The sequence below is a fragment of the Myxosarcina sp. GI1(2024) genome (genome assembly GCF_053543375.1).
The window spans coordinates 27,139-84,809 of the sequence record NZ_JBKGTY010000007.1 but is presented as its reverse complement, the minus strand read 5'-3'; the positions used below and the strand labels follow the sequence as shown (position 1 = coordinate 84,809).

Below are 57,671 nucleotides of genomic sequence, written 5' to 3'. Positions count from 1 at the left end.
TTTCTCTGCTAGAGTGGCAATTACTCGTTCAAAGGGTGCGGTGTCATCTAAGATTCTGACTAATACTAAAGCCCCCTGAATCTGAATAATTGTATCTTGCGATCGCAATCGTGCTAGTTCTGGCTCAATTCCCGCTTCAATTAGTACCTCAGCTAAAGTATTTATCCATGTTTGAAGTTGCTGCTTTAGTTGGTGGTGAAACAAGCTATCGGCTTCTCCAACAGACATTACCTCCAAAAAACAATTGATTTTTCCTTGGCGGTAAAATTCTCTCAAACCCTGACACATCTTCTGAATTTTCTCGGCAGGTTCACCTCTACCTGTTAATGGTTTTAATACCGTTTTGCTAAAGCCGCTGCCAATATATTCCAGGACAGCAGTACCTATACCTTCTTTACCGTTAGGAAAGTAATGATAGAGACTGGCTTTTCCCAAACCCGTAGCCTGAGAAAGCATTTTCAAGGTAGTTCCTTCATAGCCGTGTTGTCTGAAAATAGGAATGATTTTGGCGATCGCTCTTTCTCTGGACATAAATTAATATTCGAACATAACTATTGACATTATACCGAACGATCGGTACAGTAAAAATATACGATCGGATAGTAAAAGAAGATCGACAATGAAACTATATGATTTAGAGCTTTCAGGAAATTGCTACAAAGTACGTTTATTTTTATCGCTGCTAGAGATTGACTACGAACTGTTGCCAGTGGATTTTAAGGCTGGACAACACAAATCGTCTCAATTTTTACAGTTAAATCCTTTAGGACAAATTCCAGTACTAGAAGATGAAGGTCTAATCTTAAGAGACTCGCAAGCAATCTTAGTTTACCTAGCCAAGAAACATGGCGGAGAAACTTGGCTACCTAATGATGCAGCAGGAATGGCACGAGTAACTCAATGGTTATCAACAGCAGCTAACGAAATTGCTCGCGGTCCTAATGATGCTAGGTTAAATAAGAAATTCGGTTTTGCTATTGACCTCAAAACAGCGCAACAAAAAGTCGAGTCAATTTTGAATATAATCGAACGACATTTGGCGCGACACCAGTGGTTAGCATTAGAACGTCCTACCATAGCCGATCTCGCCTGCTTCCCCTACATAGCTCTAGCACCAGAAGGCGGTGTGATGTTAGATAAATAAATATCCTGCGATTAACCAATGGTGCGATCGCATCAAACAATTACCAGGTTTCATAACTATGCCTGGAATTGAAAATAAAAATAAATAATTAATTAATTAAGTAGAGAAAAGATCGTGAGACGAAAATTTACTGAAATTGCTTTTATTCCTGGGGTTAAAACCGCTCAAACTCGCTATGGCTCTCGCGAAGTCTATGAAAAATTTGTCAAACAAGAAATTAGCGAAGATATTTTGACCGAGAAAGAAATAGATTTTATTCAAGCAAGAGATAGTTTTTATCTGGGAACCGTGGGAAGTAACGGCTACCCTTACATTCAATTTCGTGGTGGTGCGACGGGTTTTTTAAAAATTATCGATGAAAAGACTCTGGGGTTTACCGATTTTAAAGGCAATCTGCAATACATTAGTGTGGGAAATTTGCTGGAAAACGATCGCGTCTTCTTATTTTTGATGGATTATGCTCATCGTCGTCGCTTGAAAATTTGGGGACGTGGCAAAGTAGTAGATAATTCTCCAGAATTATTAGCATGTTTAGCAGTTCCAGATTATCCAGCAGAAGTCGAACGAGGCATTTTAATTGAAATTGAAGCTATGAGTTGGAACTGTCCGCAACACATCCCTGTAAAATATTCAAAAGGAGAAGTTGCAGCAAAAATTGCACCTTTAAAAGCCAGGATTAAAGAATTAGAAAATAACTTAGCCGCACTCACTCAAAACTCCTAACGCTTTATCTATTTATAAGAGTTTACTAATCTGACTATAGCTGGAATTACTGATATTACGATCGCAGGTTTCTCTTCTAACTTTAACTTTAATTTTAATTTGTGAGATGAAAATAATAATCTACAAATCACAATGTCTTTATTACACTCAAACCTAAACCTTAACCCTACCAAAATCGTTAATCAAAGTGATTGACAAGCCATAGTGCAATAACTTTAAACGTAGTAGTTTATCATATGAAATCTTAAGTAGGATATAAGTTAAGCGTTTAAGCTATGCGCTATGAGCAGAGCAGCATTCGCCTAACGCTTAACTTTTTCTAATACTGTCAAATACTGTCAAAACCTAAAGGATATTTTAAAATAACAAGATTAGTTTTTTTTCAGACCAAAGAAACCGCCAAAAAAACCATTATTACTAGATTTATCGGATTTTTTTCGATTGTTAGAGTCAGAATTATTTTTGTCTTGGGTTAGCCGTTCTAATTCTTTTTTGCTTTCGACCGCTACGGGATCTTGGGGGTTAGCTTGATAAGCTTTATTAATGTGCACTTTTGCCATCGTTAGCTGCTGTTGTTGAATATATGCCTTACCTAACAAGGCATGAACTGTGGAGTGCTTGGGATCGAATTTGAGCGCATCTCGTAATTCTGTAATAGCTTCTAAAATACTACCTTTTTCGAGGTATTGCTGAGCACGCCGCAAGTAGGACTCGATCCTCGATGCAGGTGTTGGTTTGTCTTTTTGAGCTGGAGTTGGAGGTGACTGAGATTTTGCTGGTTTGGGTGAGGTGGAGACTGGTTTTTGATGCTGAACTAAATTTTCTTCTCGATTAAGTTGGCGATCGTATTTAAACACTAAATAGGCTAGATTGAGTTCGCTCAAGCTCGCAATATTCTTCGTCACTCGTTCCAATGATTCATACTGTTTTGAAGTAAGATTTTTAAGATGGCGGTCATATATTGCTTCTAATTTGTCTCCTGCTTGAGATAATTCCCGCTCGAATTCAGGATTTAGAGTTATTTTCTCTTTCTTTTCTGCTAAACGTTTGCCAATTTGAGTTAAAACTATTTGATGTTCGGCACAGGTATTTTGGCGAGATAATTGTTCGTAAGCCGGATTGACTAGCTTGGATAAAATTTCATTGGCTAGCTGTTTATCGCTTTTACAGGTATCGGGGTGTAATTTTTGAACGATTTTGATATATTTCAAACGTATCTGTTTGGCATCTGCGTTGAGAGATACTCCCAAAATCGCATGGTAGTCTGTGATTTTAAATTTGAATAACCCGTTGTCGATCGCAAAGGACATAAAATCAAAAAAAAGAGATTAATTCTACTTAGTCGTAAACTAGTAGTTACATGGTTATTGTTCCCTCAAATTACAGTTAATTAAACAGTTTAGGAAATTTAATTTGGCGATCGCCGAAAATTCGGTCATTGTCCAAAAAGCGATCGCCAGAGCGGAGATAAACGCCAAGTTTTAAGATCTAGTTTTTGGCAAAATAAACTAGGGTTGTGAATTAGTGGGTGTATTAGGTGCGTACTGAGGAACACTATTCGTGGTAGGAGCAAATAGACTATTGTAGGTTTGATAGACGGCTTCAGTCAGAGGAGTAAGAATACTTGAGATTAATCCTGGTAAAGTATCGGGTAAAGTTGCCGAAGGAGTTTGGGGGGGAATGGGTTGAGCTGCCACTGTAGGCTGTGGCAGAGGTTGAGCGGAGTTTTGAGGAGTAGTTGTAGTTACATTGGGATCGTTGGTAGTAGGCAGAGTAACGATATTTTCTACTACCTCAGGGTTGGGATTATTACTAACATAAATGTGTTGAATCGCTTTGCCTCGATACATTCGTTTGGTGAATTGCCAATCAGCCTCGAGAACGATTTTCATCGGACTTTCCCGAACACCATGGGTTCTACCTAGGATCAAGTCTGGCTGATTGGGATCGCGATGATCGGCGACTAACTGTAGTTCGCCGTTATTGTAGAGCAAATTAATTATATAGGCTACTTTATCATCTTGTCCGTTAACTCTTAAAGAATAACCGTTAGTATCGACTCCCTTACGACAAGCATGGGTATGGTCGAAATTAAGTAATAATAAGTCTACTGTGGTCGGGTTAGAACCAGACTCTTGCCAACACGGCCGTTGACCGGGAACTTGTTCGATGATTGCTAGTTTATATCTTTTGTAATTGTAGGGTACGGCAACTGCAATAAACTTACTTTGATCGACGGCAAATTCATCAAAATTAGTGGCATCGACAGGTTTGACAGAGGCAAATGCGCTTAGTGCTAATGTGGCAAGGGTGGCTATTTGTACTGGTAAAGATAATTTCATCGTGAATTTTTGCTTTAGTTAGTTCTATGGTCTTTATTACTATATGTATGACTTTATAGATTAAAGCAATTTTAGAAGATAAATTTAATTACCCAACGCACTTTAAAAAAACTACAAGGATCTATATAAAGGATCTATACAATTAATTAAATAGTAAGGATCGAACTCAAATTTCAACTCGGAGATCTGACAGCTTAACATTCATTACTTGTTGTAAAATTACTTTTGCTAGCTGTCGAACATCGTGACGAATTTGATTTGTCTGTTTATTTTCTTCGAGCGCCTCAGCTAAGATAACCTCACGACTCAAACTAGCGACTCGCTCGCGATCGAAAACTACTGGATAGGAATTTCCTTGGGCATATTTAAACAAAGACTCAGAAGAAGGCACTCCGCGATTGACTAATACGGTATCGAACAGTTGATGACCGCTAACTCGGTCAAGCGCTTGAATATGATCGGCAACACTATAGCTTTCAGTTTCTCCAGGCTGCGTCATAATATTGCATAGATAAATTCGGGGAACTGTCGCTTTGACGATCGCCTTTCGGATTTCTGGAACTAGCAGGTTGGGAATGATACTGGTGTAGAGACTGCCAGGACCGATAACAATACAGTCAGCCTCCTCAATAGCTTTGATGGCAGCAGGAAGAGCGGGGGGATTGGCAGGAAGACAGCCGATACGCTCGATTCGTCCTCTAGCTTCAGTAATTTTTGATTCACCGACAATTAGTTCTCCCGTATCTAATTCTGCCCAGAGTTTAACATCACTAAGGGTTGCCGGTAACACTCTTCCCCGTACGGCTAAAACTTCAGAACTAACAGCGATCGCTTTTTCTAAACTTCCAGTTATCTCGGTCATTGCCGTTAACAATAAATTACCAAAGCTATGTCCCTTCAAACCCTCACCAGCTTGAAAGCGATATTGAAATAGCTCTGTTAGTAAGTTTTCTTCTTCTGCTAAAGCGGCGATACAGTTGCGAAGATCTCCCGGAGGCAAGATTCCAAATTCTCGGCGCAGTCTTCCCGATGAACCGCCATCATCTGCAACGGTAACGATAGCAGTAATATTGCTACTATATTGCTTTAAGCCTTTGAGTAAGTTGGAAAGACCAGTTCCGCCGCCAATAGCGACAATTTTGGGCGAGTGATTCATACCGCGATATACCAACAGTTCCCTAGATTGTCGGTCATTTTCATGGTTGAGTATTGAGGTGTTAGAACTAGTAGCATGAGTGTGACCGCAGTAGATTGAATAAAGACCAAGTGCGATCGCACTCGAGCCAGTTACATAGCTCGGGATCTCTGCGGTAATTGCTGTCAAGCGACGAGCAATCGCCATTACTAGGTAAGAAATTGGTGTTTGCTGCCATAGCAACGACAAACCCCAACCAGCCAGCCAGACTCCTAGAGTACCTAGCAATAAGCATTGTTCGAGGAATAAACTGGCAGTTAACCATCGTAGGTACCAGTTAAATTTTTCACCAAGCCTATTTTTTTGGAGAAGCAATTCTCGTAATTGAATATTTGAGGTTTTTGGATTCGATTGTAAAGTATTAAGTAACATAATTTATAACCTAATGAATTAGCGACAGTTAGACTTTTTCTGTTTAATTACCGAGATACTGTCGAACTGTACGAACTAAATTTTTTGTCCAGTAACTAGCAAGTGCCTTATCTTCGGCTTCTACCATCACCCGCATTACTGATTCTGTACCAGAGGCGCGAACCAGAACTCTACCTTTATCTCCCATCGATGCTTCTGCCTGGGCGCTCACCCGTTGTAGTACATCGCAGTCTTGCCAGTTCAAATGTCGTTGGCGATCTGCAACTGGCACATTTTTTAGTATTTGAGGATAGGACTGAAAGCTATTGTCGACTAATTCACTTAAAGAGGTAGCATTTTGTTTGACTAATGCGGCTAAGTGTAATGCCGTTAGCAATCCATCGCCAGAAACTCCGCAATGCCGACAGAGTATATGTCCAGATTGCTCCCCTCCCAGCATAGCTCCCAAACGGATCATTTCTGCCTGAACGTAACGATCGCCTACAGCTGTTCTGATTAATTTACCTCCCAAGCGTTGCCAAGCTCGCTCGAAACCCAGATTTGCCATCACCGTAGCTATGATCACGACTTCTGGTAATTGTTGGCGTTGGCGGAGAGCTCGTCCCCAGAAATATAAAATGTAATCGCCATCGATCGCTCTACCTTTGCCATCTACAGCCATAACCCGATCGGCATCCCCATCGAAAGCAAATCCCAAATCAGCTTGGTGTTGGAGAACGGCAGTCTGTAAAGGAACTAGATGAGTAGAACCACAGTCAACATTAATGCGATCGCCATCGGCTCGGTTATGCAGACAAATTACCTCAGCTCCCATTGCCTGAAAAGCTATCGGTGCCAAATTTACAGCAGCACCCCAGGCTAAGTCTAGGACAATTCGCATTCCTCTTAAGTCCCTCGGCAGTAATGGTTGTTTGAGCGAGCTAAGATAGTCATTTAATAGTTCTGGTCGATAATATTGCCGTCCCCAACAAGCAAGGCGATTGCTTGAGATTGGTTCCCAATTTCCTCTCAGTCCAGCCTCAATTAGATCTTGAAGTTGGGAAGCTAGTTTAAAACCATTGCCATCGAAAAATTTAATGCCGTTATCTTCAGGAGGATATATGACTGGCAGAAATCATTACCCCTCCCATTGCGTCTAGAGTATTGGTGAGATGGGCAACAGCAGGAGTAGGACACAAACCTAAATTCCAGACCTCAACTCCTGCGGCAGTCAGACCTTCTGACAGTGCCATTGCTAGAATTTCTAGAATCTTGACCGAGAATAACTGGACTAGACTGAGTGTGGTTAATTGGTAAAACTCGTCCCGCCCAAAATCCGACCTGATAGGCTAAAGACGCAGTTAAAAGTTCTCCTACTTTGCCGCGAATGCCGTCAGTACCAAATAAGGAGGTCGTAGGCAAGGAAGTGTAACCCGAACCGGAATCTGGGTACTGAAGTTGTCTGGAAAAGGTACTTAAAAAATTAGATTTATTCATAGATGCGATGCTTTAATATGGTTACGGTTGCGTTGATAGTGTGAGTTCGATAAATACTTTTCATCTCGATGCTCTCAAGTTAAGAAATGCCGAGCGATCGAGTTTTTGGGCAACCAAATTTTTTTTATCGAACTCCCTTCGTAATAAAGATAAAGTGCCCGTTCCTAACTAAATTGAAAGCTAGGACTGGTAAGTTTGAGATTGTCCTCTCCTTGGACGATCGCGATCAGTTCGTTTCCATCGCTCGTATTCATAAAGAGAGCCCTACCTTCAGGCAATCCAGTTGGCGTAGCACCCAAACTGTAGTTAAATATATTTCCGCCAAGCTCAATCACATCACCCTCAGCTGATGAGAAATCAGAAATCAGTGCGTAGTCATCTATTCCTCGAATGGGTCTATTAGGTGAGTAACTTAGTTGGAATCTATTTCTATTTTTGATTAAGAATAAACTAGAAATTAGTGGTAGATTAATCAGACCATTGATGCCCATAGTGGCAAGATCTCCATCATTGTAGAAAGTGGTGCGATCGCTCCCTAAAACAAATCGGTCTGCACCTTTGCCACCAGACATTACATCTATCTCGCCCATTCCTACCAAGGTATCGTTAGGGTTAACCCCAACAATGACATCGTTACCCAAACCCCCTTGAAGAATATCATTCCCACCATTGCCAACTAAAGTATCGTTACCCTCATTACCAGAGAGAATGTCTTGTCCGGCTTGACCCACTAGGCGATCGCTTGCGGTAGTAGCGAGCGAGACACGACCACTATGTCGAGCGATACTGTCGAAAGACATCTGAGCGACGTTGCCAGTTAAACTGACGCGATCGGCACCGATAATACTTACAGAGTCGGGAGAAGCTACTTGTAGGCTTACCGAACCTTCTCCAGCGATAGTATAGTCTAATTCTTTGCCATTGCCAGTTAGAGAAACTAATTCGGCACGCATTGGCAGTTCGCTAATGCGAGTAACATCGTCTTGAGTAGTGCCCAAATTAATCGTAAATTTGCCGCCGTTTGCCGGTAAAAATACGGTATTTTCGTCGTAGGCATACCAATTATCGACGCTTTGAATGACGCGATTGCCAACATTGCTGACATCTAAACCAAAATTACCCACACCAGAGGCTACAACTTCAGCCCTAATGGTATTACCTGAAGTCTCGACAACTAGTTTTGATTGTTCGAAGGCTTTAATTCTCTGACTGGCATCCTCAAGAGTAGCAAATTCAGCCCCATTCTCATACGCCTCACGAATCAATGCCGTAAACATTTCCTGGGTGTAACCAGAATTAGACCAGTTTGTCGGACCATAATCGTGCCAATGCATGAGAACGATTGGTTTATTGGCATGACTGGTGACTTCGCGATACTGGTGGATCCACTCAGTTTGAGCTTCGGTTGCCTTTAACGGTTGGGGAACATAGGTAACTGTTCCATTAGTCTCAACCCGAATGGGAATGCCGTATTCGATCAAAGTAAAGTCAAAGTATAGATTAGGGGCGAAATAAACTGACTCTTGTCTTGGTTGCAAAAAACCAAATGCACCAGGATATCCCGCACCCACACTAGAGTAACCTCCCGTAATGTAATCGAAGTACTGAACGATCTCTAAAGCAGTAGGTAGTTGTTCGGGTGCGCCAGGTAAAGCCGCTCCGCTTAAATTAATTCCTAGTTGCTGTTCGATAATTTGCTTAGATTGAAAGAATTCAAACTCTAGCTGTGCAGGTGTAGCAACATTGGTATTGTTAGGAGGATTGTAACGGTTCTGTTGCAAAAAATCCGAACAGAGAGAATATACCTGTGATTAACTAATTTTTTAGACAGCGATCCCAAACAGAGAATAGACAAAATTTCTTTGTCCCAAGATGTCACCTTTAGCGATATTTTTTATTTGCCCTTTGCGAATCACATTCATGATTTCATACCCTTTTAATGTCCGCCATGCTGAGTGGAAATGTTGAAAGTATAATTTATACTTAGCCTGCTTTTTCGGAAATCTATGGTCTTGCTCGATGATATTATTAAGATATTTGTTCTGTCTCAATTCACACTCACTAGAGATAATTTCTTCCGTTTGAAGTTCTTCAACTGCTGCGGGATAAGCAGGATTTTGGTCTACGTTAATAACTCTTGGCTGCTTATTATGTCTCGATTTCAGGGCTTTCTTCAAGAATCTTTTAGCAGCTTGTTTATCTCTCCTGGCACTAAACATAAACTCTATGGTAATACCATTGCTGTCAACTGCTCTATATAGATATTTCCATTTTCCTTTGACCTTGAGATAAGTTTGATCTACTCGCCAAGAGTCATTAGTTGAGATGAGATGCTTTCTGGCTCTTCTTTCTATTTGTGGTGCATAAATCATCACCCATCGGTAAATCGTGGTGTGGTCTACAGATAGTCCTCGCTCTTGCATGATTTCTGCTAAATCACGATAACTCAAACCATAGCGGAGATACCACCTCACACAAAGTAAAATTATTTCTCCTTGAAAATGTTTCCACTTAAATGGTTGCTTTGAGTTCATCTGGTCTAGTAGTTATTTACGTTTGTTAAATACTACAAGTTTGTCTTAAGTTTTTGCAACAGTACCTTTTTTCAATCCTAGCAAGTTAAACTCAATTCAATTTTGAACGAGTAATGTCAAGAAGTTTGCAAGAATAGGTTTTGGCAAAAGCTGCAATAGATTGTAGTCTAAGCAATTAGAGAGTTGTATTGAGATAATGCTGAGACAAAGAACCAGAATCGGACTGTGGACAGCAGCCTTATTCACAGGGGCTGTAGGTGTAGCTAACTTACTTTCTGCTGTTACTCCCAGTCTACCCGAACGAGTAGACTGGCTAGAGCAGCTTTTTCCCTTTGAAGTTAGAACTGGAGCGCATCTATTTGCCGTTCTTAGCGGTTTTTTTCTCTTGGTACTAGCTAATAATTTACTGCGTCGCAAACGCCTGGCTTGGATGCTAGCGATCGCTTTACTGGCGGTATCGATCGTCAGTAACTTGCTCAAAGGTTGGGATTACGAAGAAAGCTTGCTGTCAGCATTTTTATTGGGGCAGCTTTTGTTGATGCGAGGGGTGTTTACTGCCCGTTCGGATCGTCCTTCCGTGATTCAAGGTATTCGCGTATTGATTTTCGCCCTGTTGTTTACTCTTGCTTACGGTACTCTGGGTTTCTTTTGGTTAGATCGTCATTACTCAACTACTTTTAGTCTGGGAGAAGCATTAAGACAAACTCTAGCAATCTTTTTTACTGCCGATAATCTGGGATTACAATCTACCTCTCGCTTCGGACATTTTTTTATCGATTCAATTTATATCATTGGTGAGGTAACGTTACTCTATGCGCCCTGGATGTTGCTACGTCCCGTCATAGTCCATGATGAGGCAACTGCTGATGAGAGAAGGAAAGCTAAAGAAATCGTCGAACGCTATGGCTGCTCGTCATTAGCGCGGTTTGCTTTGCTAGATGACAAATCTTACTATTTTAGTCCTTCGGGTCAAAGCGTGGTGGCATACGTACCGAAAGGAAGGGGAGCGATCGCCCTTGGAGATCCTATAGGTGCAAAAGCAGACCGCAGCGAAGCAGTTGCAGGATTTAAGCAATTTTGCGCCCTTAATGACTGGATACCTGCTTTTTATCAAACTTTGCCCAACGATTTGGAACTATACCAGTCGCTTAATTTTAAAATGATTAAAATTGGCGAAGAAGCAACAGTTAATCTTCGTGCTTTTACCCTCCAGGGTAAGGCGGGAAAAAATTTACGCACTGCGGTAAATAAATTTAACAAATTAGGTTATTCGGTGCGGTTTTATCCTCCACCTATTGCCGATGAGTTGCTACAGGAAATGAGAGCAATTAGTAATGAATGGTTGGAACACATGGCAGGTTCGGAGAAAAAGTTTTCTCTCGGCTGGTTTGATGATGATTACCTGCGAGACTGCGAAATTGCTGTGGTTTGTAACGAGCGGGAAAATCCCATTGCTTTTGCCAATATTATTCCCGAATATCAACGCAACGAAATCACCATCGACCTAATGCGTCACTTGGCTGAGGTAGAACGGGGAACGATGGACTTTTTGTTTATCTCGATGTTTGAACGCTTTAAACAACAGGGTTATGAGGGTTTTAATTTGGGTTTGGCTGCTCTGTCGGGGGTGGGAGAGACTGTTGAATCTTCCCGTATGGAACGGGGAATGCACTATCTCTACGAACATCTCAATCGATTTTATAACTTTCAGGGATTGCGGGCGTACAAAGATAAATTTCATCCCCATTGGGAATCGCGCTATTTAGTATATCCCCAGTTAGCAGCACTGCCCGATGTGGTCATAGGATTAGTCAGAGCCGATTCTGGCGATCGCTTGCAGGATTATTTGGGAACTCAGTTTTTAAGTACCGCCGTGACTTCTATCTCTCACAGGTTGAGTCGCATCGCACCTATATTCTTTAGCGTTTTACTGTTTGGTCTTTCGATTTGGGCGATCGCTTCTGAATTACGTAAGTATAGTTGGCAGGATGTAATTAATAGTTTGACTGCTATCCCAAACCAATATATTTTACTGGCGATCGCTTTTACCCTACTCAATTATCTTTTACTGACGGGATACGATACCCTAGCAGTGCGCCATCTGCGTCAAACTCTGTCTTACCGCAAAACTGCCTTAGTAGCAATCGTCAGTTATGCTATCAGCAATAGCGTTGGTTTCGCTTTACTTAGTGGCAGTGCGATCCGCTACAAATTTTACTCGGCGTGGGGGTTTTCTGCTGCTAAAATTGCTCAAATCATTACCTTTTGTAATCTCAGTTTTTGGCTGGGGTTACTTGCCGTTGGCGGTACGGTTTTTGCCTTTACTCCTCTGGCAATACCCCAACAGCTTAATCTACCGTTTTTATCGGTGCGTCCTTTAGGATTTATTTTTTTAATAATTATTATTGCTTACCTGCTGTGGAGTGGATTGAGTCAGAAACCGCTAAAAATTAGAAACTGGGTGTTTACTCACCTTTCCTTAAAGTTTTCTTTGGCTCAAATTGCTCTTACTTCGGCTGATTGGATACTAGCTTCGGCGGTGCTATATGTTTTGTTGTCGACTCCCAATCATTTTTCTTTCTTCAGTTTTTTTGGCATTTATTTATTAGCTCAAATTGCAGGAATTATTAGTAACGTTCCTGGAGGACTGGGAGTATTTGAAACCGTGTTGATTTTGTTGCTCTCTCCGCCAATTTCTTCTAGTCAGCTACTCGGTTCGCTGTTAGCTTATCGAGGTATTTACTATTTTCTGCCTCTAGGTAGTTCGGTATTAATGCTGGGCTGGTATGAATTAAGACAGAGAAAGACTCGTAGCAAAACTACAGCCTAAACTTAGCTCGCTCGACGGTTCTGTTGCAAAAAATCCGAACAGAGAGAATATACCTGTGATTAACTAATTTTTTAGACAGCGATCCCAAACAGAGAATAGACAAAATTTCTTTGTCCCAAGATGTCACCTTTAGCGATATTTTTTATTTGCCCTTTGCGAATCACATTCATGATTTCATACCCTTTTAATGTCCGCCATGCTGAGTGGAAATGTTGAAAGTATAATTTATACTTAGCCTGCTTTTTCGGAAATCTATGGTCTTGCTCGATGATATTATTAAGATATTTGTTCTGTCTCAATTCACACTCACTAGAGATAATTTCTTCCGTTTGAAGTTCTTCAACTGCTGCGGGATAAGCAGGATTTTGGTCTACGTTAATAACTCTTGGCTGCTTATTATGTCTCGATTTCAGGGCTTTCTTCAAGAATCTTTTAGCAGCTTGTTTATCTCTCCTGGCACTAAACATAAACTCTATGGTAATACGGTACTGTTGCAAAAACTTAAGACAAACTTGTAGTATTTAACAAACGTAAATAACTACTAGACCAGATGAACTCAAAGCAACCATTTAAGTGGAAACATTTTCAAGGAGAAATAATTTTACTTTGTGTGAGGTGGTATCTCCGCTATGGTTTGAGTTATCGTGATTTAGCAGAAATCATGCAAGAGCGAGGACTATCTGTAGACCACACCACGATTTACCGATGGGTGATGATTTATGCACCACAAATAGAAAGAAGAGCCAGAAAGCATCTCATCTCAACTAATGACTCTTGGCGAGTAGATCAAACTTATCTCAAGGTCAAAGGAAAATGGAAATATCTATATAGAGCAGTTGACAGCAATGGTATTACCATAGAGTTTATGTTTAGTGCCAGGAGAGATAAACAAGCTGCTAACGGTACTTAAACAAAAATCAAGCCCAAACAAAGCCCAAACTAGCTTTATAAGCGGGTATGTAAAATAAATTGTGTCAAAGGTCAAAACACACTCTAATAAATAGAATTAATGTGAGGAATGAGACTATGACCTTTCGACCAGAGTTAATTGATGAACTGCTCAAAGACTATGAAAAACCAGAAGACCTTATTGGAGAAGGAGGAATCCTCAAACAACTGACCAAAAAACTCGTAGAGCGTTGTTTAGAAGCTGAAATAGACGTACATCTAGAGACTCAGAAGGCAGAGCGGGGCAAAAAAGAGCGACAAAATCGACGCAACGGACACAGCCGTAAAACCATTAAGGGGGAGTTTGGCGAAGCGGAACTTGCCGTGCCTCGCGATCGCGATCGCCAATTCGAGCCTCAGATGGTCAAAAAAGGACAAACTCGTTTTACAGGCTTCGATGACAAGATTCTCGCCCTGTATGCGAGAGGAATGACCACTCGTGATATCCAAGCCCAACTACAAGACCTTTATGGAGTAGAAGTATCGCCAGCCCTGGTATCTCAAGTAACCAATGCGGTTCATGAAGAGCGACTCCAGTGGCAAAATCGCAGCCTAGAGGCAGTGTATCCAATTATCTTTTTTGATGCTTTGGTCGTCAAAGTCAGACAGGAGGGAAGAGTCATCAACAAAGCCGTCCATCTAGCTCTGGGAATCAACATCGAAGGCGATAAGGAGTTATTGGGGCTGTGGATGACCCAGACAGAAACGGCAAAATTCTGGCTGTCGGTGTTAACTGAGTTAAAGAATCGTGGAGTCAAGGATATCTTTATTGCTTGTATCGATGGTCTGACGGGCTTCGCCGAAGCGATTGAAACGGTATTTACGCAAACCCGCGTACAGTTATGTATGGTACACATGGTCAGGAACTCCCTACGCTATGTCTCCTACAAACACCGTAAAGCTGTTGCCGCTGACCTCAAACGAGTGTACACTGCCGCTACTGAAGCTGAAGCCGAACAGGCACTAATAACTTTTGCTGACAAGTGGGACTCCACTTATGCCCCAATTAGTAGGTCTTGGCTGGCTCACTGGCAGCACGTGATTCCGTTTTTCCAGTTTCCTCCAGAAATCCGTCGCATTATTTACACCACTAATGCGATCGAGTCGATGAATATGACTCTTAGAAAAGTGTTGAAGAATCATCGGATTTTTCCAACAGATGAAGCTGCGCTCAAAGTTATTTATCTTGCGATTAATAACTTATCTCAGAGATGGACTAGACCTTTACGGGATTGGAAAGCTGCTTTAAATCGATTTGCCATCGAGTTTGAAGGACGGCTTCCACTTTAACTTTCTTTGACACAAACTTATTGACAGATCCTTCTCTGTTTGGGATCGCTGTCTAAAAAATTAGTTAATCACAGGTATATTCTCTCTGTTCGGATTTTTTGCAACAGAACCGATTAAATTGTCAAATAAAAAAACAAATGTATTAATTAAATACAAGAAAAAATGCCCCATGTATACAATGAAGACATTTTAAGTGTGTGAGAATAAAACTATTAATTAAATCGGAGTTAGACAACAGTAGCGGTAATTAAGACTGAGCAATATTTTGGTTTAAGTTAGTAATTTGCTCACCTACAGTGGCAATTGCTGGACTTAGATTTCTCGACAGAGCTTCGTTGGGCGAACCCAAATTATCTCTGACTGCTTCAACTTCTGCTTGAGCCTGTTTGAGATCGGCATTGTCTTTACCCAACCAGGTGTTGGCTGCTTGAAGATGGTGGAATGCAGCGATTACTTCGTTACCTGCTATAGCTAATTCTCCTTGAGACTCTGAAGCTTTAGCTTGGCTTTGATAGAATTGACCCATTGCTAGCTGTCCTTGGGCAAAAGCTCGGTCTATCACTTTGACATTACTAACCTTACCATTTTGAATATCTTTGGCTAGCTGCTCTAAATTTTGCGCTGAGTTTGAGATATTAGTTTTGATGCCTCGATCGTTAGTGCGATTGGCTTCTAGATTGAGGAAAGCTACACCTTTGCGAATCTCTATGGCTGCTGCTCGATTGTTTTGGTTGAGAAATTCTTGTTTGGCTGTTTGCCAGTGTTGCTGTGACATCTCAACAATCGGAATCCAGTCTTGCTCGTCAGCTACGATCCATAAATGTTCGGTATCGGCTTGATAGGCTGTGGCAAATACTTTGTCTAGGTCTTTTACAGAATCAATTTTGCCACTTTCTACTAGCGCAGCATTGTTTGTCAAGTCTTCGCTGGCTCGATTTAAAGCAGCTTGACCTTGTTTATTGGCTTGGGGCAATTCCCGTTTTAAAAATGCCGAACCTTCGCGCATAGCTACCGCAGCAGCCATGTTGTCCCCTTTGAGATAAGCTTGACGGGCTTGATAAAGGTGTTCGCCTAATTGGTCAACTACGGGGATAAAAGTTTTATTATCGACTACTACCCAACCATCGGGAGCAACTTCTGCTTGACTAGTTGCTTTAACTGGAGTGGCTTGGTTTTGAGTAGTTTGGGAAACTTTTGGCTGTTCGGCTTCGGCTTGAGTTTGTTTCTGTCCTTGGCAAGCTCCCAAAGTGAGAGTGCTGGCAATAATTAAGGTTGCTAATAGACCTTTGGTAGTTAATCTTTTAGTAGTAGAACGCATAATAATCGCTCCTTAGATTAATAATTAGAGTTGATAATTTTGTGGAAAAAAACTTAACTAACAGACTTGGCACTTTGCGGAGATATCTGTTCGTTGAGAAGTGGAAATCGATGTACTCTATCTACTGTCTAGATTAGATGGATGCTATGACAGAGGTGTGTCCAATCTAGATCGATTATTTGTCAGTATGGCGCGACCGCAAATCTTAATTATTCAATTGAGTAAGGGAATGATGAGGCTCAATCTTCTTCACATTTTTGCTGTCCTACCAGTTCACCAATGCGCTCGCGAAGTAAAAAGCCGTGTTCTTCTAATTCTTGTTCAGCGTAAAGCCATTCTCTAGTAGTTAAATATTGAGACAAAGTGTAAATTGGTTGCCCAGAATTAATACGGCCTTTTTGAATCAATGCCGTTGCCTCTTCCCGAAGTCTTTCCAAAGAAAATAAACAAATAGATCGAACCATAATTTTTTAAAACCAGTCATTGCTAATTGAGTAAAATTAGTAGAGTTGCTAATTTGGCAGAGATTAAGCTGTGGAGCGATAAAAGCGTCTGACTGAAATAGCAGGTAGAGACTTAACGGTTTTTTTGTCTAAATTCAAGTAAACCTCATCTTCATCCATGCGATCGATAGTAGATAGTGGTAGAGTTAGCTCTTGTTGGTTCCACAAATGTCCTTCTCGTACCACTAAATGAGTAATATGACCGTCAGTTGGGTCGATGACGAACTCATCGACTCTTCCTACATGACCATCGGTTGCCTCAACATCTGCTCCCCGACGTACAGCCATTTCTCCTGGAGGAATACGCTCTTCTTCTACAGGAATTGAATCTAAACTGCTTTCGGCATAGACATAGGGCCATACTGAATAGAGATCGAGGTCATCATATATATGTTCGTCAGGATGATAAAAAGACCTGTATTCTGCCGAATCGCTATTGATATAGTGAGTTTCAGTAAATTTCTCCATTGCTGCCAGTTCTTCTTTGGTGCAGTTTAACTGAATCGATTCATGGGTAGTGGCAACAATTTTATCTAAAGTTACCAAACGCTTACTGGAATCAGAAAAGTCTTCATTGTGTACGACAAGATGAGTAATGCTTTGATTCAAGGGATTGATGATAACGTGACTGGATTTACCACAGTTACCATCGATACAGGTTACTTTTACATTTAAAGGAATATCTTTCATCAGTTTAAACTTCCTGTTATTAGCTATAAAATCAATCTAGGCTGCCCGTCTGAGGTTATAGATAACTTTGTCTAGATACCAACTTTCAGACTGACCTGGATGTTTGATTTTTTCTAGGTCGATTAGTCTGTTGGCTATGTCGGACTGACTGTGAAGCAGCATTAATAGTTCTTGATGTAATTTGTTAGAGCGAATAACTTCGCGATATTGCTGCCACCAGTCATTTTAAAGTATTAGTTGTCATTTCTGCGTTCATCTCAATTGGATAGTTATAAGATACACATCCCAGATGACAGGTCTATGACGCATCGGTGTCAGGTTGGTGGAGATTTTTGATTGGCAAATCTTGGCAGTAGGAGATCGGCTTCGCCAGTGGAGGTGCTGTCGACTGATTCGGGCGGTCAACAAGCTCTGGAGAGCTTCGACAACGCTCCGCGTTGGCGGCGGACTCCCAGCAATTCTCATTTTGAAACCTGAACGGAAGAAAATAGAGGGTAAAAGATAAAAATTGGGAACTTGTTCGCGAAACTTTTTCGCGAACAAAGTCGAAGAGTTAATTGATTGTGAGTCAAAGTAAGCTCCGGAGCAGCTATCATCCCTGAGCAAGTTCGTTTTGAGCCATGAAAAAGCCAAGTAATACTTGGAACAACCAGCTATTACTTTGTAGAGCTATAAGGGGCGCGAATTGGTTCAGGTTCAACAGTCGCGAAATTTAGCTAGAGTTAACCCCGTCAGGTGCTTTTCCCTCCCTCAGCATAAACTCGAACAAAGTCTGCCAACTCTCAAACCATAAATATCTGGTCAGTGCCCGAAGCTCGTTGAAGAAGGTTTGGCGAGTAACCAACATGGAGCGAACGGCACGATAAGTGATGTGGATTAAATCCAGAGTGGTGTGGAAGAGATAGGCTAATAAATTAAGGCAAAATAGAAGTTCTGCCTGGTGGTTTTGACCGTGACCAAAATTATGTTCGAGATGATAAACCTTAGTTTTGAGAATATTATTCCCTTCATTTTCTACCTTCCAGCGTGCACGAGCAGCAGTGACAATCTCGGACACATTCTGGGCATGAATTTCATGGCAAGTAGCAAAGGCATTGTAGTATAGAGTTTTCTGGTTGCTGGTATCTGTTACCGTCACCTCACACCAGTTTACGTCCAGGGCTGGTTGGGTGGCTCTGAGGGGAATTTTATTCACAAAACGATAGTGATCAGACAAACGCTTTCGTCCATGGAACTCAATCTCGGTCAGAGTTTGCACTTCACCGACTCGTTCGAGGTAATCCACCCAGTCATAAACTTCTGGATGGGAGCTTCGCTTACAGACGAAGATAAAATGATAGCCATGGTTCAAAGCCTTTTCACAGATGGGTTGGTTACAGTAGAGGTCATCCCCAAGTAAAGTTACAGGCGGGTCTTGTGGCTCACAGGCATGGGCAGCAATCCAACGCTTGGCAGCAGCGTTTTCACAATCTTGTTTGTCGTGACCATCTTGGGGAGTGATGAATTCAGGTTCTAAACTGATGACCTGTGGTCGTCCTGGAGCCACTAATACTGGTGTTACAGCAGCGTGAAAATAGGTGGTGCTGCCGTTTTTATGTGTCTGATGGCAACAGTGACAGCAGTGAATCTTCTTGGACGAGAAATATTCAGTGCCATCGAGAGTCAGTAAAAATTCTCCACCAAAGCACTGATAGGGCTTGAGATTTCCCGTTTTTGACAAACCGTCATAGACGGAGCGAAAGACCCCAAACACCGTTGAAGCTGGCACCGGGTCGAGCAGGGTACGAATCTGATTATCACAGGGGATGCGCTCGATCCCAAACAGACTAGCCGCATTATCTCTCCCTTTCTGGGTTTTCATCAAGCGTTGATGGTCTAAAAATGACCTCGATTGCATGAAAAAGACCGAAAAAGCACTTTTTATCGCTTCTTCAACCCTATATTTGGTGTTATTGCCCTGTTTTCTTTCATCGGGCAGCTCATCTAACTCGTCGGTTAGCATCGATAATAATTCAGGCATCCCTATTGCTAAACCCATGTTGCCACTCCAGCGAAGGTTAATGCCTTTTACTTTAAGCTAATTGCCCCTTCTTGTTTTAGTTCTCTATGTTGAATAGAGAACTAATTCCCAATTCTTCTGCTTGTAACGATTCTGGACTGGGTTTCAATGTCATGAAATCTTAAAATGAGAATTGCTGGCGGACTCCAGTCCGCGAGGAAACCTCACATTTACGCCCTCAGAATTTACGTGACTGTTCTTGTAAGCCCTGTTGCGGAGAGCGATCGCATAGTTGCGAAACTGCATTATTAATGACAGAAAATTATAGTTAGTTCTTGTTACTTTTCATTTCTACAGTAGTTTGTCTCAATAATTTATTTGGTATTTTGTCAGTCAGAGATAACTCCGCCGACGTTCGCTGTCACGAACGGTGAAACGCAGAGCGCGTTTGACGGAGCCTGTCTTGACGGACGTTCCCGTATCGGAGGAAACCTCCGAAGTGCTTCCGTCGCTGCTCTGACCGTTGGTAAAAACTTAGAGTTAAAGCGAAATTGTAATGATATGCCCGTAGAAATGGATCGCGATCGCCCCACTCCACCATCACGACAAGTCGGCAGTAGTCTGCTTTCGCTGCTGCTGTTTCTGCTATTCTTCAATCTTTTTATTTTGCCTTTTATTCGTTCTAGTCCCAAAGAAGTACTCTACAGTCAATTTTTACAGCAGTTACAAGACGGTAAGGTAGCTCGGGCTCTAGTCGAACCAAACGAAATTCGTTATACACTCAAAAGTACCGATGCAAAGAGCAGCAATAACCAAACTGCCTCTACTTCTAGAGATAACCAGCCCGTTTACGTTACCACACCCATTGCCAGCGATCGGGTCGATGTAGTTCAATTACTGGAAAAGAACCAAGTTGAATTTGGCGCACCGCCACCAGACCGTTTGGGATGGCTGACAACTATTCTGGGTTGGGTAGCTCCTCCCCTAATTTTCGTGGCTATTTGGGCTTGGTTTCTCAAAAAAGCGGCGGGAAATGCTCCCTCTGCCCTCACGGTAGGTAAGAGTAAAGCTCGCATCTATGCAGAAGGAAAAACGGGGGTTACTTTTCAAGATGTGGCTGGAGTTGATGAGGCTAAAGTCGAACTAGCGGAGATAGTTGAATTTCTCAAACACTCAGAAAAATACAGTAACATTGGTGCGGTAATTCCTAAAGGGGTTTTACTTGTAGGTCCGCCTGGTACGGGTAAAACTCTATTGGCTAGAGCCATTGCTGGAGAGGCGAGCGTACCTTTTTTTAGTATTTCTGGCTCGGAGTTTATCGAACTGTTTGTAGGTGTGGGTGCGGCACGGGTAAGAGATCTATTTCAGCAGGCAAAGCAGCAAGCACCCTGTATTGTTTTTATCGACGAATTGGATGCCTTGGGTAAGGCTCGACGTAGTAATATTAGTTTTGGTGGCAATGACGAACAAGAACAAACCCTCAACCAACTACTTACCGAGATGGATGGTTTTGAAGCCAATACGGGAGTGATTATCATTGCCGCAACCAATCGTCCTGAAGTTCTAGACCCCGCTTTACGCCGTCCGGGGAGATTCGACCGTCAGGTATTAGTAGATCGTCCCGACAGACAGGGAAGAGAAGCGATTTTAAAAGTTCATGCTCAAAAAGTTCAGTTAGACCATGACGTAGATTTTGGAGCGATCGCTATCCGAACTCCTGGGTTTGCAGGTGCAGACTTAGCAAACTTGGTTAACGAGGCAGCATTACTAGCTGCCCGTCGTAACAGTCCGAAAGTAACCACGGCAGACTTTAACGAAGCGATCGAACGAGTTATTGCGGGATTAGAGCGTAAATCTCGCGTTCTCAACCAGATAGAAAAAACTACGGTGGCATATCACGAAGTCGGTCATGCGATCGTCGGCTCGCTAATGCCTGGTGCGAGTCGAGTAGAGAAGATATCGATTATTCCTAGAGGCGTGGGAGCTTTGGGTTATACTCTGCAACTACCTGAAGAAGACCGCTTTTTGATGATGGAAGATGAAATTCGAGGTCGCATTGCTACTCTTTTAGGTGGGCGTACCGCAGAAGAGGTAGTGTTTGATAAAGTATCGACTGGTGCCAGTGACGACCTGCAAAAGGTAACAGATTTAGCAGAGCGCATGGTAACTCTATACGGCATGGACGAACAGTTAGGCTTAGTGGTATTTGAAAAAACACAGCAGCAATTTATCGATGGCTATGCTTCTTCCCGTCGCCCCACTAGCCCACAGATAGCAGACTTAATCGATCGCCAAGTCAAACAAATTGTCGATGAGGCTCACCAAATAGCTCGACACATTTTGGAAGTAAATAGCTCTTTACTCGAAGAAATGGCGCAATATCTCCTACAGCATGAAGTTTTAGAAGGACAAACCCTCAAGCAATACCTGCAAAAAGCACAAGCACCAGATGAACTAAATGATTGGTTGAGTAGGGGAAACCAGGACAAATTAACTATTTAACTCCAATTACCACTATGATTTATCTACCAGTTACCTTAATTTTATTTTTGATTTTACTGTTACTGTTACCTTTTATCTGGTTTTTCCTGGCGATCGATGTGGTACAGGTAGCAGCAGCCAAACTAGGTTTTTCTCGTGGTCTTGCTTTATTTTTATTTCTCTCGATTATTATTGGCAGTACGATTAATATTCCTCTTTATCGGGTTGAGTCGCAGGTGCAAGTTCCTTTAGATTTACACTATTTTTGGTTAGAAAGATTTTGGGGTCTACCTTTTCAACAAGTTCGTCAATATACCATTGTTGCCCTAAATGTGGGTGGGGGCTTAATTCCCGTATTACTGGCTTTATATCAGTTCGGCAGATCGAATGTCTTGGCAATTATTGTTTGTACGGCAATTGTTACCTTAGTTAGTTATCATTCCGCACAAATAGTTCCAGGTATTGGCATTCAAATGAATCCGTTGATTTCTCCTCTGACAGCAGTTTTGTGTGCGGTTTTACTGACTAAAGGAACTCTAGTACCTCCCGTTGCTTTTGCTAGCGGAGTGTTAGGCACTTTGATTGGTGCAGACTTACTACATTTAACCCAAATCGAAAAAATGACTTCAGGAGTTCTTAGCATCGGCGGTGCGGGAGTATTCGATGGCATTGCCCTGTGTGGTTTATTTTCCCTGCTTTTGAGTTGATGGCAATCGGCTTTATTAGGCGTTGCGACAGCAAACGGACAAGAAACAACGCTCTTTCGTAATAATTAGAATTATTTAACTCAACTTCTCGATGATTTACAAATGCAAATATAGTAGCGATGGTAAGCCAGATGATGAGTCGCCTAAAAGGAGCAGCAGCAAGCAGAAGAAGCCGAGTAGCATCAAGGATTTAATCCAGGATTGCTCGGTTAGGCACGAATGACAGCTCTAAGGATTGTTTTACCTGTCGCAGACGCTATCACCGCAGTATTGCAATGTCCTTTGCTGGAGATCTGCCGAAGTGACGAGTATATTCGCGACTGAACTGTGAAACACTCGAATACCCAACCTCTAAACTGGCATTCGTTACGTCCATCATCTTGGACATCATGAGGTTGCGTGCCTCCTCCAGTCGTAATGTTTTCTGAAATTGAAGCGGGGTCATTAAGGTTAGTTTCTTAAAATAGATGTGAAAAGGAGATAGGCTCATACCAGCGATTTTAGCGAGTGTTTCCATTTTTACAGGCTGGTTATAGTTGTTCTTGAGCCAAGAAATAGCCTTCGCTACTTTTTGGGTATTGGAGTCGGTTATACCAATCTGAGCAATTGAAGCTCCTGCTGGACTACGTAATAAGCGAATCAGAATTTCGTCAATTACTAACGGTACAAGCAGATCGGCATCTTTGCCCTCGGCAATAAGCTCCATTAATCGAATACCCGATCTAACGATTTTAGGATTGCTCTTGCCAACGTATATAGCTCGTGTATCTGCTGTTTTTGGGACACCATTGGGGAATACTTTCAGAATTAGGTCGGTCAATTTATGTGGGTCGATGGGAACAACAAGACAAAGATAAGGCTCTTCTCTGCTGCCTCTTACTATCTTTACGTTGATAGGAATTTCAGCCGCATATACAACCAGGTTTGAGTCATCATACTCAAAATGATTATTTGCCAAAGATACTGATTTTGCGCCCTGGGCAATAATACAAATACCTGGTTGAGACATGAGGTACGTTTCCTCATCTGCTATCTTGGAAGCTCTAAAAATGTGCAGTCCCTCTTCGTTTAAATCGAATCGATCGTCATGGGGTGCGTATTTTTCTAAAAGCCCTGCAAACTTAAACAAGTCCTCCCGATCTGGAGCATAATCGTCGTCACCAGCAATAGAAAAAGATGTAAAGCTCTGATTGACTTGGGGCATTATGATTACCTTATTCGCTACGCTATTAATTCCCTGAATAATATTCCTTGTCGCTCACTTTCTCCATCCAGTTTACAACGGTATCATTTTCCGCATCCGCGATCGCTAACGCCACAATATGATGTTTTTAAAGTTTGTTTGCCTGATGAAGCTGCTAGTGTGACCAGATCGATAATGAAGCGGTACTTCACATCCCCTTTTACTGTAAGGTCATAGGGGGTATTGATATAATTCCAAAAGCTCCACAAGCTGTCGCTAATCTCCCTCCCAATTAAGACCGTATTTATACGGCTTTGCGATTAACAACCTCACCACGGTCAGGTCGCTCCAACTGTTTGACCTCATCTTTCATTTTTTCTACTGCATCGTGAAGTGATTGCATATCGATCACATGGCGAAACTCACCGTCATTACCCTTCTCCAGAACTTTCATGATATCGTTGATGTCCTGAATTGCGATCGTTTTTATGGATGGCGCAATATCGTGCTTGGCGCACAGCTCCAGCACTTCCTGGGTTTCCTTAACTCCTCCTATGAGAGAACCAGAAATGCCGATGCGATTGAAAACCATCGGTCCTGGGATAATATTCTCGAAATTCACCATATTCCCGACAACCACGATTGTGGAATCGGTTTTCATCAGGCTGACATAGGGGTTGATATCGTGCGGAACTGGAATTGTATTGATTAAGAGGTCAAGACTTTCTGCTGCCTCATTCATCTCATCGTCATTGGTTGAAATTACGACCCTGTCGGCACCCATTTCAAGAATTTCGTCTTTCTTGTCTTCATTGCGTGTGAAAGCGACAACTTCAGCACCGAGAGCCTTGCCAAGCTTGATAGCCATATGACCCAAGCCACCGATACCAGCAACGCCTAGAGTTTGTCCTGCTTTTAAGTCCCAATGTTTCATCGGTGAGTAAACGGTAATCCCCGCACACATGACAGGACCGACATATTTAGGGTTGTATCCTTCTGGCACTGTCAGACCGAATTCTTCTCGCACAACTAGATGGGTGCTGTAGCCGCCATATGTATTTGTATCTCCCCCTTTGACAGGTCCATTATATGTTGCGGTAAAACCGACTGGACCTTGGCAATAATTCTCGACCCCTTTTTCACATTTCTCGCATTCGAGGCAGCTATTGACCATACAGCCTACACCAATAATATCGCCTTTTTGGAATTTGGTAACGCCTTGACCTACTTCGGTTATTTCACCCACGACTTCATGACCTGGCACGCACGGGTATCTCGTATTCTGCCAATCATTGCGTATCTGGTGTAGATCCGAATGGCACACGCCACAATAGGTGACTTTAAACGCAACCTCGCCCGCGCGCGGTTCTTTGCGTTCAAAAACGACAGGTTCTAAGTCTCGATCCTTTGATTGTGTTCCATATCCGTACACTTTCATTATTACTTTTCTCCTTTTTTTGTTCAAAAATTGTAATTGATATCTAAAAACTACGTTGATTTATCCAGCCATATAGCCTCCATCCGCAATCAGATCGATCGCCGTTATGTAATCGGATTTAGTATAACTACCTTGATGGTGGAACAAAGAGAGATTTTTGTTATGTGGTTTGCTAAAGAAATTATAGTTTCTCTGGTTAGGGCTGGAGCAGTTGTTATTGTGGATAATTTACCTACTTATAAAGTTCAAAATGTTCCAGGAGCGATCGCTTCTGTCAAAGCAACATTTATTTATCGACCAGCATTATTACACCGTTTGACCCCCATCGACCACCAGGGCTCCGACGACGAAGGAGGACGCATCAGAACACAGCCAGACGACCGCATTAGCGATTTCTTCGGGCTGTCCCACCCTGCCAATTGGCTTGAGAGATTACTTGTTCTCGTCCTTCAGCAGTACCGCCAGTAAAGCGATCCATCATCGGTGTGTCAATGTAACCAGGGGCAACAGCGTTAATACGAATGTTCTGTGAAGCATAGTCGAGAGCTGCTGCCTTGGTCAGCCCGATTACACCGTGTTTGGCAGCGGTGTATGCAGCTCCGCTCTTGATGCCTATGACCCCAGCACCCGATGAGGTGTTGACGATCGCACCACCTCCTTGTTTGAGTAGTAGTGGGATTTCGTGCTTCATGCACAGAAAAACGCCGCGCAGGTCGGTATCTACGATCCGATCCCATTCTTCCTCTTAAATTTCCGCTATTGGTGCTTTCTTCTGCTCCACACCAGCATTGTTAAAGGCAAAGTCCAACCGCCCGAAAGTTTCGATAGTTTTGTCTAAAGCTATCGTCACGTCTTCTGTTTTTGTCACATCGCGCTTGACAGCGAGTACACGACCGCCAAGATCTTCGATCGCGCGCGCCGTTTTCTGATTGCCCTGTTCCGAAACATCAGCGATCACGACATTAGCACCCTTGCGGGCAAACGCCAGTGCCGTAGCTCGACCGATGCCGTTCGCTGCTCCAGTCACAAACGCAACCTTTCCTGCGTATCCATTATCGTTCGTTGTCATTTTTTACTCCTTGCGTTGCTTATTAAGGAAGTCTTTATCGAGTCCACAATTTATTGTTGGGTAGTGAAGCTAAGAACGTGTATCTCGACTCTCAAAATTTTGGATATGGGGTCACGTTCCCCGCCGTAAAAGCGGCGAGACCCCGCGCCGACCTAAGGCGCAAGGGAATGCTCGCCAAGACACGACGGGGCTTGCGTGACCGTTGGTCAGTTGGGATACTGGTCATCGCGGTACTGTTGCAAAAACTTAAGACAAACTTGTAGTATTTAACAAACGTAAATAACTACTAGACCAGATGAACTCAAAGCAACCATTTAAGTGGAAACATTTTCAAGGAGAAATAATTTTACTTTGTGTGAGGTGGTATCTCCGCTATGGTTTGAGTTATCGTGATTTAGCAGAAATCATGCAAGAGCGAGGACTATCTGTAGACCACACCACGATTTACCGATGGGTGATGATTTATGCACCACAAATAGAAAGAAGAGCCAGAAAGCATCTCATCTCAACTAATGACTCTTGGCGAGTAGATCAAACTTATCTCAAGGTCAAAGGAAAATGGAAATATCTATATAGAGCAGTTGACAGCAATGGTATTACCATAGAGTTTATGTTTAGTGCCAGGAGAGATAAACAAGCTGCTAAAAGATTCTTGAAGAAAGCCCTGAAATCGAGACATAATAAGCAGCCAAGAGTTATTAACGTAGACCAAAATCCTGCTTATCCCGCAGCAGTTGAAGAACTTCAAACGGAAGAAATTATCTCTAGTGAGTGTGAATTGAGACAGAACAAATATCTTAATAATATCATCGAGCAAGACCATAGATTTCCGAAAAAGCAGGCTAAGTATAAATTATACTTTCAACATTTCCACTCAGCATGGCGGACATTAAAAGGGTATGAAATCATGAATGTGATTCGCAAAGGGCAAATAAAAAATATCGCTAAAGGTGACATCTTGGGACAAAGAAATTTTGTCTATTCTCTGTTTGGGATCGCTGTCTAAAAAATTAGTTAATCACAGGTATATTCTCTCTGTTCGGATTTTTTGCAACAGAACCGCTGAAACTCTTCAACAATAATCGATCTCCATCCCTTATCTTGACTGGAAATGATAAGCGATGGTTTTGGTGTGGAATTTGCCATATGTGTTCGATCTTTTGAAAAAACTCGTAGCAGGATTTTGATAGTTCAGCAGGACTGAAATAGCTATAGATCGAGTGACTGTTTATTCTGTCATTGTAACGACAAGAGATCGACCTTTAGATATTAAGAATTGGAAAGATACTAAATGCTAAAAGTTTCTCAAGCTAAAATTTCATTGGCAGCAAAGATTCTGGCTCGTGGATTTTTTGACGATCCCATGTTGTCATTCATTTTTTTAGAGAGAGTGAATAGACTGGATGCTTTAACAGCATTTTTTCAGGTCTTTCTGGCAGATACCGTTCGGCGTGGTGAAGTTCTGATTGCGCCCAATGAAGCAGGTGCGATCGCCTGGTATCCCAGCGATATTCGATTATTTGACGATTGCTTTGACGAAGTTTTGGCAGAACTTGCTGAAATCATCACAACTTTCGGCGGATTGGAAGCTTCAGAGCGATTTGAGCAAATTGGAAGCCAGGCTGCGAAGTTTGAGCCAAAACAAATTCATTGCGAGGTTATGTGGATAGCACTTGTTCCTGAAGCACGGGGAAAAGGTATTGGCAAAGATTTGCTATCTCCAGTTTTGAACTATGCTGACAAACAGCAGGTAGGTTGTTATCTTGTCTCCTCTACCTTGCGTAATATTTCATTTTACCAGCGACAAGGTTTCCAACAAATATTCTCGATTCCAACCGATTCTCAACTTGCTCTGACTGGGATGTGGCGTGATGCGGTTTAAGGTTTAGAAAAGAAAGCGATCGCTTTGAGGATTTAATTAGTAACAGGCGATCGCATTACTAAAATCAATAACGTCGTCTAAGCTTCTTCAAAAGTGCGATCGCCCTTCTGACGGGATTGTCGCCAAGCGTTAATACCTAGACTGACAAGATAAGTAACGGCAGCACAAAGCACGATCGTCGCTCCAGAAGTAAAATTGAGGAGATAAGAAAGTGCTAAACCTACGGTAGTAAAAACCATGCACAGACCAATAGCTAGCAAGATCGTTTTCTTCATGTATTTGACGTAGAGATTGGCGATCGCACCATAAGACAAATTAAACTTGACATTCAAGACAATCGCTTTCACCTTTTTCCCTTACTAAATCAAGGTTAATAATATTTATGCAACAAGTCTAATAGATATTTTTGCCATGAGTAATTTTTATTTCATACTCCTTATCTTACTTAAGGTAGCATAGCCATAAGGATATTTTACAAATTTGTACGGCTACTTCTCTTCTAAATAATACTGATATCGTTTCCAAAGCTGGTCTACATTTAAATTTTTAGTCCAATATTCTACTAAAGCATGACCGAATGCCCAAGCATTGCGATCTGGAGTTGCTTCGTTTTCTAATAGCAAAGTCCATAAAGATAAGAGATCGAAATTGCGAAGATTGGGTTGGTCGCTTAATAAACTAAATAACTCGTATGCCATCTGTAATTTACCGATAACTACTGGTAATTGTTCTATGGGAATTTGTTCGGATAGAGCATAGGCTAAAGTCGGATTTCCCGTTGTCATCGTAGAGATAAATTGCAGTACGGGACTTTTGAGTAAGGCAGTCAAACCCTGAGTAGTAGACATTTGACGAGTGTAGCGGTTAATTATTTTTGCTGCCTCCTTACTCCGAGTTTCGCGATCGCGCAAGAAGCGTGCCATTCTTAGCTGTTTGGCAGGATCGATAGCATTTAAGATCGCCGTCGAGAGTGTTTCTCTGCCCCAAGAGGCGCGATCGTTACTTTTATCTTCAGTAACCAGCGGTAAAATGGGATTACAGAGATCTCCCAGTAACTCGGCGCGATATTGGGTGGCTTCACGAATCGATTTTTCCTTGGGTAAAGTGCCTTCTTGCCAGTTGTAAGGGGGATTCCACTCACGTATCGGACGCAGGCGATCTACTTGAGTAACGATGGCGATCGCTGGTAAATCGGCTATTTCTGCTTTTAGCTCTGCGATAAAATCTACATCCATTTGCAGAGCGGGATCGAGAGCGGGAGTAACTAGTAATAACAAGTCAGCGGTAGCGGCATATTCTAGAACCTCTTGTTTTAATTCTGGACGGTTTACCTGTTCGTAACCGGGAGTATCCCACAAGTTGAGAGTTTCTCCAGTTTGACTCTGCCAATGATAATTTTGCAGGCGATCGGTACTAGGTAACACATCTACTTCTGCTTTTTCTGCTCGAAACAAAGTATTGATAACGCTGCTTTTTCCCGCTCCCGTGCGTCCTACTAAAAGAATCTTTACCGGCTTTTGCTCGACTTCTGCTACGGGTTCGGCTGTTTCGATAATTTCTTGGAGAGTTTGAGTTTGAGCTTGGGGTAAAGTGGGGCTAGAAGCAACTTCAGGCAGGGCGATCGTTTCCTTGCCGTAAAGCGCGATCGCCTGATGACAGAGATTTTTTAAGGCGGTTTCTCTAATTAATTGTCCTAAGTTAGCGATTAATTGCTGATTTGCTTGAGTATTAGAATATTTGCTAGCTCGTTTGGCGATCGCGGCGGCGGGATTTAACAGCCACTGCGACCAATTAAAAACTCGACCTAATTTACGTGCTGAAGGTTCTAGCTTGCGGTACACTTCATAAGCTTCATAGGCTTGCCCGATGGAAACCCGCTCTAAAACTGGAGTCAATTTTTGCATCAGGCGATCGGTATCGTCTACCGTACCCCGAATCAGCCCATATGCTTGAGGAATATAAATATTTAATAGGGGACGCTTGACTTCGGGATGATAAGCATGAGCTACCTTAATGACTAAATCTTGACATCTCTGCCAAAATGTCTGCCAGTCTTCCCAGATCGGAGGATCGTCTCGAGCGGCTGCCAACACTTCTTGCAAAGCAGCACGAACTTGGTTAGCGACATCCGAGCCCGAACTATCTTTGGGAAATGTTAATTGCTTGTCCGCTGCTTCGATGATGGTTTCCAGTTCGGCGAGCGGCGGTTTAGTCCATTTCGCCAACAGCCAACGCCAAGCGGCAAAGATAACAATCACCACCGCCCAAATCCAATTAATTCCCCAGCGATGAATTTGCCAACCTGCGGCGATTAACAAAAAGACGACAATCGTGGCGATCGGTAAAGCCAAGATAACTAGCTGCCAAGGCTTGAGGCGTATCATTGCTCTATCCCTTTCAAATTAAACCCTCAATCCAAGTTTAGCGTTTCAGCTCTAATCCAACTTAGACTGATACATTTGCGGCGTTGCTAAATTAGTGTAATTAAAGTTCCCAATAAAATAATCGCCAAAAATTACCAATGGCTCTAGCTTTAAAACTACGGCGTTGCCAATCTTTTAATAAAATCAGCCGACTCTTAGCAAACGCTTCTGTAAATAAATTTTCGACCCAGGTTAATAACTCTGGTTGGGCAGTAGTAATATTCATCTCGTCATTTTGAAAAAAGCTACGAGCATCGAAATTAGCACTGCCAATACTTACCCAATGGCGATCGATCAATAAAATTTTAGCGTGCATCATACTCGGCTGATATTGGTGAATTTTAATTCCACCTTGGAGCATCGTTTTATATAATTCCTGAGAGGTATAGTAGATAAACCGCTTATCGCTCTTATAGCCCATGGTCAAGATTCGCACGTCTATACCTTTCTCTTTGGCGGCAACTAAAATTTTTCTAGTATTGGGGTTGGGTAAAAAATAGGGACTGGCAATCCAAATTCTTTCTGTTGCCGACTGGATCGAAGATTGATAGAGAGCGCGAATCGAAGCGTCTCTAAAACTGGGATCTTCCCCTGTAGAAACTAAGATGGTAGGAGCCTGGGAATCCTCGCTCGCAATAGTTCTTTGAATTAAATCTATTGTGGCACCGGCATCGAGCCAGTGTTGCCAAAAAATGCCGAGCAACCTGGAAATAACGTTACCTTCAATTTTTACTTCATAGTCTAGCCAAGGGGTAGTGTCTCCGATTTCTGGTAAGCCATCCCAGTCGTCAGATACTCCCGCACCACCAACGAAAGCAACTCGGCGATCGATGAGCAAAAGCTTGCGATGATTGCGCTGAAAATAATAAAAGGGAGCGCGCCAGGAAAAAGGATTGAATATGCGAACTTCAATACCTTCTCGTTGTAAATTGCGCCAATATTTGGTAGGAATCGCTCTGGCACCAAAGTTATCGGCTAACACCCTAACTTTAATACCTCTTTGTGCCTTAGCTATCAATGCCTCGGCAAAATCATCAGCGCGTCTGCCGGGTGTCATGGTGTAGGTTTCAAAATCAATCGTCTCTTTGGCGGCGTAAATCCCTTCTAAACGAACTCGATTAATTTCATCTGCACCTATCCAAAATCCCGTTATCGTTCCGCGCTCCACAAAAGAATCGGATAGACTACCAATAGTCAACCCGAAGTCGCGATCGCTAGGTGATGGTAAATTGTCGAGTCGATAGTTAGTTCTGGTTTGAAAGAATCCTCTGACGTAGAGAGTATATAAAATTAATAATACAATCGAACCAACACCGATAGCTAGCCACAATAAGAGATCGCCCATCTAAGTAATATTGAATGTTTTATTTGCTAGACTACCGTGTCTATAATTCCGTTGGCTCGTTGGTCGATCCGCTCGGAGAATGTTCGGGATCGAGGTCTAAGCGACCGTCATCTCGCTCGTCTAATTTATCTTTCAAACCTAATTGTTCTTCTTCAGACATATTTAAGCCTGCATCTTTGCCCAATTTATCGACATTGTGAGTCTCTTCAAACGGTTCGGTGTTAGCAAATTTTTCGTTACCTGTTTCCATAGATAGTTTTGTTGCTCCAAAAGTTAGTTTACGTACAGTCTAAGGGTAACTCCGTTCATTGTAAAAGAAGAAAAGTGGGTTATCTGATTAAGTGAAGTAAATTGCTGGCGATCGCTCGTAACCTAGAAATTGAGTAAGTTTCTCGTTTTAGGTAGTTCGAACAGAGGACGAAAGTTATATTGATTCTAGTGTTGGGCTTAATGCGGATGAAGAGACTCGAACTCCAAAAAACACACTTGTAACGCTTAGTTTTACGTTCTTACTCAGTAGTTGTTTATAGCTATTTGAGTAAAAAATGAGTAAAGATTATAGCATCGGTTATGAGTCCCTATTGAGAGATTTTAAATACTTCCAAAAACAAACTCCTATCGGCATCACCATCACTAGAAAGTCTAACAGTATTTACCTACAATTTAAAACTTCTAATAAACCTAGAAGGCAGTACCCATGTAATTGTGACTTTACTTTAGATGGGATGCGAAGTGCTTTAATTAAGGCTAATAAAGTCGCTGAAGCGTTAAAAAAGTTTGATACCGAGTCTGAGTTCTGGAAATGGTACGACAGAGAAATTAAGGAAGAGAGTCAGCTAGAAAATAATCTAATCATGTTCTCTGAAGCTATAGGTGTAGTAGAGGAAGATTTTTGGGATAGACCGAGTAGGACAGGAAGAGTAAGGGACAAATCAAACCCAAGTGACTTAGCAAGCTGGCGTGACACTTACGGAAGATTTTACAAACACCTACCACCTAGCAAACTAGTTAACTTAACAGACGTAATGCGTGTGATTGAACGGTGGCAGAGAGGAACTAAGACCTATAAAGGTGTTGTATCGGCTATGAAGCGTTTAACACGCATGACGAAACATAGAAACATTACTAATCAACTAGAAAACCTTAATGTCACTCAAACCAAATTCAAGCCTCTAAGCAATGTCACTCAAACCAAATTCAAGCCTCTAAGCGCAATTAGCCTTGAAGAGTTCATGCAGTGGCGAGAACAGGTATTAACTAACAGTCACGGAAATGCTAACCGCTTAGCGCGCAAAGCATGGTTATGGGTATTTAGTATGCAGGTGGTCTATGGGCTTAGAATTCACGAGGTATTCGCCATACAGAATCTCAATAGTCCCTTCGTGACCGTTGACCGTGTGACTATAGAGTCACTAACAAGCAGTAGTAATTTTTTATTAGTAATAGGAGAATTAACGGCACTGGGGACAACTACTAAAACTAATTACCGTCTAGCGCGTCCGTTTGTTCCTCCTAGTCACCCAGACCTAATCAATGTATTAGAGATAAATAATCCACTACTGCCAACTAACCGACCGACAAGTGAAGACCCGAATCGAATAGTTAGTTTTTATGGTAATACTGCGCGTTACAGGTTAATTAGGTGGAAATGTCCCGTAACTCAAACACACGCCTTTAGACACCTAGCGAACCACAACGGGATACAAGCAGGAATACCTCTTGAGATAAGGGCTTTGAGTATGGGACATACACCAGAAATGAATGAGAGTACTTACAAGAGGCGTAGACGGACAAAAACGACTATAGATTTATTGCTGAACTATTGCAAAGAGTAGTAATTTAAGAGACAAGGTGACATTTACGGTTTACGTGCAAAACGAATACTTGAAGCATTACTTCTTACTGTTACCGATATTTCTACTAGCCAACGTCAGTTCGGGTTATGGCACTTCTGTGAATGTTTTTACGACAGAATAGTTATTTTCAGCCAAGGAAATAATAGGTGGTTCCAGCTTATCCCGAACTCAAGTTAGTTAAGATTTACTGCTCAATCGATGTTTAAGATTTTAAATGAAATATTCTAGAAATAACAGAAATAACTTAAGTATAAGGCAGAAGTTTATTTAAGATATTGACCTGGAGGTTAGTACCGTGGCAAATAATCAATCACGAACAACTTACACGGGTGGTGGAGATTATCGGGAGACCTATAGCTATGGCAATTATGCTGAGGGGAACATACACATTAACTCTCCTCGAACCCAGCAAAACTTGACTGAAGCAGCGGCTGAAATTCAGCAGTTATTGAAGCAACTAGAAAAGACCTATAACCCTGACGACCCCGTCGAACAAATACAAATGGCTGCTGAGGTCGTAAAGCAGATTGATACCAATCCCAACCAAAAGCAAAGACTTCTTAGTAGTGTTGGGGCAGGTAGTATTGCTGCTCTTGAAGCTCTATTAGACCACCCCGCTTCAAGCTTCGTCATTGCAGCAATTCAAAAGTGGAAAGAAACTCAGCCAGAAAACCAATCATGAACGATAAACCAGAACGCAAAATTGACACGGGTGGAGGGGACTATCGAGAGACCGATAACTCTGGTAATTATGCGGAAGGCAACATGAATACAGGGTAATCGCACGTAATTTTTCAAGTTCATACAACACAAGGCTTCTGGCGAACGGGTTGTAAAATCATAAAAATTGAAAACCCTTGCTGTCTAAGCATCATAGAATTTTGATGCGATTACCCTGAACATGAATATTTCCCAAACTAGTCAGAAAACATCACCTCAACCACAACAGTACAACCAGAGTAATGCATCTAACGTTTCAACTGTAGAGAAAGGAATTGCTCTTGTTATTGCAGTAGCAGTTATAGTCACTTTGATAATTCTGGTGCTTTACCCAAGAACTTTGGATTCTCAAAGCATGACGATTGTCCGATTCATCGCGGCTGTATTTGCAGGTATTGCAGGATATTTGTTCTCTGGAACTCTCGACCTGAGTGCAAATATTCCCCTAACAAAGACCCAAATCAAGGCTACAGGAGCGTTTGCGGCTTTCATCGTTGTTTTGTTGTTATTTTTTTATGGTGTCCCTACCTCAGACCAGTAATTGATGTTTGAAGATGTTTGAAGATAGCTTATTATCACATGAGGAACTCTTAGCAGAAATATTAGCAGAAATATATTGGGCAATTGGGTGGAGCACAGCTCGTGTAAGAGCAGAATTGAAATTTAAAGCTGTTCAGTTTAGTTTTTATAGACTCCTGAGCCAACCGCAACGCAATATTAGTATTAATACTGGAGGTGGGACTTATCGAAAGATTTATAACTGGGGGTATTACGCTGAACGTGATATCATCATAACTTTGCAAGTAATCGCCTCATCGAGTCGTTCCAACTCAGAGAAAACTTTACTTCGGCAAGTGGGTACGGAAATTGCTCAGCGTCTAAAATGGTCGCTCCATAATCAAATATTCATCAATCTTGACAAAACAGACCAGGCAAAACAGGTAAAACGAACCTGGGATTCCAAAGTTAAATTAGGCTCAAATGTTAGTGAAAAACTTCTCTCTAACACCACAATCCTAGAAGTCTTCGAGGGTTCGGATATTCAAGGTAGTTTACTTATCTTAGGCAAACCTGGCTCTGGCAAAACTACAACTATGCTCGACCTTGCTAGGGAATTACTGAAAAGGTCACAAAATCCAGAGGAACCAATCCCAGTACTTGTAGACCTCTCTTCCTGGGCTATCAAACAGCAATCAATTCCGGAATGGCTAGTTGAAGAACTCAAAACCAATTATGGCGGTAGTCGAGATGACTATAAACAATGGTTGCAGAAAAAGAAACTATTAGTGCTGCTAGACGGGCTAGATGAGGTCAGGAATGACTGCCAACAAGCCTGTATTGATGCTCTAAACCAATGGATTAGTGGCAATTCTGGAGACTCATCTCCTGGAAAGTTCGTAGTTTGTAGCCGCATTGAAGAGTACGAGCAACTTAATACTCAATTACTTATGCACGGAGCTATTTGTCTTAGTCAGCTCTCAGACCAGCAAATTGAAGAGTACTTTAAGTCGGTCAAAAAAGTTCATTTATGGCATTTAGTTGGTCACAATCAAACTCTCAAGGATTTAGTACGTGCTCCACTGTTCTTAAGTATGCTTGTCATTGCCGAGCAAAGAGCGCCAAGTGAATTTCAAAATCTTCAGGAGACAGATGATGCAGAATCTCTCCTAATCGATATTTATATTGGGGAAAGGTTGAAAAGAGTCAAAAACTATAGTCCTAGGCAAACGCGGCTCTGGTTGGTATGGCTGGCTAAGCAGATGAAACGGGAACAGCAAACTGAATTTTTAGTCGAGAAGTTACAACCTCGTTGGCTTAGAAGTAAAAAGCTTATGTCCCTATATAGCTTACATAAATTATACATAAGCCTTATTACCTGGGTGATTGTCGGGCTTTTTATTTGCTGGATGTTTATCATGTTTTTTACCGCGGTGATTTACGGGCTGATGTTCGGGTTCGGGCTAACTATCATAATGTTTGTTGTCTTGTTCTTCAATCACCAACGTGAAAACATTTACATTTATATGTATATTGATGATATTGAGCTATCAGACAAAATAAAAATAAACTGGCCCTGGATAAATTTATTAGATTTCAAAAATCCCCAGACCAGAAGTAACCTGAGTTACATTTTGTTTAGCGCGATGATTAGCGCAGGGATTTTCGTGGTGCTTAATGGGCCGCGTTATGGGCTTTACGGGCTGCTGTGTGGCGGGATTGGAGCGCTGATGTGGTTGATGATGTGGGAGCTGCTTTTTAACTTAAGAGTGAGACGATACGAAATTGACAAAATCTCTATCAATCAAGGTTTATGGGGTTCTTTCCGTTCTGGGTTGATTGGCTGGTTAACTGGCGGGCTTGTCGGGCTGTTTTGCTCGCTACCTAGCGGGCTGTACCTCGCGGCGGGTAATTTATTTTACATTATTACTGTGCTGGTCTTTGGGCTGGCCTTTGGGATGAGGTTCGGGCACGAGGATTGTATCAAACATTTTGTTTTACGACGGCTACTTTACAAAAATGGTTTTGCACCTTGGAATTATGCACGTTTCCTAGTTAGCTGCTCAGATTGTCTCTTACTACAGCAAGTCGGAGGTAGATTCCGCTTCATTCACAAGACAGTTCAGGAACACTTTGCTGCGATGGAGTTTGAAAGACCATAATTTTTTACTTAGAATTCGACGCTGTGAGTATGTTTATACCGGGGTTATGCTTCCATCTATCTCGTATATGCACGTAAACCGATGTTGTTCTGATGTCACTGTGACCGAGAAGGTCTTGTACTTAAATTAACGTGAGCTCGATAAAAACATCAATTTCTAGACTTTCTACGAAAGAATAATGGTTTCAGCCCACGAAAGAATAAGGTTTAAAAGCTCCGTAGAGTTCACGTTAAATTAAATCCGCTCCGTTCCTTAAAGCCAATGTAGCTGTAGTGCGTGGTTACTAATTCCTGGTTTCTTCAGCCCGTGTGCTTTAAGGTGACTATCGACTATCAATCGAATTCCGTGTCTGGATATGGGCTTATTACATCTACGGTCGAGATTGGTGAATAGTGAGCTGTCAGACGTGAGCGTCCAACGAATTTTGATTCGTTATGTCTGGAGAGGAACAATTTGTTCCCTAAGAGTTCGACGAAAATAATGAAACATCGTTTTTGGTTTGGGTAAAGGGAAACGGGGAAGGGGAAAAGGTTGATTTCTCGTTACTTTATCCTTTGACCTTTAACCTTTCCCCTGTCTTTAATCTATAATTTTTGCTCCATCGAACTGACGTTGTCAGAGGTTAACTCCTCGCCTTCATACTCTCGCTGCTTCAGATAATCGATAACGCCTCTTTTATCTCTGGGAGTAAGGGGACAATCTGTGTACTTCGCTTAGCGTGAACTTGGATGCCTACGTTTTCCTCAATTCTTTAAGTAAAAAGTTAGCTGGGTTATCTTTCCATCGGTCAGTGACGTGAGTATATATCGCTGTGGTTCTAGTATCCTGATGTCCCAGTGCTTGGCTAACAGCAGTTAAATCTGCCCCGTTTTCCAGGGAGTAAGTGGCGAAGCTATGTCTTAGCGCATGAACACTATAACCACGCCTTTTAGCCCCGATTCTGTTGAGGATATTGTCTACTACGCCCCTTAATCCACGCTTGGTTATACCGTTAGAGTTGCGAAGGTTAGTTATTAGGGGACTATCAGATGTAATTACCTCTCCACGCGCTGCGCGTAAATCCATATAGATGGCTATCAATCGTTCCGTGTTCTCAGTTAGTGCCACTGTGCGCGTACTGCGTTTACTCGTGACCGATAACCCAATGTTTCCTGAATAGTGCCTTTCTACATCTCCATACTTTGCGCTAGCTATCTCTGTTGTCCTCATGCCGTGTAAGAGTGCCATTGAGATAATTAACGCACTTCGCACAGACTTGATGCTTGATTCGTTTATATCGGATATACTCACGCATAATTCTTTTACCTCCGTCTTTCTAAGACATTTGATATTACTGGCTCTGTCTATTCGTCTACGGGGTGCGTGTACTCCGTGACAGGGGTTATTAATGACCATTTGGTACTCGATTAATCCGTCATAGAAACGCCTAACCACGCTCAGGTGAAGTGCTATAGTTGCAGGTTTGAATTGTTTTACTTCGATTAAGTAGCGGCGATAGTTCTTGATGGTGTTCTTGGTCGCTGCTCTTGGGTCAATTCCCTCTTGTCGCGTGAAACAAAGATAGGTTCTAACCTTTCCAAGGTAAGTACGGATTGTTTCGGCTGACGCTTGACCCTGTGCCACGTCCACATTAATGAAGTCACTAAATACCTCAACAAGGTTGTTATTAGAGCTACTACGAACATCAAGGTTAGGGTTACTAATAGGGTTAACTGTAATAGCTCCTGGGGCTTTTTTTTTACTGAACTTCTTATTTCAAGAATCGGGTCTTTTTTGAAATTAGAGTCAGTAGGTAGCGAGTCGTTTTCGTAAGAAGCGTCAGCTTGGGACATCGCCGCAAGCGGCTCTTCGCTGCCTTCATTATTGGTTCTAATTACTGCCCTGCCTTCTTTCCAGTGTTCGTATAGGGTATCGATAGAGAACCAATCTAGTTCGCCGTGCGTATTAGATGGATGGTTTCCTTCAGCAATACAGTAGAGGGATACATAAGAGGTTACTTGCTTCTCTTCGATTTTGACGTCAAGCGTATGCAGGGTAAGCATTATCTCACTGTCGTTAGCTGAGTACTTGATGTCCCATTTAGAATTCTTGTACTGGTCAACTAGTTTCAGGAACTCTGAGAACTCATAGCGTAGCTTCTCCACTTCGTCCATAATCTCAGCTAATTCAGCCCGTAGGACAACTGTTTTACTATTAAGCTTGACTCGGTTGAAGTTATCGAATGGGTGCTTTTTAAGCCAGGTCTGTAGTTGTCTGTAAGTAAGACCGTTGATTTGGTCAGCGTTTAGTAAGTCGTCGTTACTGGTTCTGTAATAGTCGTTGTGAAATTCTTTAGTGCTTTTCATTGTCGGTATAATCCTTAATACGGTTAATGCTTCAATTAATTAATCTGTCATCCCCAAACATCATCACTAACCTGATGCAAGGGGGCTAATGTTTTTAGGCGAACTTTTCTAGCCAATTGGCTAAGTCATCGCTTACTGTGTCGTCGTCGTTTTCCAGAGAATTTAACCAGTCTCCAATAGCTTTCATATCCTCTGTGCTTACGTCTTCCTCTTCGTCTTCTCTTACAGGAAGTGATTCAAGCCATTGTGCCATTTGGTCTAGGTCTTCGTCAGAGTCTACGACTTGGATTTTAATTGAATACGTCAAATGTGTCTTGAAAAGATACTGCTGGTGTCTTAGAGGCTATTCTTAGTGCTAACTCTTTAAACTTCTCGGTAGGCAGTGATAAAGAATTTTCTAAGTCCTCGTAGATATAATCAAACCCTTCATAGTCACGTTTGTACGATAGGGTAAATATCACTATTCCGTCGTCGTCCAGTGCCTGAATAGTTTGAAGGTGTTTATACGATGCAAAGTCTTTAACGATAGTCGTCATTGTTCTGTCTCTATAAATGTGTTGATTGTTGATTTATTTCTCACTCCATCAAGTCATCGCCTTACCGTTCTTTACGTTGGGGTTAACAATCTAGGTCGTGAAGTTTCTATTTAGTTGTCTTGGTTCTCGGTGGGGAGTGGTGTTTGTCTCTTCTTCTCTCGCCACATTTATACAGTACCACCAAGTCCCACCAAATAACAATGATTTTATAATTTGTTACAATTGAGTAAGACTGAGTTAGATTGAGTAAGACAAAACAATGCAAGTATTAACGATGACTAAACAGAACCACGAACCGCTAGATGAATTTGTGACAGTCAAGATGACTAAGAGCATGAAGGAGAAGCTAAAAGAGATAGCCGACTCTAGATATATGTCAATGAGTGGGGTGCTGAAAGCACTACTAGATGAGGAGATTAAAAAGTTTGATGAGGAAAATAAGTAGAGTAGCGAAGCTCTCGCTTCTTATGAAAATTTTACGTAGGACTTAAGCTTTAACTTTCAACAACAGGAGGAATAATAACTATGAGATACGCAAGTGAAGAAGAATTGAGAGAAGCCCGTGAGTATCACAATAAGAAGTATGGGCATTTAAAACCAGATACCGACCAAGAGAAACGCGACAGGTTAAGGGACATCATAATGAGTGGTGCTGTTACCGAAGAGAACGCCCCAAACCCTTAGATATTCAGAAAGGTTAAACACGCAATACTAAATGACTTATCACTGCCAACGGAGGTTAGATAAACATGGTCACACGGAAAGAACAAATCGACTGGTTAGAAGAATTAGGATTGTTACCTTTGCCTGTCGTCCCACTAGACGGAATTGAAGGGGCAACATTATTAGATGATGATGGCAAACCGTACAAGGTAGCTTATTATCGAGGCGATGGAAAACCAGTACCACACAAAGGAAAAGCACCCAGTTACTTTAATGAACACGGTCAATTCAGGTTTGCTAGTTGGAGAGATACTGATACGGTCGAGCCTGAATGGTTCATTAATGATTCGGTTGGCGTGGGTACTCGCTGCACCAATACCATTAGATACATTGATATCGACCAACACGCCGAGGCTGTATTCAATTTCTTTAAGGGACATTTAGGGGATAGGCTTAGCGGTGTGCGTGTCGAACGTACTCCTAGCGGTGGCTATCACATACCAATTAAACTAATGTCCCCCTTACCCAGTGAGATAGATAACTATATTGTCCCTGATGTAGCAGAAAAAGAAAAGATAGGCGAATTACGCGGAGAGCATCAGATGGTAGTTAATGCCCCTACTACTGGGTACACACTGCTAGATGATTATACGTTCGGTCTATTAGAGTTAGAAGGATATGAATTGGAGGGACTATTAGGAATGTACGACCAGAAGAACTTTAACCAAGCAACACAAGCAGCACTGAACACTAAGCAAGAAGACGGCAGTAACGCCACTGTAACAGCAGCTAAAGAGATATACGGTCACGTAAACGATAGAGGCTTAGACCCTGTCGAGGCTGATAGGTTAGTTCAGCGTGTTGCAGACGTACAAGGCACAGCACACAAGTTAGACCGTGTACTTAAGCACGTTGACCCTGTTACTTGTAACGCTAGCGGTTACAGTTACAGCACCAGTAATAGCACACACAACGTAGATGGTACTACTGAAACACCAAAGAAAAAAGAAAGACGGTTACAACTATTAGGGTTAGATGATATCTCTGTAGATGTTGATGACCGACAGTATTTAGTCAGTGAGTTGCTACCCAAAGGACAGTTAAACCTACTACACGGTGAGTCATTCACAGGGAAAACTCTATTAATGCTTGACTTGATGATGGCTATTATTACTGGTGATAACTTCTTAGGTCACAACGTAGAGAAAGGTTTAGTTCTCCACGTCGATACTGATAGACAAGGTAAAACTAGAACTTACATGACTGACCGAGGTTTTGATAAGGAAGTTCTAGGCAGTGACTCTAAGAATTACTTGACTATCGGCAACGGTCTATCTTTACCTAGAGACTTTGATGAATTTAAAGATATCATTCTTGAAGTTAAACCCCTGTTGGTTGTCGTTGACTCATTAACTACTGTGACAGCTATCGACGTTAATAAGGATGAAATTGCTACCAAGGTTCTCCAGCCACTTAAGGAAATACTGGAAGACAACAAGGTAACAGGGATAATAATTCACCACGATAATAAATCTAAGGATGTCGCTAGCCAAGGCAAGGTTAAAGGAAGTGCTTTAATCCCTGCCCGTGTAGATGCTAGATGGCACTTATCTCTTAAACCTAATGGTGTACGAGAACTTAGGTTTGAGGGACACATTAGCCATAAGTTATACGAGTTGAACCTTACCCCTAATTGTGACGATTGGATTAGTGAAGGATGCTTCACCCTTACTCTTGAATTGTCCCGTCAATTAGAGGAAGCTAGCAGCAATAGAGAGAAGATACTGTTAGTCATTAAAGACAACCCAAGTAAACAGTTTAGTAATAGTGACTTAGCTACCCATCTTGGTGTCAGCGTCAATACTGTTCGTGATAATACCAACGCACTAAGTAAGGATGGGACTATCAAGAAGACACGCGACCCTAATAAGAAACGAGGTTGGTTATACTTCATCGAGTCTCCAGTTACCTTAAGTACCGAGGATGAGGTTATGGAAAACCAAAAGCGACAACAAGCAGCAATAAATTATCTGATGGAAGACCGTGTTACACGCATGGCTGAAGTAAGTAGGACTATTCATGATGACTTTGAAAGTGTCCCCTTTTAATTTACGATTTTTTTATTGACGGTTAAATCGTGTTCCCCAACTTTTTCCGTCATTTAAGCCTCTATCTCCTACACTGTATACGTTTCCAAATTGACGGTTAATTGACGGATACTATTTTTAATTGATGGCTTTGCGTGTAAAGATGTCCCTTAATTGACGGATATTCGTTAACTCGTCAATTAGGCGTCAATTACAGAATTTATATGTAGTGAGAGTTATAGACGATATTCTCCTCTTTTCTGTGGAGAACACAAACGAAGAGATGAAAGAGTAAAACGTCAGTTTGACGAGTGAAGAACGCAGTGCAAAGCGAAGCGACCAGTAAAACGATATGCCGTCAATTAGATTAAACCCTTGCCAGCTATACAGCTATACATTACAGCTACCCGCCAATTAGACGATGACCATTTAATTCCATTTAATTAACCTATAATCATTAGTACCAAGGAGAGGTAGCAGTAACTACTATGTTTTTAAATGACGAATACAGACGACTATTACGCATCTACCAACAGACACTAGACCACGTACAAGAGTTATTCATTCACAAGAGAGAAGCACTATTCCAAGGTGAAGCATTAATAGTTAGATATCCTGAGACTCATATGCTTACTGACCCATTCACAGGCGAACAGAGATTAAGATACAAAGTCCTAACAGTCCCTAAGAATAGCGTTAGTCAGTTGATGTATGAACTAGGTGCAAGTAAGGACGAGTCTAAGAAGTTCATGACCTGCCTAACTACTTACCTAACTCCTTATCGTGCATTCAAGAAAGACGAGGTTCAGTTACCTGTTATCTTTATGTACAAATCAGCATTCATGTTTGCTGAAGTACCCGTGTTAGTTGATTGGATACCTCAAGATAAAGCAGTAACTATTACTTCAGCTACATCTTTTCAACACGCTATTTAAATGTACTCTAATACGCCTCTGTTTACTTAAATATTATATTAAAGGTACCAGTGTATATTAAAGACCTCAAAACGCCTAGAATTTGATTTAAACCTTAACTGCGTGGATATCTGCTTATCTCTTCTGTTAGTATCTATAGAACTGTGACTAAGTTGTGGTCAACTTGTTATAATAAGTCAGCGTAAGGCAACTAAACTAGACGGTTCAGTTTGACTAATTGCACTGTGCCTAACTTCTATAACTCCGTCGTAGACGTTGCACTACATCTGGCGTGAGTACGCCTGTATCTAGGTGACTATCCACTAACCGTAGTGTTTTACACATAAAGACCCTTCCCGTTAGCTTCCGATAATTCGGATTAGAGGCAGTACCCCTTAATTTTCCCCACGCTACGCAGCAGAAAAGTTTTTTCCAGTACACGTGTATTTATCGGGGCTGGGGGGATTTGTACCTTGTATAGTATTGAACCATCTCAGAATAATTTTTGCAGCAAAGATACTCTTTTAAGCGGTATAGTTATACGCTAGGCACGGAATTAATAAAAATGGTAGAATGGTTATGTACCAACGGTTTGAAAGATTCTTAGTAAGTGGTTACAGAACATCAGATGTAGCACCTCAACAGAGACTAAAGGCGACGGTAGAACAGAATAGTTTTAAAGTTGCCCGTGAGTTAGATGCTGATGCTGTACGTGCAAAACGAAACGAGATTAAAGGAAAGTCTGAATTGTCCCAAAAAGAAGCGGAAGCAGAGGGACTAAATGAAGCAGCGAAGGTAGATAAAGTTAACCGTCGCCTGACGCGGATTCTAGAGAGAACAGAGGCTATCGAGGGAATGACTAAGAAGCAACTGCTAGAGTACGCAGCTAATTATGTCCCCCAAATTTACGCTACTAACGGCATGACAGCCGAACAGATTAAAACGAATATTATTAGAAGGTCACTTTAGCGAGGAAGTATGAGTTATTTAGGGAAAGCAGAGAACTTTTTTCAACCAGTAGCACAGGGACAAATAGCTGATTTAAGTACGGCTAATGATTTAACGCCTACAGGGGCAAAAGAGGTTATCCTCTCCGCAAGCACGGCGGACGTATACTTAAGCTTTATCAGGGACGCTTCGGCGAGTAACGACTTAGTCATCAGGTCAGATGGACAACCCGTTCGCTTTGATGTCCCCCAAAATATGACTATCTCGTTGTTCAGTAGTAGCGGCTCTGTCCAGTACGTCAGTATCCGCAGCTTGAGGGGTGATTGATTAATGAAGCATCGTAGATGCGTTGACGTAGAACAGACAATTAATACTAAGGAGTACATCTACTCATGAAGTTAGCAACGTTATTGAATAAGCATCAAAAATCTATTGCAGTTAAGAACCGTTCCCCTTTCACTAAGAAGGTAGTTGAGAACTCCTCAAGAGAAGTGAGACTCAATGAAGTGTACGGAATTAACTACACTCAAACGACTATACCTGACTTATTCTTTACTACAGCTAGTGGACGTAGAGTATTAGTGTTTGTCATCGACGGCATGAACGCCAACACACGAAATAAACTTCTAGCCATTGAAAAGCAGAAGAAAGAGGTGTTGAACAACATGACCAGAGGAAGGGACGCTAAGAAGGACGTAGAGATAAGAATACTGTTTAAGAACGGCAGTAGACGAGTAAGAAGGGACACCAACACTACTTATTTAGAGTGGGCGGAAGGACATTGTTTTAGGTGTGAAGAGGGTGATTCAATACCGACAAGCTGGTTAATGGAGTAGAAAGCGTAGCACTTCGCTACTTAAATAAGAGTAATGCTAACAGTAGACATACACGAGATAACATCGTGGATTGTAAACGACGAACCAACGGGAGAACATCTAATAAGCGTATTGGTAAGATGTGGCTACGGTTATGACCAAGCAGTAATTATTAATCATCGAGGAACGCTCGCGTTGCGAGCTTGTCGCTGTGCAAGGTTAGACGGTAAGAGAATTTACCAACCTACAATCTTTAGGCGGTTATGGGACACAGTATTTAACTACTTGACGACCAAGAAAGGCTTTAAGACTGGCAAGAGGTACAATTTCACGATGGTCAATGAGGAACTGTACATTATGAACGATGAGTACACTTGGTACTGTCCCTCCTCTGAAACGCTAGAAAGTTTAAAATAAAACTAATAAGCAATACTCCCCTAGCCCTTTTGTAGCTGACGTGCAAGAGGGTTATTCTTTATGTCCCCTACTACGTATGACCTCTGTAGCTGTAATTGTAGCAACTTGTTATAATAAGTTTGTCAGCACACAATCACAGAAAAATATGCCAGGTGCAAGAAAAAGTAACAAACAGAGGGAGGCGGAACTAGAGAGAAAGCTGAGTAAGTATCGTCAGAAGCTAGAACAAGACGCGAAAGACGAGAAAGACTCACAGCGAGTAATGTTCGGTATTTATGTAACTCCAGCGTTTAAAAGGCTAGTACAAGCTGTATCAGATGAGGAAGGGACGAGTATGTCAGGTCTTGTACGCCGATTAATCACAGGTCACGCTTTAGATAAATATCACTGGAGAGAACGCGACTTTGAGGCAAAGAATCTAATAGGCATCATTGAAGAACCATCGCAGTTAATTAGTGATAAACGAAGACTAGCCCAACAGATAAACAGCCTAAAGACCAGTAACAATGCACTGAAGAAGACTCTAGCTGAGGCAAGAGTTTTATTTAAGAAAGCAACCAATCTAGACCCCAACTTCTAATTATGAACAACGACAACGTAGTAATAGGGTACAAGTTCCAACAGCAGGAGACACCAAGATTTAAGCTACTCCAGACAACCTTGAATAAGCTTGAGATAGCCAGAATGAAATGTCTAGACCCTGAGCTACAGGAGGATATCCAAGAGCTTATAAACAAGTGGAATGAGATATCGAATAAATCATGGAGGAGGTTTAACGGGTATGAGTGAAGAATTATACAAAGTCAGTAGGGCAACAATCGTAAACAGTGAGCCAGAGGTAAGTAGCTTCACAGCTCAAAAGAAACAGCCCTCAGAGGCTTATAAATCTGTTGAAGGTAATAACAGTCAAGAGGGAAACAACGGGGCAAATAACGCGAATATACGCGAGGCTTCAAGTGAAGGGTATAGAATTACTGGTCGCGATAACTCTGAGCGGATAATAGGCGATGATGACGGGACACAAATAGACAGGGCGAGGTCTACACGCGAAACGAGTTCAACACCGTTCGACGTTAGTAAAATCCTCCAGACACCTCCTAGCCAATACCCTCAACTGGGTAGCCAGATAAATGACCTGATGGAACGTGACCCTGGGTTCAACGCCTACTATCAACAGGTAGAACGCGATGGTTCATTAGAAGGGTTAGTAAACCTAGAGGGTGTACGGGGTATCGATAGCGGTTTCCTTGAGACAATGGAGAGTTACTATAATGTCCCTGCTCACAAGGTAGCTGCTGCTATGTCTTACTACGGGTTAAACCCTGATACAGCAGTAAACTCCCAGAATCAACCACAGCAAGAACCTAAGCCTAGTAAGAAGCCCGTTGAGTACATAGACGACAGCGACGGGACACTAGAAGATAACATCATGGCGTTTTACGAAGTGGATGAGGCTACAGCCGCTCGTATGGTGGATTTGACCGACGACTGGATTATGAATCAACCAGAGGACGTTTACAACCACCTAGCCAGTATTAAGGACAAGACTGAGTTATTCAAGCTGGCTTATGGTCGTATGCGTCACGACATGAAACAGGCTGAAAAGCAGACCGCTCAACGTGCCAAGCAGCGAGATAAGATGCCGAGGTTTACTGAGAAGGAACTATCAGAGATGTCCCCCGAAGCATATGCAAAAAATGCAGACGCTATCTATAAAGCCTACCAATTAGGATTAGTAAGCAAATAGGAGGAAATTAGAGAATGCAAGAGGTAATTGATTTTGACCAGTACAGAGCAGAGACGGAAGAAGTTAAACGCGGAAACCGTTCTACAGCACAAGAGAAGTATCTAGCCCGTAAAGCCAAGGAACAAGAGAAACGCTTACGTGAACGTGAGTTAACCGTTAAACAATGGGAATTAGAGGATAGAGGCGTAATAGTCCCCAATAACAAAAACCTCTTAGACCAGGAAGAACGGGACAAAATGAGGATGATTATGGCACAGCGAAGAGAACGCATGGCGAAGACTGTTCACGATGCTAAGGCTAATGCACACGCCCAGGCGGAACAGCGAAGAATCGAGGCTTTACGTAGCCGTAACCATGAAGCTGTAGAGATTCTGAATCTAGAGATAGCTGCCCTAGAGGAACGTATGGATAAAAAACTAAGTTTAATACTGGAGAGATTAGACCATGCCAAGTAAGACACAAACACCAAAAGAACTAGCACAGCCGATGCACCCGTCCGACGCTGCGAAGTTACGGGAAGACTTACAGAAAGCTAGAGAGATAGGCAGGTCTAAACGTCCCAAAAAGTCAGCGTATGAACTGGAGAAAGAAACCGAGGCTAACCGCAAACAACAAATCCTAAAACAGTATAAGGATGAACTGGTAGATATTATCTCAACGTACATCTTAAACCTGAGAAACAATGAATTAGGGCTATGTGTAGGTGTTCTGGTTGATGCCCTATACGCCATTGAAAAGAGTGGGGCTAACCTAGATTCAATCGTATCTACAGGTACACTTAAGGATAGGCTACAAAGCTTACTCCAGTTAGAAACTCATCGTCCCTTTGGTTTATGTGTACTGTCACGCGCTGGACTGTACGAGTTTAAGTAGATTATGGATACGTGGGTTAACTTACCAGGGTACGACTATGATTGTTTAGCCTCTGATGTTGAGTATGTCTATCTAATCAGCCAGGGTGGTACGGACGCATTTAAGATAGGACTAACAACGGTTGACCCTGTTAAACGTCTTCTAGCACTCCAGACAGGAAATGCAGAAAGACTATCATTAGCCCATATCATCTATCGTTTTGAGTACGCTTTGGCTGACGTGGAAACATGGCTACATTACAAATTGTCCCACCGAAGAATCAGAGGCGAATGGTTTGATTTAGGGGACTCTTATTATTATTGGTTAGCCGAGTACAAAAGCGATGTAGGGCTACTAAAGACGATAGAATAGAGAGGTATAACTTATAAGCATTACGCAGTATGCGTTACTAAGTTTTTAAAGTTATTCATTATACGCGAGGCGAAGCCTCAACGGAACGAAGTTCCTACGCGAAAAGACCCATTTACTAAAACTATTGGAGGCGGTAGTTAAGTAAGTGGGAATTTTTTTATGTGAATAAGCAGCGAAGCTGCTCTTCTTGTGAATATTTATTACTCACCCTTGACTGGTAATTCTCTAGCGTTCTATTTTGAGTAAAATCTGAGTAAGAATTCGACTAGATTTAGGTTAGTAAGAGTGAGAGTCACTCACTGTGAGGTTTGTAGCTAATGCGGATGAAGAGACTCGAACTCTTACGTCAAAGACACTAGAACCTAAATCTAGCGCGTCTACCAATTCCGCCACATCCGCAGACAGATCTCTATTGTATATGATAACAGAGAGTATAGATTAATAATCTTTGAAATCATTGTAAATCGCAAAACTTACGTTGACGGTCGATATCTGGTTCCTGCCAAGAATAAGCAAAATGACTGACGGAATTGATTTCGGGGGTAGATTGACGCAGGGCGCCCATTTGCGCTTCTAGAGGAGGATGCTTGCGATAGGTTGTTCCCCAAGCACCAGCCAAAGCAGGAGTAACTTTGGTCTCTGGGGATGCGGTTTGTAAGACAGTTTTGACTTGATTTACTATGCAGTCAGTACCTTCGCAGACGGCGTATGCCATGGGATGCCACTCTAAAAAGGCAGGAAACTTATCCCAAGCCTGGAGACGAGAATCGAATCCCGAGCGACCGACAATTTGATTGGCATCGGGAAAAAATACCGCTCCTGCCGGAAAACCGCGCTCTCGAGCGGGAGCAGTAGCAAAAGAGAGAAAATCGAGAATTCCTTGGGCGGCATGAGCTACGGAGAATAGCCAGAGGTCTGACTGCAATAGACGTTGACGTTCTTTGAGAGAGAGTTTAGATTCATCCGAAATTACTTTACGACTTTGCCAATTAGCGAATTTTTCATCGGGATATTGGCGGTCTATTTCTTGGATGTCACTAACGGTAATGGTGCCGCTAGTGATGTATTTCTCGATCGCCGCGCGTCCTTTTTGATTCTTAGCGCGATCGAACATGGTTTGCAAAGATGCCTTACCATAAATCCACAGGTTGCGAACGCTGTTGACTGCAGAGTATTGGTCGATACCTCGAGGATAGCGAATATAGTCAAATAAAATTCCGTCTGGTTGTCTTCTGAGGACAGCTTCAACCAGATTTTGGTAGTCTGCTTGCGCTTGAGGGCTATAAGGATCGATATAGGCTTGGGAGCGGTCGTGAACGAAAGTCAGGCTGTCGTTACCCTGACCGTTACGGGCGAGAGCATCTTGTCTATCCGGACGCTGAGCGTAAGTATAACCAAAATTCATGGTAAATAGCCAAGCGTAGACTTTTAATCCTCTTTGGCGTCCCTTGTCGATAGTTTGTTTTAACAGATCGAGATTCTCTGCTCCGGGAGAACGAACTACGGGAATCCAGGGAGTAGGATTGTCCGCTGGAGGAAGCAGAACTTGACCATCGTAAAATACTTCTAGATGAACTTGGTTATAGCCTAGATTGACTATGCGATCGAGAACATAGTCGATCGAACCAGGACTGACATCGCAAGGATAGAGCCGCAGCCAAATCGCTTGTTCTTCAGGCCAGTTTTGACTGCGACATTGCTGCAACATGAGACCGTGCTCTCGAACGAGCGCGCGATACTCATTGTCAGCTTGAGAATCGTTTTCTAGAGCTGCTCTCAGTAACTTCTCTTTAGTAGCAATTTCTTCTGGGTTAAATTGACAATAGGGTTCCACTGCAGCCCGGGCAGATTTAGTCGTTCCCAATGAAGCGAATAAGCTAACGGCGATCGCAACTTTAGCCATGACAGACCAAAGAATGGAATTTTTGGCTATTTTTCGCACTTAATTTTTCCCCCTGATGATTCCCGTAGCAAAACACTCACAAGCACGAGTTGTTACTACCACTCTTCTTTTTTAACCTATATTTAAACTGAAGTAATTATGCAGTTTCAGAAGCAACAATGGTGAGTAGCTCGCTGCAAGTAGATATCCTACTAAAAAGAGCTGTTTTACTACAAGTTTTAAATTTGGCATCAAGTTTGCCGAATTGTTTGTATTCGTATTTATTGATGAGAAACTGCGGCTTTAAGTCGAGTCTATTTTGAAACCAGTAGTTTTATCGCTTCGGTGAAATTGGTGTGGAGCACACCAATTTCGCACCAATTTTTGGAAAGAACCCGTTTGCAGCAATTAAAGTTACAAAAAAATCTATTATATTAATTTAAGACTTTGTTTGCTAGTTTTCTGCCTAAGAACAGTATTTTGTGTTATTCTTACTAAATACCAATAAATTGGGATTGTAGTTCAGCTGGTTAGAATGCCTGCCTGTCACGCAGGAGGTCGCGGGTTCAATCTCTTTGTATATGGTGTTTTCAAGGTGCTTGAGCTATTATCGCACCAATTTCACACCACATACATCATTTCATCAGATCTTTACAGCACTAAAAATATTAAGCTACATTTTGCTCTCTTGAGAGATGAGGAAGCTGATTCGCCTGCAAAAGAGATACATTAAGATATTTCCATCTTCTACCTGTATTGATTTCAGTAATCGTGCTTTTAGCAACACTGAACTCAGTAGCAATTTCTCTATGAGTTAAATTACCTGTTGCTAATAAGCGTTTAATCTCAACTACCTGTTCGGGCTTGAGTTTCCGCTTGTATTTCTTTTGCCCTACATCTATTAGTAATACTGGTGTTCTCAAGCCAGCATTATAAGCATGAGATAAGTTTTCTGAATAAGTAGCCCATTCTAGGTTATTTAAATTGTTATCGGTCTTGATTCCGTTAAGATGGTTGACCGTTGGCTTCTTATCGGGATTACTAAGAAACGCTTGAGCTACTAATTGATGAATAGCTAAGGTGGCTCTACCGCCATTCTTCCTCAATCCAACCTCAGAATAACCGCTACGATTTATTCTTTGCTTTAGTATTCGACCTTTGAGAGTTTGAGTTTTGCCAGTCTTTTCTACAATCACACGGTTAAGGCTTCTTACATTACCGTAGTTCGAGACTTGATAATACCCTTCATAATCTCGGATATCCACATAGACTTCGGGGGCGTATCTTAACGCCATGAATAATTCGTACATTAATATTTTTCATAATTTTAAAAGTTTCAAATAAATTACATAATACGATTATAGTTTATAAAGGTTGCTATGACAGTAATCACACTATAAAGATATAGATTGGTTTAATTTGGTTCTATAAACCTGCCTGTTACGTTGAAAAATGCTGGAAAGACCAAAATTAAAAGTAAAAAACCAAGATTTAGATAGATATGGTATTGACGCTAATGCGGATATATCTAACAAGATTGAAGAGTTAGCTAATGGATTGGAAGATGCTCTAGCAGAGCAATGCCATCGAAGTGATATGTCAGTATATAACGCTCGAATGGGTAAAGTCATCTCTAACTCTCAAAAGAAAAGAAAGCAACTTTTGATAGAACACCATAACAACAATATGCGTGAACTTGGCAAAATGGTTAAGCTAGCTCAAGACAATAGCATGAGCCAGATAAGAGCTATTGATGCCGAATCAGACCAAATAGTTATCCCCGAAGTTTTGAGTTTTGCCGATGCTTTTAACGAGCAAATGGGCGATTATTCATTAGGTGGTAGTTCCTCTTTCAAAGACGATAAATCAACTAATACTGTAAATACTGAAGTCATCAATGATGGATACGATGACGAATTATCTAAATTTTAAGTTTATTTAGTTGAACAACTAGAGAGTAGAAAGATGACTTCAGATAAAACTATCAAAATTAAGGCTTCTGAGCTTAACAAGTATAAAGAATATGCCAAGGAGCTTCTCGATTTAAAAATAAAAGACCTGAAAATCAAGCTTAAATACAAGTTTGACGAGCAAAAATCTTTAAAAAACTTTAACTACAAGGCTGATAAGGAACTCTGGTTAATTGAAAGAGAATGTGAAAAACTAAACTATAACATAGCCAAACTCGATGACAAACAAAAAATAGAAATAGGGTTTTTAATAAATTGTGATTATCTTCGCTATCTTCATAAGGAAATAAAAGAATTACAAGATTTTATAGGAGATGACACCATAATTTTAAATGGTTCTCAGGACTGTCAGTATCTGGAGTTATTTGGAAAACCTACAACAAAGGAAGAGCTAAAAACAGGTTTCAGTAATTTAAAGGTCAAACTCAGACAAGGCTTTAATCCTAACTTATCGAGAGAACGTCATCAAGAAATTAATGACGGGATTCAAATGGCTAAAGAGCTTTATGAAATATTATTGAAAGATTGGAATATTCACATCAACCCTTTTGATTTAGGTATTGATAACCGAAAGTATCTGGGTATAGAACTAAAAAGCCATATTTTAATAGAAACTTTGGGGAAGTCAGAGCCTGGCGACAAAACCAAAGTTTCTGCTTTACCTCCTGCTTGGAATATCAATCATACTCCACAAAATACATCTCAATTCTCTCAAGAAAATGGTGTTGTCAAAAGTGCTATCTCTACCATCAATCAAAAGGAGAAGACTTTAGTAAAAAAGTAGCCTCAGAAGTAAATAATACTTCTATCAATTTACAAAATACAACAGATTTACAGATAAATAAAATGAATAAAATTAATACACTGCGTAATCGTCTGGCTCAACTAGACCAAGAAAAGGCTGATATTATTAATCAACTAGAACAACTTGTTACTACTAGAGAGACTGAAGTAAATGAGCTAAGAAAGGTTTTAGAGTATAGCAAACAAGATACATCAGAAAAAGATAATATCGAGGCTACTGAAAATGACGATACTTTAGAATCGGCTAAAAAAGATTTAGAACAAACTTATCAACAATCTGAGCCTACAGATAAATCTCCCCAGTCAGTAAGAGACAAGTATATTGCCGATATTGAGAATAACCGAACATATATTAATAGTCCCTACTGTGCATTATGTAAATTAGGCAAGTATTTAGTAAATAACTATAAAGGGGAAGACGAAGAGGTATTTAAGCTTTTCAATAATGTCAACTTTATGGCTTACTACTCGCCAATCCTCGATAAAGTTAATACTCCTGAACTGATTGCCAAATTGATTGATAATTGGCTAGGGCGTTCAACAGTAGATTTAGTCTCTGAGCTAGAAACTGTAGAGCAGAATCAGAATCTAGGAAAGGAAAAGAATAAGTTACGAGCTTTAATTTGGTTCGGTCTGCTCCGAGATAAGGATGAAGAAGTAAAGGATTTGATTAGTAATGAACAATTCCTTGATTCTCTTAGCATTCACCATAAAGCAAGTCCTTACTCAGATGAAGTAATAAAAAAAGTTGAGTCTGCTATTAAAGATTTTAGTGAATCTAATACTGCTACTCCTTCTTCATAGAGCGAGTCAGTTGAAGTGGCGCAGATAAATAAACGAGTTATTAAGTATTTTTTAGGAGAAAAATATAAATGGTGCAGTCATTACCTTCTAACAACATAGTTCCCATACTTTCTAAGAAAGAACAAGTTAAACGCTTTTTATCAGAAAATGAAAGTGAAGGATTATTAGAAGTATCAGAAGAAGAAACTAGAGCATTCATTAATGAATATCTCAAGCCTCGACTAAGATACAATCTTTTAACTCAAGAAGTCGAGTTTGATGGGATAAGCTTACAAAGACATGAAAACGAAACTTTATCAGTAGAACAAAGATTATTAGTTGTTTGTGAGGAAGAGCGTGGAGTTATATTTAAAAAACAGCAGTCATTTAAAAGACATTTACTAGATGTGATTGGGTATGTAAAATAAATTGTGTCAAAGGTCAAAACACACTCTAATAAATAGAATTAATGTGAGGAATGAGACTATGACCTTTCGACCAGAGTTAATTGATGAACTGCTCAAAGACTATGAAAAACCAGAAGACCTTATTGGAGAAGGAGGAATCCTCAAACAACTGACCAAAAAACTCGTAGAGCGTTGTTTAGAAGCTGAAATAGACGTACATCTAGAGACTCAGAAGGCAGAGCGGGGCAAAAAAGAGCGACAAAATCGACGCAACGGACACAGCCGTAAAACCATTAAGGGGGAGTTTGGCGAAGCGGAACTTGCCGTGCCTCGCGATCGCGATCGCCAATTCGAGCCTCAGATGGTCAAAAAAGGACAAACTCGTTTTACAGGCTTCGATGACAAGATTCTCGCCCTGTATGCGAGAGGAATGACCACTCGTGATATCCAAGCCCAACTACAAGACCTTTATGGAGTAGAAGTATCGCCAGCCCTGGTATCTCAAGTAACCAATGCGGTTCATGAAGAGCGACTCCAGTGGCAAAATCGCAGCCTAGAGGCAGTGTATCCAATTATCTTTTTTGATGCTTTGGTCGTCAAAGTCAGACAGGAGGGAAGAGTCATCAACAAAGCCGTCCATCTAGCTCTGGGAATCAACATCGAAGGCGATAAGGAGTTATTGGGGCTGTGGATGACCCAGACAGAAACGGCAAAATTCTGGCTGTCGGTGTTAACTGAGTTAAAGAATCGTGGAGTCAAGGATATCTTTATTGCTTGTATCGATGGTCTGACGGGCTTCGCCGAAGCGATTGAAACGGTATTTACGCAAACCCGCGTACAGTTATGTATGGTACACATGGTCAGGAACTCCCTACGCTATGTCTCCTACAAACACCGTAAAGCTGTTGCCGCTGACCTCAAACGAGTGTACACTGCCGCTACTGAAGCTGAAGCCGAACAGGCACTAATAACTTTTGCTGACAAGTGGGACTCCACTTATGCCCCAATTAGTAGGTCTTGGCTGGCTCACTGGCAGCACGTGATTCCGTTTTTCCAGTTTCCTCCAGAAATCCGTCGCATTATTTACACCACTAATGCGATCGAGTCGATGAATATGACTCTTAGAAAAGTGTTGAAGAATCATCGGATTTTTCCAACAGATGAAGCTGCGCTCAAAGTTATTTATCTTGCGATTAATAACTTATCTCAGAGATGGACTAGACCTTTACGGGATTGGAAAGCTGCTTTAAATCGATTTGCCATCGAGTTTGAAGGACGGCTTCCACTTTAACTTTCTTTGACACAAACTTATTGACAGATCCTTTCTTTGTGTGCAACGAAAAGTGTCTTCCACAATGGATTGACTTAGTGAGCCATTGCAATAAAGAAACACCTATTTTGATTAGTTAAGCTGCCTGTTCATTACTTCCTCTCTCAATAAGTACAACTTCCTTAAAGGAAAACGTCTGACCCACTAGACCGCTAAACTCATCATGGTATAAACATAGACACTCAGCAAAGAATACCCCCTCTCTTACTCCAACACTTCTTACTTCGTATTTGTCCTGGGGTCGTCCCTCTCTATGTACGATATCTCCTGCCTCTAATTCTGTTATGGGAGTTGGCTTGGGATTAGGTATATACGCTGGCGGATATTCTCTTTTTCTAGTAGTGCGCCATACTTCCCTAATATCTTTGTTTTCTGAACTGTCCCAATCTTTCTTGAGATTAAACTTAGCAAGATGTTTGATATCTTCTAACGGTACTTAAACAAAAATCAAGCCCAAACAAAGCCCAAACTAGCTTTATAAGCTACGAATACGTCGCGATTTTGGTTCAACCATTGGACAAAACGATAAGATATACCTGTACGAAAAGCTTCTAATGCTTCAGGAAATGTCTCCAAAGGTTTGTTCGCCCAACGTCTTCTTAAACCTCCAGTAAGCTTATGCCAAAGGATAAAAGTATAGGCACAAAAAACTAGAATAAAATGTCTTTCCAAACTCTTCTTATCTCTAACTTGATACTCTTTTAATCCTAACCATCCCTTGGCTTCTCGATAGAAAACTTCTATCCAGTTTCTCTGAGCATAAGTTTGAACTATCCATTGCTCGGTTACTATTTCTCCCTCAACATTTGTGAGTAAGTAGTCAATATCTTCAGCATCTTCAAAGATTGGTGCACTCATGACGATAGCTATTTTTCTGATTCCTTCTAGCCTTGATATTTCTGCTTCTATTATTGCTACCCAGACGGTTCTAGGTTTTTCACCCTGGATTTGAATCTCCTTAAATTCCTCATCAGATAACCATTGAGCATATTCATCTACTCTGATTTTTTCTAATTGATTTGATGGAGTTTTAACCAAAATATTACGATTTTTAGCGATTCCTCCTATATACTTTAATTTCTTTTTTTCCAGTTCGAGTAAAACAGTTGTGTTGTTACCATAGGACGAATCTATTAATACTAGTCCTGGTCGATATCCCCTCTTCAAACTTTTATCGATTAATTCTAAGGCTAAGGTGGGTTTTTTCTTGAATTCTCTGTCTTTCTTTCCTTCGGGCAACGAATTACCATGTTGATATAGTTCTATGTCTAAAGGTAAGCTTTTTTGGCCATCATATAGATGAGTTGTTACTACAACATTGCCATTATCTGTTTTCCCAATTTCCCCAATATATTGACGACCTACTGCTGCGGTAAAGTTACCACTTTTTCTATGCCCAGAGTCATCAACAATTAGACTAAATCCCTTACTGATTCTCGTTTGATTACACTTGTTCATCACTTCTAAGCGACGTTCATTTATCTTGTTCGCTGACCAAGTTGCTTCAGTTAAGAAATGGTGTAATTTGTGGTATGTGACCTCTACTGCGTCTTTAGCCATTTGAGATACATTTTTTCGCTCACTTTCCCCTAATAATCCTCCTAAATAATGTCTGAATTCCCTTTTTTGCGCTTTAGTTCTCAGTAAATCATCAAACTTTTGACACCATCT

General features: G+C 41.5%; 52 protein-coding genes, 1 tRNA gene and 5 pseudogenes (1 of these 58 running past the window's edge). 31 read left to right on the top strand and 27 right to left on the bottom strand.

Annotated features, from left to right (window positions below):
* Positions 1-531, bottom strand: the 5' portion of a protein-coding gene (locus ACLFKQ_RS21975; RefSeq protein ID WP_449001857.1) for a TetR/AcrR family transcriptional regulator. It extends 30 nt beyond the left edge of the window; 531 of the gene's 561 nt are visible here — the first part of the coding sequence; the start codon lies at positions 529-531; the stop codon falls past the left edge of the window.
* Between the two features lie 88 nt (positions 532-619).
* Between ACLFKQ_RS21975 and ACLFKQ_RS21970 the strand changes: the two are divergent.
* Positions 620-1,232: pseudogene (locus tag ACLFKQ_RS21970) on the top strand (glutathione S-transferase family protein).
* Between the two features lie 26 nt (positions 1,233-1,258).
* Positions 1,259-1,867: a pyridoxamine 5'-phosphate oxidase family protein gene (locus tag ACLFKQ_RS21965; RefSeq protein ID WP_449001856.1), complete on the top strand. Its 609-nt coding sequence runs from the start codon at positions 1,259-1,261 to the stop codon at positions 1,865-1,867.
* A 371-nt stretch (positions 1,868-2,238) separates the two neighbouring features.
* Here the strand turns inward: ACLFKQ_RS21965 and ACLFKQ_RS21960 are convergent, their stop codons facing one another.
* The 6 genes and pseudogenes from ACLFKQ_RS21960 to ACLFKQ_RS21935 all read right to left on the bottom strand — a co-directional run bounded on the left by ACLFKQ_RS21960 (position 2,239) and on the right by ACLFKQ_RS21935 (position 9,786).
* Positions 2,239-3,177: a J domain-containing protein gene (locus ACLFKQ_RS21960; protein ID WP_449001855.1), complete on the bottom strand. Its 939-nt coding sequence runs from the start codon at positions 3,175-3,177 to the stop codon at positions 2,239-2,241.
* A 198-nt stretch (positions 3,178-3,375) separates the two neighbouring features.
* Positions 3,376-4,209 (bottom strand): DUF3747 domain-containing protein, encoded by an 834-nt coding sequence (locus tag ACLFKQ_RS21955; protein ID WP_449001854.1) that lies wholly within the window; start codon positions 4,207-4,209, stop codon positions 3,376-3,378.
* Positions 4,210-4,375: 166 nt separating this feature from the next.
* Complete coding sequence (locus ACLFKQ_RS21950; protein WP_449001853.1) at positions 4,376-5,776, bottom strand: gluconeogenesis factor YvcK family protein; 1,401 nt, start codon at positions 5,774-5,776, stop codon at positions 4,376-4,378.
* Between the two features lie 43 nt (positions 5,777-5,819).
* Positions 5,820-7,252: pseudogene (gene glmM / locus ACLFKQ_RS21945) on the bottom strand (phosphoglucosamine mutase).
* Between the two features lie 164 nt (positions 7,253-7,416).
* Positions 7,417-9,033, bottom strand: coding sequence for a hypothetical protein (locus ACLFKQ_RS21940; RefSeq protein ID WP_449001852.1), 1,617 nt, complete (start codon positions 9,031-9,033; stop codon positions 7,417-7,419).
* A gap of 42 nt (positions 9,034-9,075) precedes the next feature.
* The gene (locus ACLFKQ_RS21935; RefSeq protein WP_448997902.1) at positions 9,076-9,786 is read right to left on the bottom strand and encodes an IS6 family transposase; all 711 of its coding nucleotides are present in this window, start codon (positions 9,784-9,786) and stop codon (positions 9,076-9,078) included.
* Positions 9,787-9,982: 196 nt separating this feature from the next.
* Here ACLFKQ_RS21935 and ACLFKQ_RS21930 point away from each other — a divergent pair.
* Positions 9,983-11,632 (top strand): annotated as a pseudogene (locus tag ACLFKQ_RS21930) (phosphatidylglycerol lysyltransferase domain-containing protein); the annotation flags it as partial.
* A gap of 36 nt (positions 11,633-11,668) precedes the next feature.
* The gene (locus ACLFKQ_RS21925) at positions 11,669-12,616 is read left to right on the top strand and encodes a lysylphosphatidylglycerol synthase domain-containing protein (RefSeq protein ID WP_449002020.1); all 948 of its coding nucleotides are present in this window, start codon (positions 11,669-11,671) and stop codon (positions 12,614-12,616) included.
* 71 nt (positions 12,617-12,687) lie between these two features.
* Here the strand turns inward: ACLFKQ_RS21925 and ACLFKQ_RS21920 are convergent, their stop codons facing one another.
* On the bottom strand, positions 12,688-13,113 hold the full coding sequence (locus tag ACLFKQ_RS21920; RefSeq protein ID WP_449001851.1) for a DDE-type integrase/transposase/recombinase: 426 nt from the start codon (positions 13,111-13,113) through the stop codon (positions 12,688-12,690).
* A gap of 53 nt (positions 13,114-13,166) precedes the next feature.
* Between ACLFKQ_RS21920 and ACLFKQ_RS21915 the strand changes: the two are divergent.
* A pseudogene (locus ACLFKQ_RS21915) lies at positions 13,167-13,514 on the top strand (IS6 family transposase); the annotation flags it as partial.
* A gap of 128 nt (positions 13,515-13,642) precedes the next feature.
* Entirely contained in the window at positions 13,643-14,854 is a 1,212-nt protein-coding gene (locus tag ACLFKQ_RS21910) for an IS256 family transposase (protein ID WP_448998010.1), read from the top strand.
* Positions 14,855-15,101: 247 nt separating this feature from the next.
* Here ACLFKQ_RS21910 and ACLFKQ_RS21905 read toward each other — a convergent pair whose 3' ends face one another.
* The 5 genes from ACLFKQ_RS21905 to ACLFKQ_RS21885 form a co-directional block, all read right to left on the bottom strand.
* Entirely contained in the window at positions 15,102-16,172 is a 1,071-nt protein-coding gene (locus tag ACLFKQ_RS21905) for a hypothetical protein (protein WP_449001850.1), read from the bottom strand.
* Between the two features lie 239 nt (positions 16,173-16,411).
* Positions 16,412-16,636 (bottom strand): DUF4327 family protein, encoded by a 225-nt coding sequence (locus tag ACLFKQ_RS21900; RefSeq protein WP_449001849.1) that lies wholly within the window; start codon positions 16,634-16,636, stop codon positions 16,412-16,414.
* 63 nt (positions 16,637-16,699) lie between these two features.
* On the bottom strand, positions 16,700-17,365 hold the full coding sequence (locus ACLFKQ_RS21895) for a PRC-barrel domain-containing protein (RefSeq protein ID WP_449001848.1): 666 nt from the start codon (positions 17,363-17,365) through the stop codon (positions 16,700-16,702).
* A gap of 36 nt (positions 17,366-17,401) precedes the next feature.
* Positions 17,402-17,527: a hypothetical protein gene (locus ACLFKQ_RS21890; RefSeq protein WP_449001847.1), complete on the bottom strand. Its 126-nt coding sequence runs from the start codon at positions 17,525-17,527 to the stop codon at positions 17,402-17,404.
* A gap of 550 nt (positions 17,528-18,077) precedes the next feature.
* Positions 18,078-19,403: an ISNCY family transposase gene (locus ACLFKQ_RS21885; RefSeq protein WP_448998174.1), complete on the bottom strand. Its 1,326-nt coding sequence runs from the start codon at positions 19,401-19,403 to the stop codon at positions 18,078-18,080.
* A gap of 522 nt (positions 19,404-19,925) precedes the next feature.
* Here ACLFKQ_RS21885 and ftsH point away from each other — a divergent pair.
* Together ftsH and ACLFKQ_RS21875 are read left to right on the top strand one after the other, a co-directional pair.
* The gene (gene ftsH, locus ACLFKQ_RS21880; protein ID WP_449002019.1) at positions 19,926-21,866 is read left to right on the top strand and encodes an ATP-dependent zinc metalloprotease FtsH; all 1,941 of its coding nucleotides are present in this window, start codon (positions 19,926-19,928) and stop codon (positions 21,864-21,866) included.
* 14 nt (positions 21,867-21,880) lie between these two features.
* Positions 21,881-22,552: a DUF1614 domain-containing protein gene (locus ACLFKQ_RS21875; protein ID WP_449001846.1), complete on the top strand. Its 672-nt coding sequence runs from the start codon at positions 21,881-21,883 to the stop codon at positions 22,550-22,552.
* A gap of 259 nt (positions 22,553-22,811) precedes the next feature.
* Here the strand turns inward: ACLFKQ_RS21875 and ACLFKQ_RS21870 are convergent, their stop codons facing one another.
* The 3 genes and pseudogenes from ACLFKQ_RS21870 to ACLFKQ_RS21860 all read right to left on the bottom strand — a co-directional run bounded on the left by ACLFKQ_RS21870 (position 22,812) and on the right by ACLFKQ_RS21860 (position 26,242).
* Positions 22,812-23,756 (bottom strand): AraC family transcriptional regulator N-terminal domain-containing protein, encoded by a 945-nt coding sequence (locus ACLFKQ_RS21870; RefSeq protein ID WP_449001845.1) that lies wholly within the window; start codon positions 23,754-23,756, stop codon positions 22,812-22,814.
* 283 nt (positions 23,757-24,039) lie between these two features.
* A complete protein-coding gene (locus ACLFKQ_RS21865) occupies positions 24,040-25,173 on the bottom strand; it encodes an NAD(P)-dependent alcohol dehydrogenase (RefSeq protein ID WP_449001844.1) in 1,134 nt (377 codons plus the stop codon).
* Between the two features lie 306 nt (positions 25,174-25,479).
* Positions 25,480-26,242: pseudogene (locus ACLFKQ_RS21860) on the bottom strand (glucose 1-dehydrogenase).
* A gap of 295 nt (positions 26,243-26,537) precedes the next feature.
* On the opposite strand from ACLFKQ_RS21860, the gene ACLFKQ_RS21855 reads away from it, so the two are divergent.
* Positions 26,538-27,248 carry an IS6 family transposase gene (locus tag ACLFKQ_RS21855; protein ID WP_448997902.1) on the top strand — a complete coding sequence of 237 codons (711 nt, stop codon included), beginning with the start codon at positions 26,538-26,540 and terminating at the stop codon, positions 27,246-27,248.
* Between the two features lie 285 nt (positions 27,249-27,533).
* A complete protein-coding gene (locus tag ACLFKQ_RS21850; protein WP_449001843.1) occupies positions 27,534-28,124 on the top strand; it encodes a GNAT family N-acetyltransferase in 591 nt (196 codons plus the stop codon).
* Positions 28,125-28,201: 77 nt separating this feature from the next.
* Here ACLFKQ_RS21850 and ACLFKQ_RS21845 read toward each other — a convergent pair whose 3' ends face one another.
* The 4 genes from ACLFKQ_RS21845 to ACLFKQ_RS21830 all read right to left on the bottom strand — a co-directional run bounded on the left by ACLFKQ_RS21845 (position 28,202) and on the right by ACLFKQ_RS21830 (position 32,142).
* Positions 28,202-28,471 (bottom strand): metal ABC transporter permease, encoded by a 270-nt coding sequence (locus ACLFKQ_RS21845; protein WP_449001842.1) that lies wholly within the window; start codon positions 28,469-28,471, stop codon positions 28,202-28,204.
* Between the two features lie 141 nt (positions 28,472-28,612).
* Complete coding sequence (locus ACLFKQ_RS21840; protein ID WP_449001841.1) at positions 28,613-30,508, bottom strand: GTPase; 1,896 nt, start codon at positions 30,506-30,508, stop codon at positions 28,613-28,615.
* A gap of 100 nt (positions 30,509-30,608) precedes the next feature.
* Entirely contained in the window at positions 30,609-31,892 is a 1,284-nt protein-coding gene (locus tag ACLFKQ_RS21835; protein WP_449001840.1) for a phospholipase D-like domain-containing protein, read from the bottom strand.
* Positions 31,893-31,932: 40 nt separating this feature from the next.
* Complete coding sequence (locus ACLFKQ_RS21830) at positions 31,933-32,142, bottom strand: DUF6335 family protein (protein WP_449001839.1); 210 nt, start codon at positions 32,140-32,142, stop codon at positions 31,933-31,935.
* Positions 32,143-32,617: 475 nt separating this feature from the next.
* Between ACLFKQ_RS21830 and ACLFKQ_RS21825 the strand changes: the two genes are divergently transcribed.
* The 4 genes from ACLFKQ_RS21825 (at position 32,618) to ACLFKQ_RS21810 (ending at position 37,128) form a co-directional block, all read left to right on the top strand.
* Positions 32,618-33,727, top strand: a complete 1,110-nt coding sequence (locus ACLFKQ_RS21825) for a hypothetical protein (protein ID WP_449001838.1) — start codon at positions 32,618-32,620, stop codon at positions 33,725-33,727.
* Positions 33,728-34,043: 316 nt separating this feature from the next.
* Positions 34,044-34,430 carry a hypothetical protein gene (locus ACLFKQ_RS21820; protein ID WP_449001837.1) on the top strand — a complete coding sequence of 129 codons (387 nt, stop codon included), beginning with the start codon at positions 34,044-34,046 and terminating at the stop codon, positions 34,428-34,430.
* 219 nt (positions 34,431-34,649) lie between these two features.
* On the top strand, positions 34,650-35,009 hold the full coding sequence (locus ACLFKQ_RS21815) for a hypothetical protein (protein ID WP_449001836.1): 360 nt from the start codon (positions 34,650-34,652) through the stop codon (positions 35,007-35,009).
* A 13-nt stretch (positions 35,010-35,022) separates the two neighbouring features.
* A complete protein-coding gene (locus ACLFKQ_RS21810) occupies positions 35,023-37,128 on the top strand; it encodes an NACHT domain-containing protein (protein WP_449001835.1) in 2,106 nt (701 codons plus the stop codon).
* A gap of 732 nt (positions 37,129-37,860) precedes the next feature.
* Here ACLFKQ_RS21810 and ACLFKQ_RS21805 read toward each other — a convergent pair.
* The 3 genes from ACLFKQ_RS21805 to ACLFKQ_RS21795 form a co-directional block, all read right to left on the bottom strand.
* Positions 37,861-38,721: a tyrosine-type recombinase/integrase gene (locus tag ACLFKQ_RS21805; RefSeq protein WP_449002018.1), complete on the bottom strand. Its 861-nt coding sequence runs from the start codon at positions 38,719-38,721 to the stop codon at positions 37,861-37,863.
* Positions 38,610-39,473 carry a hypothetical protein gene (locus tag ACLFKQ_RS21800; protein WP_449001834.1) on the bottom strand — a complete coding sequence of 288 codons (864 nt, stop codon included), beginning with the start codon at positions 39,471-39,473 and terminating at the stop codon, positions 38,610-38,612. Before ACLFKQ_RS21800 ends, ACLFKQ_RS21805 begins: the two co-directional genes overlap by 112 nt.
* 94 nt (positions 39,474-39,567) lie before the next feature.
* On the bottom strand, positions 39,568-39,726 hold the full coding sequence (locus ACLFKQ_RS21795) for a hypothetical protein (protein ID WP_449001833.1): 159 nt from the start codon (positions 39,724-39,726) through the stop codon (positions 39,568-39,570).
* 557 nt (positions 39,727-40,283) lie between these two features.
* Here ACLFKQ_RS21795 and ACLFKQ_RS21790 point away from each other — a divergent pair.
* The 12 genes from ACLFKQ_RS21790 to ACLFKQ_RS21735 all read left to right on the top strand — a co-directional run bounded on the left by ACLFKQ_RS21790 (position 40,284) and on the right by ACLFKQ_RS21735 (position 48,824).
* Positions 40,284-40,454 carry a hypothetical protein gene (locus ACLFKQ_RS21790; RefSeq protein WP_449001832.1) on the top strand — a complete coding sequence of 57 codons (171 nt, stop codon included), beginning with the start codon at positions 40,284-40,286 and terminating at the stop codon, positions 40,452-40,454.
* Positions 40,455-40,534: 80 nt separating this feature from the next.
* Entirely contained in the window at positions 40,535-40,693 is a 159-nt protein-coding gene (locus tag ACLFKQ_RS21785) for a hypothetical protein (RefSeq protein ID WP_449001831.1), read from the top strand.
* A 65-nt stretch (positions 40,694-40,758) separates the two neighbouring features.
* Positions 40,759-42,780, top strand: coding sequence for an AAA family ATPase (locus tag ACLFKQ_RS21780; protein WP_449001830.1), 2,022 nt, complete (start codon positions 40,759-40,761; stop codon positions 42,778-42,780).
* Between the two features lie 728 nt (positions 42,781-43,508).
* On the top strand, positions 43,509-43,694 hold the full coding sequence (locus ACLFKQ_RS21775; protein WP_449001829.1) for a hypothetical protein: 186 nt from the start codon (positions 43,509-43,511) through the stop codon (positions 43,692-43,694).
* A 558-nt stretch (positions 43,695-44,252) separates the two neighbouring features.
* On the top strand, positions 44,253-44,642 hold the full coding sequence (locus ACLFKQ_RS21770) for a hypothetical protein (protein ID WP_449001828.1): 390 nt from the start codon (positions 44,253-44,255) through the stop codon (positions 44,640-44,642).
* Positions 44,643-44,651: 9 nt separating this feature from the next.
* On the top strand, positions 44,652-44,948 hold the full coding sequence (locus ACLFKQ_RS21765) for a hypothetical protein (RefSeq protein WP_449001827.1): 297 nt from the start codon (positions 44,652-44,654) through the stop codon (positions 44,946-44,948).
* Between the two features lie 65 nt (positions 44,949-45,013).
* Entirely contained in the window at positions 45,014-45,457 is a 444-nt protein-coding gene (locus ACLFKQ_RS21760) for a hypothetical protein (protein WP_449001826.1), read from the top strand.
* Between the two features lie 541 nt (positions 45,458-45,998).
* Entirely contained in the window at positions 45,999-46,433 is a 435-nt protein-coding gene (locus ACLFKQ_RS21755; RefSeq protein ID WP_449001825.1) for a hypothetical protein, read from the top strand.
* A gap of 201 nt (positions 46,434-46,634) precedes the next feature.
* The gene (locus ACLFKQ_RS21750) at positions 46,635-47,600 is read left to right on the top strand and encodes a hypothetical protein (RefSeq protein ID WP_449001824.1); all 966 of its coding nucleotides are present in this window, start codon (positions 46,635-46,637) and stop codon (positions 47,598-47,600) included.
* A gap of 14 nt (positions 47,601-47,614) precedes the next feature.
* Positions 47,615-48,055, top strand: a complete 441-nt coding sequence (locus tag ACLFKQ_RS21745; protein WP_449001823.1) for a hypothetical protein — start codon at positions 47,615-47,617, stop codon at positions 48,053-48,055.
* A complete protein-coding gene (locus ACLFKQ_RS21740; RefSeq protein WP_449001822.1) occupies positions 48,045-48,473 on the top strand; it encodes a hypothetical protein in 429 nt (142 codons plus the stop codon). Before ACLFKQ_RS21745 ends, ACLFKQ_RS21740 begins: the two co-directional genes overlap by 11 nt.
* A gap of 3 nt (positions 48,474-48,476) precedes the next feature.
* Positions 48,477-48,824, top strand: a complete 348-nt coding sequence (locus ACLFKQ_RS21735) for a GIY-YIG nuclease family protein (protein ID WP_449001821.1) — start codon at positions 48,477-48,479, stop codon at positions 48,822-48,824.
* Between the two features lie 318 nt (positions 48,825-49,142).
* On the opposite strand, the gene ACLFKQ_RS21730 is transcribed toward ACLFKQ_RS21735, so the two are convergent.
* From ACLFKQ_RS21730 to ACLFKQ_RS21720, 3 genes are all read right to left on the bottom strand, one after another.
* Positions 49,143-49,223, bottom strand: a tRNA-Leu gene (locus ACLFKQ_RS21730).
* Between the two features lie 55 nt (positions 49,224-49,278).
* The gene (locus ACLFKQ_RS21725) at positions 49,279-50,727 is read right to left on the bottom strand and encodes a family 10 glycosylhydrolase (RefSeq protein WP_449002017.1); all 1,449 of its coding nucleotides are present in this window, start codon (positions 50,725-50,727) and stop codon (positions 49,279-49,281) included.
* A 647-nt stretch (positions 50,728-51,374) separates the two neighbouring features.
* The gene (locus tag ACLFKQ_RS21720; protein WP_449001820.1) at positions 51,375-52,016 is read right to left on the bottom strand and encodes an NUMOD4 domain-containing protein; all 642 of its coding nucleotides are present in this window, start codon (positions 52,014-52,016) and stop codon (positions 51,375-51,377) included.
* Between the two features lie 142 nt (positions 52,017-52,158).
* On the opposite strand from ACLFKQ_RS21720, the gene ACLFKQ_RS21715 reads away from it, so the two are divergent.
* The 5 genes from ACLFKQ_RS21715 to ACLFKQ_RS21695 all read left to right on the top strand — a co-directional run bounded on the left by ACLFKQ_RS21715 (position 52,159) and on the right by ACLFKQ_RS21695 (position 55,961).
* Positions 52,159-52,638, top strand: coding sequence for a hypothetical protein (locus tag ACLFKQ_RS21715; protein WP_449001819.1), 480 nt, complete (start codon positions 52,159-52,161; stop codon positions 52,636-52,638).
* Positions 52,639-52,671: 33 nt separating this feature from the next.
* Complete coding sequence (locus ACLFKQ_RS21710) at positions 52,672-53,460, top strand: hypothetical protein (RefSeq protein ID WP_449001818.1); 789 nt, start codon at positions 52,672-52,674, stop codon at positions 53,458-53,460.
* A gap of 62 nt (positions 53,461-53,522) precedes the next feature.
* Positions 53,523-54,284 carry a hypothetical protein gene (locus ACLFKQ_RS21705; protein WP_449001817.1) on the top strand — a complete coding sequence of 254 codons (762 nt, stop codon included), beginning with the start codon at positions 53,523-53,525 and terminating at the stop codon, positions 54,282-54,284.
* A 68-nt stretch (positions 54,285-54,352) separates the two neighbouring features.
* On the top strand, positions 54,353-54,691 hold the full coding sequence (locus ACLFKQ_RS21700) for a hypothetical protein (protein ID WP_449001816.1): 339 nt from the start codon (positions 54,353-54,355) through the stop codon (positions 54,689-54,691).
* Positions 54,692-54,749: 58 nt separating this feature from the next.
* Entirely contained in the window at positions 54,750-55,961 is a 1,212-nt protein-coding gene (locus ACLFKQ_RS21695) for an IS256 family transposase (RefSeq protein WP_448998010.1), read from the top strand.
* Positions 55,962-56,447: 486 nt separating this feature from the next.
* Here ACLFKQ_RS21695 and ACLFKQ_RS21690 read toward each other — a convergent pair.
* Positions 56,448-57,671: IS701 family transposase (locus tag ACLFKQ_RS21690; RefSeq protein ID WP_448998431.1), on the bottom strand; the 1,224-nt coding region annotated here is incomplete at its 5' end.

Excerpts from the sequence above, each read along its gene's own strand:
- ACLFKQ_RS21960 (WP_449001855.1), bottom strand. The coding sequence starts at position 3,177 with ATGTCCTTTGCGATCGACAACGGGTTATTCAAATTTAAAATCACAGAC.
- ACLFKQ_RS21955 (WP_449001854.1), bottom strand. The coding sequence starts at position 4,209 with ATGAAATTATCTTTACCAGTACAAATAGCCACCCTTGCCACATTAGCA.
- ACLFKQ_RS21950 (WP_449001853.1), bottom strand. The coding sequence starts at position 5,776 with ATGTTACTTAATACTTTACAATCGAATCCAAAAACCTCAAATATTCAA.
- ACLFKQ_RS21935 (WP_448997902.1), bottom strand. The coding sequence starts at position 9,786 with ATGAACTCAAAGCAACCATTTAAGTGGAAACATTTTCAAGGAGAAATA.
- ACLFKQ_RS21910 (WP_448998010.1), top strand. The coding sequence starts at position 13,643 with ATGACCTTTCGACCAGAGTTAATTGATGAACTGCTCAAAGACTATGAA.
- ACLFKQ_RS21905 (WP_449001850.1), bottom strand. The coding sequence starts at position 16,172 with ATGCGTTCTACTACTAAAAGATTAACTACCAAAGGTCTATTAGCAACC.
- ACLFKQ_RS21900 (WP_449001849.1), bottom strand. The coding sequence starts at position 16,636 with ATGGTTCGATCTATTTGTTTATTTTCTTTGGAAAGACTTCGGGAAGAG.
- ACLFKQ_RS21895 (WP_449001848.1), bottom strand. The coding sequence starts at position 17,365 with ATGAAAGATATTCCTTTAAATGTAAAAGTAACCTGTATCGATGGTAAC.
- ACLFKQ_RS21890 (WP_449001847.1), bottom strand. The coding sequence starts at position 17,527 with ATGCTGCTTCACAGTCAGTCCGACATAGCCAACAGACTAATCGACCTA.
- ACLFKQ_RS21885 (WP_448998174.1), bottom strand. The coding sequence starts at position 19,403 with ATGGGTTTAGCAATAGGGATGCCTGAATTATTATCGATGCTAACCGAC.
- ftsH (WP_449002019.1), top strand. The coding sequence starts at position 19,926 with ATGCCCGTAGAAATGGATCGCGATCGCCCCACTCCACCATCACGACAA.
- ACLFKQ_RS21875 (WP_449001846.1), top strand. The coding sequence starts at position 21,881 with ATGATTTATCTACCAGTTACCTTAATTTTATTTTTGATTTTACTGTTA.
- ACLFKQ_RS21870 (WP_449001845.1), bottom strand. The coding sequence starts at position 23,756 with ATGCCCCAAGTCAATCAGAGCTTTACATCTTTTTCTATTGCTGGTGAC.
- ACLFKQ_RS21865 (WP_449001844.1), bottom strand. The coding sequence starts at position 25,173 with ATGAAAGTGTACGGATATGGAACACAATCAAAGGATCGAGACTTAGAA.
- ACLFKQ_RS21855 (WP_448997902.1), top strand. The coding sequence starts at position 26,538 with ATGAACTCAAAGCAACCATTTAAGTGGAAACATTTTCAAGGAGAAATA.
- ACLFKQ_RS21850 (WP_449001843.1), top strand. The coding sequence starts at position 27,534 with ATGCTAAAAGTTTCTCAAGCTAAAATTTCATTGGCAGCAAAGATTCTG.
- ACLFKQ_RS21840 (WP_449001841.1), bottom strand. The coding sequence starts at position 30,508 with ATGATACGCCTCAAGCCTTGGCAGCTAGTTATCTTGGCTTTACCGATC.
- ACLFKQ_RS21835 (WP_449001840.1), bottom strand. The coding sequence starts at position 31,892 with ATGGGCGATCTCTTATTGTGGCTAGCTATCGGTGTTGGTTCGATTGTA.
- ACLFKQ_RS21830 (WP_449001839.1), bottom strand. The coding sequence starts at position 32,142 with ATGGAAACAGGTAACGAAAAATTTGCTAACACCGAACCGTTTGAAGAG.
- ACLFKQ_RS21825 (WP_449001838.1), top strand. The coding sequence starts at position 32,618 with ATGCGAAGTGCTTTAATTAAGGCTAATAAAGTCGCTGAAGCGTTAAAA.
- ACLFKQ_RS21815 (WP_449001836.1), top strand. The coding sequence starts at position 34,650 with ATGAATATTTCCCAAACTAGTCAGAAAACATCACCTCAACCACAACAG.
- ACLFKQ_RS21810 (WP_449001835.1), top strand. The coding sequence starts at position 35,023 with ATGTTTGAAGATAGCTTATTATCACATGAGGAACTCTTAGCAGAAATA.
- ACLFKQ_RS21800 (WP_449001834.1), bottom strand. The coding sequence starts at position 39,473 with ATGAAAAGCACTAAAGAATTTCACAACGACTATTACAGAACCAGTAAC.
- ACLFKQ_RS21795 (WP_449001833.1), bottom strand. The coding sequence starts at position 39,726 with ATGGCACAATGGCTTGAATCACTTCCTGTAAGAGAAGACGAAGAGGAA.
- ACLFKQ_RS21790 (WP_449001832.1), top strand. The coding sequence starts at position 40,284 with ATGACTAAACAGAACCACGAACCGCTAGATGAATTTGTGACAGTCAAG.
- ACLFKQ_RS21785 (WP_449001831.1), top strand. The coding sequence starts at position 40,535 with ATGAGATACGCAAGTGAAGAAGAATTGAGAGAAGCCCGTGAGTATCAC.
- ACLFKQ_RS21780 (WP_449001830.1), top strand. The coding sequence starts at position 40,759 with ATGGTCACACGGAAAGAACAAATCGACTGGTTAGAAGAATTAGGATTG.
- ACLFKQ_RS21775 (WP_449001829.1), top strand. The coding sequence starts at position 43,509 with ATGACCTGCCTAACTACTTACCTAACTCCTTATCGTGCATTCAAGAAA.
- ACLFKQ_RS21770 (WP_449001828.1), top strand. The coding sequence starts at position 44,253 with ATGTACCAACGGTTTGAAAGATTCTTAGTAAGTGGTTACAGAACATCA.
- ACLFKQ_RS21765 (WP_449001827.1), top strand. The coding sequence starts at position 44,652 with ATGAGTTATTTAGGGAAAGCAGAGAACTTTTTTCAACCAGTAGCACAG.
- ACLFKQ_RS21760 (WP_449001826.1), top strand. The coding sequence starts at position 45,014 with ATGAAGTTAGCAACGTTATTGAATAAGCATCAAAAATCTATTGCAGTT.
- ACLFKQ_RS21755 (WP_449001825.1), top strand. The coding sequence starts at position 45,999 with ATGCCAGGTGCAAGAAAAAGTAACAAACAGAGGGAGGCGGAACTAGAG.
- ACLFKQ_RS21750 (WP_449001824.1), top strand. The coding sequence starts at position 46,635 with ATGAGTGAAGAATTATACAAAGTCAGTAGGGCAACAATCGTAAACAGT.
- ACLFKQ_RS21745 (WP_449001823.1), top strand. The coding sequence starts at position 47,615 with ATGCAAGAGGTAATTGATTTTGACCAGTACAGAGCAGAGACGGAAGAA.
- ACLFKQ_RS21740 (WP_449001822.1), top strand. The coding sequence starts at position 48,045 with ATGCCAAGTAAGACACAAACACCAAAAGAACTAGCACAGCCGATGCAC.
- ACLFKQ_RS21735 (WP_449001821.1), top strand. The coding sequence starts at position 48,477 with ATGGATACGTGGGTTAACTTACCAGGGTACGACTATGATTGTTTAGCC.
- ACLFKQ_RS21725 (WP_449002017.1), bottom strand. The coding sequence starts at position 50,727 with ATGGCTAAAGTTGCGATCGCCGTTAGCTTATTCGCTTCATTGGGAACG.
- ACLFKQ_RS21720 (WP_449001820.1), bottom strand. The coding sequence starts at position 52,016 with ATGTACGAATTATTCATGGCGTTAAGATACGCCCCCGAAGTCTATGTG.
- ACLFKQ_RS21715 (WP_449001819.1), top strand. The coding sequence starts at position 52,159 with ATGCTGGAAAGACCAAAATTAAAAGTAAAAAACCAAGATTTAGATAGA.
- ACLFKQ_RS21710 (WP_449001818.1), top strand. The coding sequence starts at position 52,672 with ATGACTTCAGATAAAACTATCAAAATTAAGGCTTCTGAGCTTAACAAG.
- ACLFKQ_RS21705 (WP_449001817.1), top strand. The coding sequence starts at position 53,523 with ATGAATAAAATTAATACACTGCGTAATCGTCTGGCTCAACTAGACCAA.
- ACLFKQ_RS21700 (WP_449001816.1), top strand. The coding sequence starts at position 54,353 with ATGGTGCAGTCATTACCTTCTAACAACATAGTTCCCATACTTTCTAAG.
- ACLFKQ_RS21695 (WP_448998010.1), top strand. The coding sequence starts at position 54,750 with ATGACCTTTCGACCAGAGTTAATTGATGAACTGCTCAAAGACTATGAA.